The sequence below is a fragment of the Lentzea cavernae genome, assembly GCF_014653695.1.
Taxonomy (GTDB): Bacteria; Actinomycetota; Actinomycetes; order Mycobacteriales; family Pseudonocardiaceae; genus Lentzea; species Lentzea cavernae.
Genome location: NZ_BNAR01000022.1, coordinates 55,696 through 109,935 on the forward strand (window position 1 = coordinate 55,696; position 54,240 = coordinate 109,935).

The following is a 54,240-nucleotide window of genomic DNA, read 5'->3' on the forward strand; positions in this document are numbered from 1 at the left end:
GGGGGCGAACCCGCAGCCGAACTGGCGTGCCGCGGCCTCGTCGAACCCGCGCTCGGCCAGGAACTCGCGCGCCTGCTGCGCCTCCGGCGTCGCGAGCTGCTCGGCGTAGTACTCGGCGGCCGCCTTGTGCGCCTCGATGAGCCTGCTGCGCGTGCCCCGGTCGCGCTGGACCGTGGCGCCGCCGCCCTCGTAGACCAGCTGGATGCCCGCCCTGTCCGCGAGCCGCTCGACGGCCTCCACGAACGACAGGTGCTCGACCTTCATCACGAAGGCGATCACGTCACCGCCCTCGCCGCAGCCGAAGCAGTGGAACGTGCCGTGCGACGGGCGCACGTTGAACGACGGCGACTTCTCGTCGTGGAAGGGGCACAACCCCTTGAGGGCGCCCCCGCCGGCCCGCTTCAGCGAAACCTGGTCACCGACGACCTCGTCGATCCGGCTGCGCTCACGCACCAACGCGATGTCGCTCTCCCTGATGCGTCCTGCCACGTCCCCGAGTCTAATCCCCTGGCAAACTGCCGACCGTGACCACCGCCGACGTCTTCGCACTCCACCGGACGCACCTGATCGGCGTCGCGTACCGGCTGACCGGCAGTTTCGCCGACGCCGAGGACGCCGTGCAGGAGGCGTGGCCGAAGTTCGCGAAGGCCGAGGGCGTGCTGGACGCGCGCGGCTGGCTCACGACCGTGGTGAGCCGCATCTGCCTCGACAGGTTGCGTTCCGCCGCCGTGCGCCGGGAGACCTACGTCGGCTCGTGGCTGCCGGAGCCGCTGCTCACGACCGGTGAGGACGACGACCCGCTGGCGAGCGTGGTGCGCGCCGACGGGGTGCGGATGGCGGCGTTGGTGGTGCTCGACAGGCTCACGCCCGACCAGCGCGTCGCGTTCGTGCTGCACGACGCGTTCTCGTTGCCGTTCAACGAGATCGCCGATGTGTTGCAGGTCTCGGAGGCCTCGGCCCGCCAGCACGCCTCCCGCGCCCGCAAGGCCGTCGCGGACGCCGAGCCGCCGCCCCGCGCGGCGCTGGCCGAGCAGCAGGAGGTGCTGGAGAAGTTCATGCGGGCCATGGCGAGCGGGGACATCGACAGCGTGCTCGCACTGCTGCACCCGGACGCGGTGATGATCGGCGACGGCGGCGGCAAGGTGCGCACCGCGGTCAACACGGTCACCGGCGCGGACAAGGTCGCCCGCTTCTTCCTCGGCCTGATGCGCAAGTACGGGTTCCCGGAGGAGCACCGGCCCGTGTTCGTCAACGGCGAACTCGGCTTCACCACGCCGGCGTACGGCGACGTGACGGCACGTGTGACGACGTTCACCGTGCACGAGGGCAAGGTCGTCGCGGTCTACGACATCGCGAACCCGGACAAGCTCACCCACGTCACGTTCTGACGGTCACCACCGCATCCGCAGCAGCTTCCCGACGTCGCGGAGCTTCGGGATGGCGCTGACGACCTTCATCTGGACCCTGCCGGACCTGGGCAACGCGTCCGCGTGCGGCAGGTCCACGCTGCGCCAGGCGTCCACTGTGGTCAGTCCGGGCCGCAGCGCCTCGATCTCGCGCGGGTCGTCGACGCCCCAGTGCAACGTCGCGCCGGCGTTGCGCACGGCGGGCACGAGCTTCTGCAGCTTGATCCCCCACGAGCCGTAGACGTCGAACAGCAGCTCACCGCTGGGGAACCGGTTCGTGATCCGGCTGATCAACGCGTGCCCCTCCTGCTGCGTGAGGTACATCGACAGGCCCTCGAACACGGCGACGACCGGGCCGTCGGCGGGCACCTCGGCGAGCCACGCCTCCTCGGTGACCGACGACGCCACGAGCCGGTAGTCGCCCCGGGGCTCGGGCAGGAGCTTGTGCCGCAACGCCACGACGTCGGGCATGTCGACGTCGATCCACCGCACGGTGCCCGGCCGTTCGACCCGGTACGCGCGGGTGTCGAGCCCGCAGGCCAGGTGCAGCACCGTGCAGGACGGGTTGCGGCGCAGGAACTCGCGCGTCCAGTCGTCGAGCACCCGGCCGCGGATGGCGACGCCGACCGCGCTGGTCGTGTTCATCCCGGTCTTGCCGAAGTCGTAGTCGATGCGGTCGACGGCACGCTTGGCCTCGTCGTCGTGCAGCACGGACGCGGGCCGCTCGCTGTCGAGGGCCCGGCCGTACAGCGTGGCGAGCATGGTCTCCTGCGCACCGGTCAGTGCGATCTTCTCCACCTCCCTAGTCTGTCGGGACGCGGCAGGCGTCACCACTGGTGAATCCCTGATCTTTGATGTCGAACGCGCTGTTGAACCGGGCTCGCTGGTTCTCCAGCGCGATCTGGTAGGTCAGGGCGATGAGTTCCTTGCGTCCCAGCAGGTTCTCGAGCTCGGCGATCTGCTCGTCGGTGACGGTGATCGGCGTGCGGGTCATCGCGTCGGCGTAGGCGAGCGCCTTGCGTTCTAGGTCGGTGAACAGCGGTGAGGTGGCGTAGTCGTCGATGTGCTTGAGGCGTTCGAGGTCGAGGCCTCCGTGCTTCATCAGCATGGCGCCGAAGTCCACGCACCACGAGCAGCCCAGCTGCACTGCGGTCCGGTAGACGCACAGCTCGAACAACGGCCCGTGGACCGCCTTCTTGACCGCCAGCTCGTGGCGGCCGCTCGCGATCAGCAGCTTCGGGTGGTGCGCCATCACCGTGACGGGCTCCGGCACCGCCCCGAACTCGCGCCGCGCGAACCAGTACACGGCCTTGAGCAGCGGGCCCGCGTCCTTCTTGGCAACTCCCCTGATCCTCGTCATGCCCACTGGACGGGACGGCCCGCCGGAACGTGACACCTTTGGGTGACTGGGGCGCGAGCCGGTCTGCTCATAGGGTCCCTGCATGAGCAACGACTTCGTGCTGGACATCGACCACGAGTCGGCCGGCCTGCTGGCGGGAACGCTGCTGGCAGGCGACTCGTGTGCGGTCCCGGTGCGGCACCAGAACGTCAAACTGCTGCTGTGCGCGCTGCCGGGCGAGGACGGGATGCGCCTGTTCCTGCGCCGCAACACGCCCTAGCGGTCGTACACGGCCACGTACTCCATGAGCACGTCGCGCGACCGTTCGTTGTCGAGCGCGACGGCGTGCATGCGCTGGAAGATCTGCACCGCCCGTTCGACGGTCGCAGTGTCGCTGGCGAGCGTCCAGTTCGCGAGGTAGACCAGCGGCGGCTCGTGTTCGTACTGGATGAGGGCGTAGTCGAGCCCGACCGCCGCCGCCCCGCCCGCGCTGGCCGGCACGATCCGGATGAACGGCGCGTGGAACAGCAGGTGCAGGACCTGGTCCTCCATCAGCCTGTCACCCCCGACCACGGTTTGCAGCGCGTACTCGTGGATGAAGAACACGCATCGGGGTAACACGCTGTCCGGCTGCAGATCGGGCGTCGGGGCGAAGCCCAGGGCCCTGGCCAGCTCTTTCGCGTAGCACTCGGTTCTGAGCAGGACGGGAACGGTGACGCCGCTGAAGCAGGTGATACTCGTGGCGCCCGCCGCGGCGAGCACGACGAGCTGCTCGCCGGCACCGTGCTGGGTCATGCGCAGAACGGTAAGCCCATGATCATGATCTCGCCGCGCGAAACGCCCGCCCTACAGGGCGAATGGTCCCCGGAACTGGTTACGGCCTGGCAACCTGCGCGAGGAAGTAGATCGCGCCGGACCGAGCGTGCCGCACCGCCAGCAGGAACGGCCGGTCGACCGTCACCACGACCGGGTCGACGGGGATCTCGATCGACACCGTCCGGAACGTGACCGCGGTGGCCGCCGCGCCCTCGAGACCCTCCTCGTCCAGCCGCAGCACGGCCTCGTGCACCACGTCGTCCACGAACATCCGCTCGTCCGGTGAGAGGCCGGAGAAGTCGGCGTCGCGCGCGAACATGCGCTCGACTCCCAGCTGCCGCAAGGTGTTCTTCAGGTTGAACTTCGCCCGTACGTCCACTTTGGGCAGTGAGAGTTCGAGCCGCGTGAAGTCCCGCGCGGTGAAAGCGGACGCAGGCAGCGGCTGGTCGAGCGACTCGTCCGGCAGCAGGACCACGGTCTCGACGCCCGAGTCCGCGGGCAGCACGACCGTCTGCCAGCCGTCGTGGCGGGCGTAGCGGAACTTCTCCGTCACCTTCATCGTCGGCACGTCCACGTCGCCGCCGGGCGCGTGGAACGGCTTCGGCGCGGTCTCCCAGTTCGAGAACGGGTTCAGCCAGCCGACCTTGAGGTACAGGGCGTTGACGATGATCGCGGCGGCGTCCGCGGGCGGCGCGTCCTCCAGCAGTTCGGGGATGAGGCCGCGGGTGGTCTCGGCGACGTCGGTGTTGACGAGCTTGCGGACCGTCGCGGGGTCGGAGAACGCCGTGCGGCGCACCGATCCGGCCAGTGAGAAGTCCGCGTTGAGCGTCAGGTCGTCGTCGGCCCACAACGTGTTCGCGACGGCCAACTCGGGCACGTCGAGCGCGTCGGAGGCGTCGAAGCCCTGGAGCAGGCCGTCGAGTTCGGCACGGGTCTCGCCGCGGGCGGCCTCGTGGGTGAGCGCGAGCGCGCTGGCCACCGAGAACGGCGACCAGCACGCGTTCGAGGACGGATCAGGTACGGCGACGCGGTGCAGGTTCAGGGCGAAGTCGGCCTGATCGGTCACAGAGGCTCCTAATGACGTGGGTCTGGCAGTGCCATCACGATCGGATCGTCCGGGACGGGCCGCTCCCCCGCTCCTCCCATCGGCCCGGAAGGCTTGGGGCGGCGGGGTTCGCGCACACCGGCCGAACCGTCGTCGTCCCCCTGGTCGTCGAAGCCCACGGGCACGGCTTCCCTGCTCGGTCTCCGCCACGGCCATGGTCGGCCTGGCGGTCTTGATTCGTCCGCCATGCCCTCGAAGCTACGCCGATGCGCGGTGCCAGGCCACGGCTTGCGCGTCGGTGAGCAGCGCGACCTGGTCGATGACGACGCGAAGCCGTGCGGCGCAAGAGGAAGCGGCCTCGAACACCGGGCGGAACGCGGGGTCGAGCAGTTCCGGGCGTTCCAGCAGACGGGTGACGAGTTCGGTGATCAGGTCGCGCTGGTCGGCCTGCATGGCCAGGCGCGCGGGGTCGCTCATCACGTACCGCACGGCCATCGCCTTGAGCAGCGCCACCTCCGCCGCGACCTGGCTCGGGATCTCCAGCGAGGCGCCGTACCTCGTCAACGCCCCGTCGCCGTGCACGGCACGTGTCGCGGTGACGGCCGCGGAGGCGAAACGGCCGACCAGTTCACTGGTCAGGTTCTTCAACGCCACCTGCGCGCCGAGCGAGCCGTCGTACTCGTGGTCGGCCCAGTACGCGATCACCGGCAGCTTCAGCAGTTCCTCGGCGGTGGCCTCGAGCGTCGCGACCGACTCGTCGGAGAACGTCTTCGCGGCGAGCGACGCGATGGCGGCGCGTTCCTCGGCACTGGCCAGCGCGCCGAGACTGATGCGGTGGGCCAGGACGCCGTCCTCGACGTCGTGCACGGAGTACGCCACGTCGTCGGACCAGTCCATCACCTGCGCCTCGACGCACCTCTCGCGTTCGGGCGCACCCGCGCGCATCCACTCGAACACCTCGAGGTCGTCGTCGTACACGCCGAACTTCACCATGCCCGGCGTGCGCTTCCACGGGTACTTCGTCGACGCGTCGAGCACCGCGCGCGTGAGGTTCAGGCCGTGCGCGGTCTTCGGTTCCAAGCGCGCGAGGATGCGGAACGTCTGCGCGTTGCCCTCGAAACCCCCGCACGGGCCGGCGATCTCGTTCAGCGCCCTCTCGCCGTTGTGCCCGAACGGCGGATGACCGATGTCGTGCGCGAGGCCGGCCGTGTCGACGATGTCCGGGTCGCAGCCCAGTTCCTCGCCGATGCCGCGACCGATCTGCGCGACCTCCAGCGAGTGCGTCAGGCGCGTGCGCGGCACACCGGTGACCTCGGAGCCCTCGCCGGGGCCGACGACCTGGGTCTTGCCCGCGAGCCTGCGCAACGCCGCGGAGTGCAGCACGCGGGCGCGGTCACGGGAGAACGGTGTGCGTTTCTCGATGCGGGCACCCGGCAGCGCGGCGCTCTTGGGGTCTTCGGGGAGCAGGCGCTCCGCGTCGTGGCCGGTGTATCCCATCACCCGATTTTAGGGAGTTTGAGCTCGTCGAACACGCCGGCGTGGGCCTTCATCAAGCGGTAGTAGAGCAATGCTCCGGTCTCGCGCTTGATGTAGAACCACTGCGTTTCGCGCGTCTGCACGTTCGGGCCGCTGCGGGTCGGGGACGTCCACGCGTGCAGACCGGCGTCCTCGGCCATCGTGCGGGCGCGCAGCGAGTGCCACGGGTCGCTGACGATCACGGCGGTCTTCAGGTCGCGCTCCTGGGCGACCGACGCGACGGCCCGCAGCGACCCGAGCGTGTCCGCGCCCTCGCCGACCTGCAGCACCCTGTCCTCCGGCACACCGCGCTTGACCAGCCAGAGCTTGCCGACCTGGCCCTCGGTGAAGTTGTCGCCGGGCTGACGGCCGCCGGTCGTGGCGATGTAGCTGACGACGCCTTCCTGGTACAGGCCGAGCGCGTGCTCCAGCCGTGCCGCAAGCACGTCGGACGGGACGCCGTTGTACTGCGCGGCGCCGAGGACGATCGCCATGTCGGCCTTCGTCCAGTCGTCCACCCGCGCGACCTGCCACACGCGGAACGCCGTGCCGCCGCCCACGAGCATGCCGATGACCAACGCCCCGAAGACGAGGCGCAACACGATCCGGCGAATCCTGGCGAGTGGCTTGAGGGGCGTGGTCCGCACACCTGCATGGTTCCAGACCGGGCGGGTGTCGCGTTGACGCCCCTGCGAGGATCATCGTCATGCCTGCTGAGCAGCCCACGATCCTCGCCACGTCCGGAGGCCTGCGCTCGGGGCGCCGGACCCTCGTCGAGTTCAACAAGCTGATCCACTTCGCCCTGGACCTGTCCGGCGTGCAGGGCCGCGCGCCGCGCCTGTGCCACGTCGGCACCGCGGGCGGCGACCAGCGGGCGATGAACGCGAACATGGCCGAGGCGGGCAGGGTCGCGGGCGTCGACGTGTCCGTCCTGAACCTGTTCACGATGCCGCCGACCGACGACCTCGAGGACTACGTGCTGTCCTGCGACGTCATCTGGGTGGGTGGCGGTTCGGTGGCGAACCTGCTCGCGGTGTGGGAGGTGCACGGCCTCGGCGCCGTCTTCCGCAAGGCGTGGGAGGCGGGCGTGGTGCTCAGCGGCGTGTCGGCGGGTTCGATCTGCTGGCACGCGGGCGGTGCGACGGACTCGTTCGGCCCGGACCTCCGGATCGTCACGAACGGCCTGGGCTTCCTGCCCCACGGCAACGGCGTGCACTACGACTCCGAGGAGCAGCGCCGCCCGAAGATCCACGAGGCCGTGGCCGCCGGGGTGCTGCCGACGACGTACTGCACCGACGACGGCGCCGGCCTGCTGTACCGGGGCACTCAGTTGGTCGAAGCCGTGACGGAACGTGCCGGTTCCGGCGCATACGTGGTGGTCAGGGACGATTCTTCAGGAACCGCACAGGAGGAAAAGCTCGACACCAGGGCCTTGTGACGCGGACCTTGGAAGTGTGCGCTGGGCTCTGATCCTCCTCCTCGTGACGGCGGTCTTCGCCATCCCGGACGCATCGCCGTGCCTTGCTCACGGCAAGCCCGCAGCCGATATATCGCGCGGTCCCGACGTGCTGGACTCGGGCGACGGCTCACTCGACCCCGGCGACACTGATATATCGGATACCAGTGCAATATCCGATATATCAGTCGCTGATATATCGGAGATTGCAGCAGCCGGAGGCGCGTCCGACGTCGGCGTCGCGGCGCTGGACCTGCAGACCGGCCAGGTGGTCTCCGCACAGGGCGACAAGCCGTTCTACTCGGCGTCGCTGTCGAAGCTGATCCTCGCCTTCGACGCGCTGCGGCAGCCGTTGTCCGACGCGGACCAGGACCTGATCCGGCGCGCCCTGAGCGCGAGCGACGACAACGCCATGGACGTGCTGTGGACGAGGTTCGACGGCATGGGCGCCATCGGCCGCGTCGCCGCCGAGGCAGGGCTTACAGGTACTCACGCCCCTGACGACCCCTCGCAGTGGGGAGAGGTCGTCATCACCGCGAACGACATGGTGCGGCTCTACCAGCACGTCCTCGCCTCACCGCAGCGCGACGCCGTCGTCGCGGCCCTGTCGTCCGCCACCGCCACCGCCGCCGACGGCTTCGACCAGGCGTTCGGCCTGCTCGGCGTCACCGGCGCCTACGCCAAGCAGGGCTGGATGTTCTACCTGCCGAGCGACGTCTACCTGCACAGCGCCGGAGTGCTCGACGACCGCTACGCCGTCGCCGTGCTGACCACGAACCCGACCGGCAACTGGACCACGGCCAGGGAGTCGATCAACGCCGTCACCTCCGCTCTCCTCGCGAAGCTGGACGCCACGGCCGGTCCCGCTCGCCCGTGAACTCGCGGACCACCAGGTTCGCGCCCACGAGCAGCACGATCGCCCCGAAGACCAACGCCCCGAACAGCATCCCGGCGGCGCCACCGATGGACGCGAGCCTGGCCGCGGCGTACCCGGCCGCGGCGGGAACGACGATGTACGCGCCGACGTTGCGCCGCCGCGCCGAGTAGACGTCCCTGACCCGCGTCAGCGACAGCCCGAGCACCACCGGCGTCAACGTCACCACCAGGCCGAAGACCTCCAGCAGCACCCACTGCGACGGCGACAGCACCGCGAGCGCCACCACACCGGCCGACAACACGCCCCCGGCCACGACGAGCAGCGTGCCGAGCACCCTGATCCGCGGCGCGAGCCCGGCCGCGAGCGAGTCGGGCACGAGCGGCCCGGACTCGTCGACCACGAGCCGGTGCGCCGCGAGACTGCTCGACAGGGCGAGTGCCAGCGCGGCCACCACCGGCACCGCGAGCACCAGCACCACTCCCAGGGCGAACGCGCCCGGTTCCCCCACCGGCTCGACCCCGGACGCGAACCAGTAGAAGGGGAAGAAGAGCGCCAGCGCCGTACCTTCCAGCACCACGAACACGTGCCGCAGCCGAGTCGCCGACCCACCGTCGGCCACCCGCGTCGCCACCGCTCCCCCGGCCAGCGCGCACAGGCACACCAGCCCACCGCTCACCGCGGCGGCCGCGAGCACCCGCGGACTCCCGGTCTCGGCCACCGCGGCGACGACCACCACCCACGCCACCAGCGCCGCACCGGCCACCGCCTGCGCCACGCCCCGCTTGCGGAACTGCTCCCCCGTCACGCCTTCTACACGCGCGGGCACGCGGGAGCGTTGCGTCAGCCTGCCCGCAACACACTCCGCGCGGTGAAGAACGCCACCCCGCCCAGCACGACGAGCAGCCCCAGCACAGCGAGGTACACGGCGGACCCGGCGGTGAACGGCACCGGCCGGGTCTCGCTGGTCAACGCCATCACCTCGCAGAACCAAGCGAACATCGCACAGAAGATCGCACCACCCCACCACGCCCCGAGGAGGCGGCGAACCAGCCGAGCGCCGTTCACGTCGACGTACTCACCCCGCGCGCAGGACCGGGCGGTCGCGAGGCTCACGCCGGACAAGATCCCCCAGAACGCGCCGATCCCGGCCGTCATCACGCCGATGACGTTGATCGGGCTGCGAGCGGTGGGCAGGGTCAGCCCGACGGCGACGAGCACGATCCCGAACACGAGCGCCATGCCGATGAGAGGCAGCCCCGTCAGGGCGAGCCGCGTCCTGATCCACTGGACGCGCTCAGCGGGCACCCGGACCCACTGCGGTGGCGGCCCTTGGCCCACGATCATCAATTGCCGACTCTCCAATCCGAGCCGTCGCCGTCAGTGACGCTGGCGTCGCCCATGTCCCCGGTGTTCGGCATGGTCCACTCGCGGCCGATGTCGTGGATCTTCTGCATGATCGCGTTCTGCTCGGTCTCGATCGTGTTGGTGTGCGATTCCAACGCCATGATCGTGGCGCCGACGATGCCGATCGCGACGGTCAGCCCACCTGCGATGGCGGCGACGGCGGCAGGCGTGCCGACGACCGTGCAGGCGGCGGCGATCGCGCCGACCGCGGCCACGACGAACGTGGCGAAGGCGACGCCCATCGCGATCCAGAAGGCGTCGATCGAGTTCGCCAGGCTGTTCAGCGAGGCGCGCATCTGGTTCGCGACGTCCTTCACCGCGGTCAGGCCCTGTGACTGGGGCGGCACCGTGGCCGAGTAGGCGCGGGCGGCCTTGCCCTCCCACTCGACGTTCGTGCGCATCTTGTCGAGCGTGACCGTGCCGGCGATGTCACCCAGCTTGTTTCCGACCTGCTCGACCCAGCCGGTGCCCACCTGACGCAGCCGGTCCGAGTCACCCGGCTGGTCGAACAGCTGGTTCACCCTGGCCCAGAACTCGGAGATCTTCTGGTTGAGCCAGCGGATGCCGTCCTGGACCTTGTCGATGACCCACTGCAGCGGCGGGGGCACCCAGCTCAGCGTGGCGTTGACGACGTCGAAGAACCGCTTGATGTTGCGGTCGACGTCCTCGACCTTCTCCTTGGCCTGCAGCACCAGCGGATTGGTCATTTGAGCTCCCCCGTGAGCCGGTTCATGTCGTGGAGGTTCGCGGCTTCTTCGCGCTCATAGGTGTCGGCGGCGGCGCGCAGACTGTCACCGAGGCCGTTGAACGCAATCATCGCCTGGCGCAGCAGGTCCTCGAGGACGACCCGGCCGTTCTCGTACGTGCGGTCGAGGCCGCGGTCGACCGCCCACATCGATACGTCGTGACCGGTCAGCGTCAGTCCGCCGATGGCGCTTTGAGGTGCCTGCACCTTGTCCGCGGCCGTCGACCAGAGGCCCGCGTCCGTGCGCAGTGCGTCGAGTGCCATCATCAGGTCGCTCATGCCAGCCCCACCTTCCGCAGCAGCTTCGCCGGATCACTCGCCAGCGCCTGGAGTTCCGCGATGGCCGGCCCGGCGGGCTGCGACGTGGGCGCACCGCCGTCGTGCAACGCGCGCAGGACCTCGGCGAGCTCGCCCTCGATCTCGGGGTTGGGGGCGGCGTGCACCCACCGGTCGTCGATCTCGAAGCGGACGACCTGGCCTGACTGCCCGACTCCGCGGACGTGCCCGCCACGGCTCTCGGCGCGCACGGCGGAGTTCACCTGCCGGTCGAGGTCGGAGGTGAACGCGGCGAGTTCGGCGTTCACAGCGTCGAACAGCCGCATCGCGTCATCACGGGTGAACGGGGTCTCGTCCACCTCACGGCTCACGAGGGGCGGCTCGACGGCCGTCAGATCCCCCTGAGCCGCCGTCGAACGCGACAACGCCTGCATGGTCGCGTCGTTGGCCGCGCTCAGCACGGCGGTGTCCAGCGCACGTTGGTCGAGGCTGTCGCGCCACTGCGCGGCGAGCCTGACCGCGCGGACCCGGCCGTCGAGTTCGACGGCCACTGACACGGCGCCGCTCGCGTCAGTGCCCACGCAGGCATCGGCGTCATCCGGTTGTCGGCCGGGCGGCGGTGTGGCACGCCGCCCTGCCTCGTACTCCCAGTCCTCGGCTTCCTCGAAGCCCCATCTGCGGTTGTCCTCGACCACCCCGGACACCCCCTGCGCTGTGACTGATCGACTTCACAGCGTAGCAGCGGGTGCGGCCGAACGGAGCAGTCCGGACTAGCAGCCGACCAGGCGCGCGGCCAGGTACGACTCGAGCTGGTCCATCGCCACGCGCTCCTGCGACATCGTGTCGCGCTCCCGCACCGTCACGGCCAGGTCGGTGAGCGTGTCGAAGTCGACCGTCACGCAGAACGGCGTGCCGATCTCGTCCTGGCGGCGGTAGCGGCGGCCGATGGCGCCGGCGTCGTCGAAGTCGACGTTCCAGTTGCGGCGCAGGGCCGTCGCGAGGTCGCGGGCCTTGGGCGAGAGGTCGGCGTTGCGCGAGAGCGGCAGCACCGCGACCTTGACCGGGGCGAGCCGGCGGTCGAGCTTGAGCACGACGCGCTTGTCCACGCCGCCCTTGGCGTTCGGGGCCTCGTCCTCGGTGTAGGCCTCGAGCAGGAACGCCATCATCGGGCGGCCGACGCCGGCCGCGGGCTCGATGACGAACGGCTTGAAGCGCGAGTTCGTGGCCTGGTCGAAGTACGACAGGTCGACGCCCGAGTGGTTCGAGTGCGTGGTGAGGTCGAAGTCGGTGCGGTTCGCGATGCCCTCGAGCTCACCCCACTCCTGGCCGCCGAACTGGAAGCGGTACTCGACGTCGACCGTCCGCTTCGAGTAGTGCGACAGCTTTTCCTTCGGGTGCTCGTAGTGGCGCAGGTTCTCCTTGGAGATGCCCAGGTCCGTGTACCAGCGGGTGCGCTCGTCGATCCAGTACTGGTGCCATTCCTCGTCCGTGCCCGGCTCGACGAAGAACTCCATCTCCATCTGCTCGAACTCGCGGGTGCGGAAGATGAAGTTGCCCGGCGTGATCTCGTTGCGGAACGACTTGCCGATCTGGCCGATGCCGAACGGCGGCTTCTTGCGGGAGGTCGTCTGCACGTTCAGGAAGTTCGTGAAGATGCCCTGCGCGGTCTCGGGGCGCAGGTAGTGCAGGCCCTCCTCGGTCTCGATCGGACCGAGGTGCGTCTTCAAGAGCCCGTTGAACATCTTCGGCTCGGTGTAGGTGCCGCGCACGCCGCAGTTGGGGCACGGCACGTCGGAGACGTCGCCCTCGGCGACCTCCTTGCCGGTGCGCTCCGCGTACTCCTCGGACAGCGTGTCTGCGCGGAACCGCTTGTGGCACGACTCGCACTCGACGAGCGGGTCGACGAACGCCTCGACGTGACCGGAGGCGACCCACACGTCACGCGGCAGGATGACCGACGAGTCCAGGCCCACGACGTCCTCGCGGCCGCGGACCATGAAGTTCCACCACTGGCGCTTGATGTTGTCCTTGAGCTCCACGCCGAGAGGGCCGTAGTCCCATGCCGAGCGGGTACCGCCGTAGATCTCCCCGCACGGGTAGACGAACCCCCTGCGCTTGCAGAGGCTGACAACGGTCTCGATGCGATCGGCGGGCAAGGGGAACTCCATCGGGGGAATGAGAATCGGGGCCTCAAGCCTAGCCCGTCACGTCATGCCCCGAACGGGCGACCGGAGCCTTACCCTGCAGGAATGGAAGACCGGCTGCGAGAGCTGTGGGACTTCGCCGACCTGGACGGCACCGAGGCCAGGTTCCGCGCGTTCCTCGGTGACGTGACGACCGACGACGAGCGCGCGGAGGTGCTGACGCAGCTCGCCCGCGTCGAGGGCCTGCGGGAGAACTTCGCCGCAGGTCACCGTCTGGTCGACGAGGCGGAGACGCTCGTCGCCCCCGACTCGACGGGCCGGGTGCGGGCGTTGCTCGAACGCGGCAGGCTGCACCGCTCCGGCGGTGATCCGGAGGCGGCGCAACCGCTGTTCGTGGCGGCGTTCATCCTGGCCAAGACCCGAGGTGACCTGTCACTGGCCGTCGACGCCGCGCACATGGCCTCGCTGGTCGACGACCCGGAGAAGTGGACGAAGCAGGGCCTCGAGATCGTCGTCGCGAACCCCGCGCTGGTGCGCTGGCTCGGCCCGCTGCACAACAACCTCGGCTGGTTCTACTTCGAGAACGGCCGCTTCGACGAGGCCCTGGAGGCGTTCGAGAGGACGCCCGAGGCGTACGCGGAGAGCGGCAAGGCCAAGACGCTGCACGCGCTGGGCCGCACCGAGGAGGCCTCGCAGGCCGCGCGCAGGGCCCTCGAGCTGCTCCCCCACGACTCGCAGGACGAGTGGGTCGAGGAGATGCGGGCTATCGCCGAGGCGTAGCCGGACCGGCCGCTTCGCCGAGCCGGACCGTGAACGCGTCCTGCGCGAGCACGCTCGTGTGCGTCTCGACCTGGCCGTCCGCGCTGGTCAGCGTCGGCTCGTACATCGCGGGCTCGTCGGTCAGCGCCTCGGACAGCAGCGGGATGACGTGTTCGCGCACGGGGAACGGCGACATCGCCCGCCGGTAGGCCACCACGGACTCGAACTCGACCGTCAGCACCCAGCGGTCGTCCTCGTCGGTCGACCGCGCGAGCGTGCCCTTGAGGCACCCCGGCTGCGCGGTCAGCAGCGCCAGCGCCTGCTCGGCGCGCACGATGAACGTCTCGGGGTCGGACACGCGGAATCGGCACACCAGCAGCACGGTGCAAGGATGGCACGGTGACCTCCAAGCGCCCTCTCCTGCCCGGCGACGGCCCGCTCGCGCGCGTGCGCCCCGTCGTGGCGTTCGTGCTCGTGCTCGGTCTGTTCATCACCGGCGTGCTCGTGGGCGGCACCCTCGGCGCGGTGCTGCTGGGCGTGCTGATCCTGGCCGCCGGAGTGCTCCTGGCCGCCACCTGGAAGGTTCTTTCCCCAGCTCAACGCACATTGCGCGTGGTGGTCCTGCTGGTACTGCTCATCATCACCGTAGAATTGGTTCTGAAAATCCCTACCAGGTGAGGTGTGCCGCCATGACCGTCCAGCTGCACGGCGAGCACTCCCCCGAACGCGAGGCCCCCGCGCCCGCGCCACCCCGCTCCGCGCACACCCTCGCCGAGGCCGGCGACCTGCTGCGCGCGCTGGCCGCCCCCGTCCGCATCGCCATCGTGCTGCAACTGCGCGAGCACGACCGCTGCGTGCACGAACTGGTCGAGGCGCTGGGCGTCGCCCAGCCGCTGATCAGCCAGCACCTGCGCGTGCTGAAGGGGGCTGGTGTGGTGCACGGCGAGAGGCACGGCCGCGAGGTCGTGTACCGGCTGGTGGACGAACATCTGGCGCACATCGTGGTGGACGCTGTGACGCACGTCGAGGAGAAGTTGTGACCGGACTGAGGTCCACCAAGCAGCGCACCGCGGTGTCGAACCTGCTCGACCAGCTCGACGACTTCCGCAGCGCCCAGGAACTGCACGAGGAACTGCGCCGCCGCGGCGAGGGCATCGGCCTGACCACGGTCTACCGCACCCTGCAGTCCCTCGCGGACGCCGGCCAGGTCGACGTCCTGCGCACCGACTCGGGCGAGGCCATCTACCGCCGGTGCTCGGCGCACCACCACCATCACCTCGTGTGCCGCCACTGCGGCCGCACGGTCGAGGTGGAGGGTCCCGCCGTCGAGAAGTGGGCGGACCGGGTGGCGGCCGAGAACGGCTTCTCGCAGGTGAGCCACACCGTCGAGATCTTCGGGACGTGCGCGGAGTGCACGGCCAAGGGTTTGAAGTAATCAGCTCTCGTAGGGCTCGACCGGCTCGGCCACGGGCGTGAACGACTCCACGGTGAAGCTCGGCACCCACGAGTTCTTCTCGTTCGCCGACTTCGGCACGACCTGACCGGTCACCTCGACCCACTGCTCGTCGGGCAGCGCGGGCACGTCCCCGATGACCTTGACCTTCAACGGCCGGGCGTCGGCGGCGCAGCAGGAGATCGCGAGCCGCGCGACGTAGGTCTCGCCGTCGGCGCGCAGCAGGAACCCGGTGAGCTTCACGCGCCGGCCGTCCAGCGTTCCCGACTCGTCCCACGCCGTGCGCGTGACGAACTCCGTCATCGACAACGGGATCACGTCGCCGGACGGCAGTTCGCCGAGCAGGTTGCGGGAGCGCTGCGTCTGGTTCGTGTCGGCGGCCGAGTTCACGACGTCGCCCCCCAGCGCGGGCGGGGAGATCAGGAACACCGCCAGCACCGGCAGCAGCATCAGCCACGTCGAGCGCGACGAGTGCGAGTGCTCGTGACCGTCCTCGGCGGCCTTGCCGCGGCGGATGTCCCCGATGATCGCGAACAGCGCCAGGCCGATCATGATCACCCCGGCCGCGATCAGCAACGGCAGCAGCGACTTCTGGACGTACCGGAGGTACAGCCCGGAGAAGCTGATCTTCAGCAGCGCGCCGCCGAGCAGGACGAGCAGGATGTTCTGGGTCTCGCGCCTCACAGCAGCACCACTCCCGACACGACGGCGCACAGGATCGCCACCACGAAGGTGGCGGGTGCGAAGCGGAAGGCGAAGGACTTGCCGAACGCACCGGCCTGCAGCGCGATCAGCTTCACGTCGACGGCCGGGCCGACGACGAGGAACACCAGGCGCGGCAGCAGGGGCAGCGCGGAGAACGCCACCGCCACGAACGCGTCGGCCTCCGAGCACAGCGCCAGGATGACGGCCAGGAAGGCCATCACGATCACGCCGAGCACGATCTGACCGCCCAGCGTCTGCATCCACGCGGTCGGCACGAACGTCTTGAACACCGCCGCGAACAGCCCGCCCAGCACCAGGAACCCACCGGCGTCGACGAGGTCGTGCCGCGAGCTCTCGGCGAACACGGCCCACTTCGACCGGCCGGTGTGGTCGGCCATGCGGGCCAGGGCCCGTTCGGCGATCCACTCCATCTTGCCGAAGCGCACCCACAGCCAGCCCATGACCATCGCGGTCAGCAGCGAGCCGACGAACCGCGCGACGACCATCATCGGGGCGTCGTTGAACGCCACCGCGGTCGACACCAGCACGATCGGGTTCACGGCGGGTGCGGCGAGCAGGAACGTCAGAGCCACCGCCGGTGCGACGCCCTGCTGCATCAGCCGCCGCGCTACCGGCACCGAGGCGCACTCACAGCCCGGCAGGGCGATGCCCGCGACACCGGCCACGGGCACGGCCAGAGCCGTCTTCGACGGCAGCAGCCTGCGCAGGGCCGAGGCCGGCACGAACGCCGCGATGGCGCCCGAGATCAGCACGCCCAGCACGAGGAACGGCATGGCCTGCACGCAGATCGCCACGAACACGGTCGACGCCGTGCGCAGCTTCGGCACGTCGAGCAGGTCGACGAGCCGGGATTGGAAGAGCAGTGCGAGAACGAGGATCCCGCACAGCACCTCCAACGACGTGATCTTCAGCCGAGGCGGGCCGGAGCGCCGCTTCGACGAGCGGATCTCGCCGGTGATCGTCACTCCGAGTCCAGGTCCAGGAGCCGGCGGTACGTGCGCGCCATGCCCTCGCGGATCTCCTCCGGCGACGGCGGCTCGTCGAACTCGGCCTCTTCCTCCTCGAGGTCCTCGTCGAAGTCGACGGGAGTGCCGTTGACGGTCTCCTCCGCGTCGGCCTCCTCTTCGAGGGCGGCCTCGCGGAGCTCGTCGATCGTCGCGGAGACGTCCTCGGCCGACAGCGCGGGCAGCATCGGCTTCACGATGGCCAGCACCCCGCCCTCGGCGTCGTCGAGCGCCACGGCCTCGGCCAGCGCGACGGCGTGGTCGCGCTCGTACGGGCCGCAGATGAACGAGTCCCAGTCGTCGCCGCCGGACGGCTCGAACGTGACGGTCCAGGGGAACTCGTTGACGTCCGAGTCCTCTTCCGGCTCGTAAATGATCACGCCACCCATCGAAGGGTCCTTTCTCAAGAAAAGCGGGAGAGGAGGTCGCCGCGCACCTGCGACGCGGTCGACACGACCAGCATGAGCAGCGTGCTCAGGGGTTCCGGCTTGAGGCCGTCGGCAGGGAACGCGTAGCGCAGCATCACGTCCGTGCCACCGCGTTCGGACTGGATGACACCGAGCGTGCCGAACAGGCCCTGACCAGCGCGTTCGGCGACCCAGACGGCCACGTCGCCGGGCAGGTCCCACGCGACCACGACGGTCAGCGAGAGCACGGTCAGCCCTTCGGCCAGCTCCATGCCCTGCACGGCGCACGGCACGTCGCCGTGGCGGAAGCTCAGCGCGCCGTCGTCGTCCACGGACACGTCGTGGAACAGCTCCAACGCCTTGCGGGCGGCCTCCAGGGCCTCACCACTCGCGTTCACGACGACACCGCCTCCTCACCGGGCTTGTCGACGGCGCCACCGAACCGGCGGTCGCGGCCCGCGAACTTCTCGCAGGCGCGCCACAGGTCGCGGCGGTCGAAGTCGGGCCACAGGATGTCCTGGTAGACCATCTCCGCGTACGCGGACTGCCACAGCAGGAAGTTCGAGATCCGCTGCTCACCGGACGGCCTGATGAACAGGTCGACGTCGGGCATCTCCGGCTTGTACAGGTACTTCGCCAGCGTGCGCTCGTCGACCTTGTCCGGGTTGATCTTCCCGGCGGCGACCAGGCGCGCGACCTCGCGGGCGGCGTCGCCGATCTCCGCGCGACCGCCGTAGTTCACGCACATCACGAGGTTCAGCACGTCGTTCTCGGCCGTGCGGACCTCGGCCTCCTGCAGCTGCTTGATGACGCTGCCCCACAGCTTCGGCGAGCGGCCGGCCCAGTGGATGCGGACACCCATCTCGTCGAGCTCGTCGGTGCGGCGGGCGATCACGTCGCGGTTGAAGTTCATCAGGAAGCGGACCTCGTCGGGGCTGCGCTTCCAGTTCTCCGTGGAGAAGGCGTAGAGCGAGAGCCACTTCACGCCCAGCTCGATGGAGCCCCTGGCGACGTCGAGCACGACCTGCTCACCGCGCTTGTGGCCCTCCACCCGCGACAGCCCGCGCTGGTTCGCCCAACGGCCGTTGCCGTCCATCACGATCGCGATGTGCTTCGGCACCAGGTCGAGCGGGATGTCCGGGGGCGTCGCACCGGACTCGTGCGGCTCCGGCGGGCGCGGGACGCGCTTCTCACGCTCGGAGCGGCGGCGACGCAGCATGAGGCTGAGCATCCTTTCGAGCGAAAACCGTTGTCGGGTAGACGCCACATTAGCCGTCTGCCGGCTGCGCCTTTCGCTCGACCAACGGCAACGAGCGGAGCTGCCGTTCGAGGTGCCACTGCAGATGTGCCGCGACCAGGCCACTCGCGTCGCGGCGGGCGATGTGCGGGATCTCGTCGACCACGGTCCACTGCCCGTGCAGCAACGCCGACAGCAACGTCAGCGTGTCGTTGGACGGCGACGAGGAACCCGCCGGGCGGCAGTTCGGGCAGCACGAGCCACCCGCCTGAACGCTGAACGCGCGGTGCGGACCGGGATCGCCGCACTTCGCGCACTCGTTCACCGCGGGCGCCCACCCGGCGATGGCCATCGCCCGCATGAGGAACGCGTCCAGCAGCAGCGACGGGTCGCGTTCGCCGCTGGACAACGCCTTCAACGCCCCGGCCACGAGCATGTAGAGCCGCAACACCGGTTCGCCCTCTTCGGCCGTGAGGCGGTCCGCGGTCTCGGCGATCGCACACGCCGCCGTGTAGCGCTGGTAGTCCTTCACGATGCCCACGCCGAACGCGTCCAGCGTCTGCACCTGCGTGATGATGTCGAGCGTCCGGCCCGGGTAGAACTGCACGTCGACGTGGCAGAACGGCTCGAGCCGGGCGCCGAACTTCGACGTCGTCTTGCGCACGCCCTTGGCCACGGCGCGGAGCTTGCCGTGCCGTTGCGTCAGGAAGGTGATGATCCGGTCCGCTTCACCGAGCTTCTGCACGCGGAGCACGACCCCGGTGTCGCGGTACAGGTTCGCCATCAGAGTCCCGCCATCTAGAACCCCAGGCGGCGCAGCTGCTTCGGGTCGCGCTGCCAGTCCTTGGCGATCTTGATGTGCAGGTCCAGGTACACCCGGCTGCCCAGCAACCGCTCGATCTGCTTGCGCGCCTCCATGCCGACCTGCTTGAGCCGCTCACCCCGGTGCCCCAGGATGATCGCCTTCTGCGACGGCCGCTCCACGAACACGAACGCGTGGATGTCGATCAGGTCGTCACGGCCCTCGCGGGCCTGCATCTCCTCGACCACCACGGCGATGGAGTGCGGCAGCTCGTCGCGCACGCCCTCGAGCGCGGCCTCGCGGATGAGCTCGGCGACCAGCGTCTGCTCGGGCTCGTCGGTCAGGTCGCCGTCCGGGAACAGCTGCGGGCCCTCGGGCAGCTTCTGCAGCAGCAGGTCGCTCAGCTTGTCGACCTGGAACCCGTCGACCGCGGACACCGGGATGATCTCGGCGAACTCCATGACCTTCTGCAGCGCGAGCAGCTGCTCCATCACCTGCTGCTGCGACACCAGGTCCGTCTTGGTGACGATGCCGAGCACCGGCGTGCGCTTGGCGACCTTCTCGAGCTCGGCGGCGATGAACTTGTCACCGGGGCCGACCTTCTGGTCCGCGGGCACGCAGAAGCCGACGACGTCGACCTCCGACCACGTCTCGCGCACCAGGTCGTTCAGCCTCTGGCCGAGCAGCGTGCGCGGCCGGTGCAGGCCGGGCGTGTCGACCAGCACGAGCTGGCCGTCCTCGCGGTGCACGATGCCGCGGATCGTGTGACGGGTGGTCTGCGGCTTGCTGGACGTGATGGCGACCTTCGTGCCCACCAGAGCGTTCGTCAGCGTCGACTTCCCTGCGTTCGGGCGGCCGACGAAGCACGCGAACCCGGAGCGGTAACCATCCATCCGTCCATTGTCCCTCTAGCCGGTCCTGGCCGTTCGGGGGCCCTCAGAGCTGCTTGCGAACCTCACCGGCGGGGTTCGCCAGGAGCACCGGCCCGGACGGCGTCAGGTCCCGCACGGCCGCCAGCGACTCCCCGTCCACCCTGTTCGCCTCGGTGACGACCGCCGCCGCCTCCAGGCCCTCGGCGCCGCTCGACACGGCGGCCGCGACGGCCGCCTGCAGCGCGGTCAGCTTCAGCGACGGCAGGTCGACGGTGGACGCGTTGTACGTGCGGCCGTCGAGGTCGCGCACGGCCGCACCCTCCGCAGCACCGTTACGCGCTCGCACGGACCGTGCGAGCGTCACGAGCTTGGCGTTCTCCGGATCGACGTCAGTCATCTTCTTCGCTCTCCTTCTGCACGGGACGCACGAGCACCGTCGTGACGCGAATGCGGCCGCGTTCGTCCTTGCCGCCCTCCGCCCGCATGCGCAGGCCCGCGATCTCGGCCTCGGTGCCGGGCAGGGGCACGCGCCCGAGCCGTTGCGCGAGCAGGCCGCCGACGGTCTCCACCTCGTGGTCGTCGAGCTCGGTGCCGAACAACGCGTCGAGGTCGTCCACCGGCAGGCGCGCGCTGACCCGCACCGCGCCGTCCTCCAGGTGCTCGACCGGCGGGCGGTCGTCGGTGTCGGACTCGTCGGTGATCTCGCCGACGATCTCCTCGAGGATGTCCTCGATGGTCAGCAGGCCCGCGGTGCCGCCGTACTCGTCCACGACGATCGCCATGTGCCGGCGCGACACCTGCATCTCGCGCAGCAGGTCCGCGATGGGCTTCGAGTCCGGGATGAAGCTCATCGGGCGCATCAGCTCGGAGACGCTCTTCGGGTCCTCGCCCTCGGCGAGCGTGGCCCGCATCATGTCCTTGAGGTTCACCACGCCGAGCACGTCGTCGACGCTCTCACCGATCACCGGGACGCGCGTGTAGCCGGTGCGCAACGACAGCGCGAGCGCCTGCCGCAGCGACTTCGACTGCTCGATCCACACGATCTCGGTGCGCGGCACCATGACCTCGCGCGTGATCGTGTCGCCCAGCTCGAACACCGAGTGGATCATCTCGCGCTCGCCCTCGTCCACGACGCCGCGTTCCTGCGCCATGTCGACGAGCTCGCGCAGCTCGACCTCGGAGCTGAACGGGCCCTCGCGAAAGCCCTTGCCTGGCGTGATCGCGTTGCCGACGAGGATCAGCAGCTTCGACAACGGGCCCAGGACCCGGCCGAGCTGCCGCACCGTGCCCGCGGCGAGCAGGCTCACGGCGTACGGGTGCTGACGGCCGAGCGTGCGCGGCCCGACACCCACGAGGACGTACGACACGATCAGCATGCTCAGGCACGAGTACAGGACGGCGACCCAGTCCTGTTCCACGTAGTCGAGGAACACCGTCGTGACCAGCACCGCCGCCGACATCTCGCACGCGAGGCGCAGCAGCAGCAACAGGTTGACGTGCCGTGGCCGGTCGTTGAGGACCTGCAGCAGCTGCCCGGTGCCCCAGCGTCCCTGCCGTTGCAGGGACTCCACCCGTGCGCGTGACACGGTGCCGAGAGCGGCATCCACACACGCGAACAAGCCGGCGGCGAGCACGAGCAGAACGGCCAGCACGATCACACCGGCAGGGTTGGAGCTCATCGCGTCAGGCTTCTTCGTTCTTCTCGTCGAGGCCGACCGCTCCGAGCACCTTGTCGTCGGTGCTGCGCTGCAACGCGGCCCGCTCGGCCTCGTCGCGCGCGGAGCGGAAGTCGCCGAGGATGCGGTTCTGCAACGTGAACATCTCACGTTCCTCGGCGGGCTCGGCGTGGTCGTAGCCCAGCAGGTGCAGCACGCCGTGCACGGTCAGCAGGTGCAGCTCGTCCAGCAGGCCGTGACCCGCCTTCTTGGCCTGGTCCTTGGCGAACGCGGGACACAGCACGATGTCCCCGAGCAGCGCCGGACCGAGGCCCGCCGCGTCGGGACGGCGCGCGGAGTCCAGCTCGTCCATGGGGAAGGCCATGACGTCCGTCGGACCCGGCAGGTCCATCCAGCGCTCGTGCAGGTCCGCCATCACGTCCAGCTCCACGAGCAGGACGGACAGCTCGGCCAGCGGGCTCACGCCCATGCGGTCCAGCGCGAAGCGGGCGGCGGAGACGATGGAACCCTCGTCGACTCCGACACCCGACTCGTTGGCGATCTCGATGCTCACGGCGCCTATCGTCCCCGCCGCTGGTTACCCCTGCGCGCACCGGGTCCGTGGTGCTGCCCGTTCTGGTCGATCGCGTCCTGCTGGACCTGCCACTTGTCGTACGCGTCGACGATGTCGCCGACCAGGCTGTGGCGCACCACGTCCTGGCTGGTCAGCACCGAGAAGTGCACGTCGTCGACGCCTTCGAGGATGTCCCGCACGACCCGCAGGCCGCTGCGCTGGCCGCCAGGGAGGTCGACCTGGGTGATGTCACCCGTCACCACGACCTTCGAGCCGAAGCCGAGGCGGGTGAGGAACATCTTCATCTGCTCGGGCGTCGTGTTCTGCGCCTCGTCGAGGATGATGAACGCGTCGTTCAAAGTTCGGCCGCGCATGTAAGCCAGCGGCGCGACCTCGATCGTCCCCGCCTGCGTCAGCCGCGGGATCGCCTCCGGGTCCATCATGTCGTGCAGCGCGTCGTAGAGCGGGCGCAGGTACGGGTCGATCTTCTCGTACAGCGTGCCGGGCAGGTACCCCAGGCGCTCGCCCGCCTCGACAGCCGGGCGGGTGAGGATGATGCGGTTGACCTGCTTGTTCTGCAGCGCCTGCACGGCCTTGGCCATGGCGAGGTAGGTCTTGCCGGTGCCGGCGGGACCGATGCCGAACACGATGGTGTTCTTGTCGATCGCGTCGACGTAGTGCTTCTGGTTCAGCGTCTTCGGCCTGATCGTGCGCCCGCGGCGGCTGACGATGTCGAGGCTCAGCACCTCGGCCGGCGACTCGACGTCGTTCGCGCTGAGCATCGCGATGATGCGGCGGACGCTGTTCTGGTCGATGGCCTGGCCGCGGCCGGCGAGGGTGATGAGCTCGGAGAAGACGCGTTCGGCGAAGGCCACGTCGGCGGGGTCGCCGGACAAGGTGATCTCGTTCCCGCGCACGTGCACGTCGGCGTCGAGGAGCTCCTCCGCGAGCCGGAGGTTCTCGTCACGCGACCCGAGCAGCGTGAGCACCGCACCTTCCGGCACGGCGAACCGGGACTGACCTTCCTTGTTGCTCTGCTGTGTTTCGTCGGCCACGTGGCCCCGGCCTGCTTCCTGTCGCTCGGATCTGGTGCCGTCGATGCTAGTCCGGCCGAAAATGGGTGGCTACCGGATTGCTCACCGTGTGTGCTCGGAAACGTGGAGATCCGCAGGCTTGGTGTTGAGGACGTCCCCGAGTGCATGAAGCTCATCACGGACCGGGGTTGGGCGTGGACGCCCGCGCAGTGGGAGATGATGCTCGCCCTCGGTCCGGGTTACGGGGCGTTCGACTCGTCCGGACTGCTCGGCACGGCGCTGACGACGCCGTATCCCGAGATGCAGGCGATCAGCGGCGTTCTGGTCGCGTCCTGGGCGGGACGCAGGGGCATCGGCACACGGCTGATGTCGGAGGTGCTGGAGATCGATCCGTCGGTCCTGTACGCGACGGCGATGGGTGAGCCGCTCTACGCGAGGCTCGGCTTTCACCCGGTCGGGGAGACGGCCGACTTCCACGGCGTGTTCGGCGGTGAGCCCGCCGGCGTGTCGCGGGCGGGCACCCCGTCGGACGCCGCGGCGCTCGCGGAGCTCGACCGCGAGGTCAGCGGGTACACCCGGCCGGTGCTCTGGGAGCGGTTGCTCGACCCGGCGTCGCCCTACGCCGTACTGGTGTCGGACGGCGGTGTGATCGCGACCCGCCCGAACCCGGACGGGGTGACGATCGGTCCGCTGATCGCACCCTCCGCCTCCGCCGCGTGCGAGATGATCACGGACGTGGCGGCCGGCGCCGGGAGGGTCCGCGTGGACACGCACGACGCCGACGTGGCCGCTTTCCTGCTGGAGCGGGGTTTTGAGAAGCGCGGCGGTGGTTGCACGTTGATGGTGCGGGGATCGGCGGACGTGCCGGGTGACCGGTCGCGCTACTTCGCCCCTGCCTCGCACGCACTCGGATAGCTGGGGGTCCTCCGTTGGAACTGCGACGACTCGAACTGGACGACATCCCCGCGTGCTCCGACCTGGCCGAGAGCCGGTCGTGGCCGCGGGAGGAGAAGAAGTGGGAGTTCCTGCTCACGCACGGCGAGGGCTGGGGGCTGTTCGACGAGCAGGGGCTCGTCGGCACGACGATCGTGACGCGCTACCCGGAGCTGGCGTCGGTCAGCATGGTGCTGGTCGCCGACCGCGCCGCGCGCCGGGGCCACGCCCGCCGGCTGGTGTCGCACGTGCTGGATTCGGGCGTCTCGACGTTGTTCGCGACGGACATGGGCCGCCCGCTGTACGAGCAGCTCGGTTTCCACGCCGTCGGGTTCACCGACATCCACGCGGGAACGTTCACCGGACCGGCGGCAGGTGTGTCGCACCTGGCGACGGCCGCCGACCTCGACGACGTCGTCGCGCTCGACACCAAGGTCACCGGCATCACCCGGCCGTACCTGTGGGAGTTCCTGCTCTCCGCGGGCACCATCCGGATCTCCGAGCACGGCGTCGCGGGCACCTGGCAGGTCCGCGACCAGCGGATGCTGATCGGGCCGATCATCGCGGACACGCCCGCCGACACGTGCGCGCTCATCGCCGACTGCGCGGCCGGGGTCGACAGCGTGCGCGTCGACGTGCACGACCCGGAGGTGGTCGCGTTCGTCCGCGAGAACGGCATGGAGTCGTGGGGCGCGCCCACCTGGATGGTCCGAGGCGCGGAGAAGCTTCCTGGTGACCGCGCCCGCTACCGCGCTCCGCTGTTGCAGGCGCTGGGTTAGAGGCGCTGGCCGCCGAGCAGGTGCAGGTGGGCGTGGAAGACCTCCTGCCCGCTGTCCGGCCCGGTGTTGAACAGCAGGCGGTAACCCGACTCGGCCACGCCCTCGGCGTCGGCGACCTCCTTGGCGGCGGCGAAGAGATCGCCGAGCTGGTCGCCGTTCAGGTCGACGGCGTTCGGCACGTGCTCGCGCGGGATGAGCAGCACGTGCACGGGCGCCTTGGGCTGGATGTCGCGGAACGCGAGCGTCGTCTCGGTCTCGTGCACGACCGTCGCGGGAACCTCACCGGCGACGATCCGGCAGAACAGGCAGGACATGCGTCCAGTTAAGCGAAGAGCGCGTCCAGCTGCTGATCGACGGCCTCGACCATGTCGGCGGCGGTGAACTCGTCGGGCCCGAGGCCGTGGTGGATGTTGAGCCCGTCGATCAGCGCGATGAACCGCCGTGCGGCCTTCATCGGCACGACCCCGTCCCGCAGTTCGCCGGCTCCTTGCGCCGCAACGAGAACGCGTGCCAGCTCGGCGTACAACTCGCGGGTGCCGAGGCGTTCCAGCTCGAGCAGCGACGGCTCGACCATGGCCCGCGGCAAGAACGCCAGCAGCACCGCGGCCTCGACCCGCCGGTCGTCGTCCACCGCCAGCATCTCGTGCGCGAAGGCCCGCAGCACCTCCCGGTTGCCGGCCGAGGTGTCGATCTTCTCGAGCCGCGCGATGAACCGCCGGTACGCGAGTTCCATGGCGAACCCCAGCAGGGCGTCCTGCGTCGGGAAGTAGTGGCGCAGCGACCCGCTCGACCACCCGGACTCGGCGGCGACGGCACGGACGGACGCGTGGTCGATCCCGTCCCGCTGCACGATGCGCCACACCGCCTCGGCCAGTTCGCGGCGGCGTTCCTCGTGGTCGACAACCTTCGGCACCGGCCCTTTCTAGCAGCCGCGCGCAAGCGTGCGGACAGCCGTCTGGCACCGCTCCCAGGCCTCGGTGCCCGGCGTGATCACGTCCATGTGCCCGGCGCCTTCCACGACCACCAGCTCCGCCTGCGGCTCGGCCGCGCAGAACTCGATCGACTGCTCGACCGGAACGTCCTCGTCCCGGTCGCCGTGCACGCAGATCACCGGCTTGCCGATGGGGATCAGCGCGGTCGGCGAGGCCTCCGAGAACTGCTCCTCGGTGCACAGCTCCAACGCCCGAGGCGTGATGTGCCGCGTGAAGTCCAGCACGGCCGCCTGGGCCACCGCGCCCGTGACTCGCGCGCTGTGCTTGGCCGCCCACACGGCGAGATGGCCGCCGGCGCTGTGCCCGAGCGTCACGACGGGCCCGATGTCGACGGCGTCGATCGCGGCGAGCACGTCCTCACCGGTCTGCGGCCAGCCACCGCCGCCGCTCACCCGCCGGTACTCGATGTTCCACACGGCGAATCCTTCGGCGACGAGCACGTCGGCAAGCGGCCTTCCGAGTTCCAAGCCGTACCGCTGGTGCCAAAAACCACCGTGAATGACGACAACACCACCCTGAGCAACACCCTCGGGAAGGTAAAGCTCGCCGAACTGACTGGGATGGTCACCGTAAGCAATTCGCTGCACACGCAGAAAGTACGTGAAAACAAGCCGAACGAACTTGTCAGACCCTGTGAGTACGTTGAAACGCAGGGGTTCCCAGCCAGGGGGTACCCCTGCGCGAGCGTGCCCTGCAGGCGCCTGACCGCGCGAAACACCGCGCAACACGCCGAAAACAACGAGGAAGAGCCCCCAAAACCAAAAGGGGCGCCTCGCGGTCCGAAGCCTGGGGGTCGCTTCGCCGCGAGGCGCCGACGCCGGACCGAGGGGGGAGGTGTCCGGCGAGTCCTTTGGTCAGAAGGACGAATCGTCTACTCCGTTTCCGGATAGACCAATCAGCCCCTCTGCAAACCAGGGTAACCCCATCGGCCTGCGATTCGCTACAACTTCCGTCAAGCCAATCCATCCGATGTTCATCTTCGCAGTGATCGGGGTCACCACCGAGCAGTGAGCACCCCGAGCGCACCAAGAGCAACGGCCGCGGCTGTAGATGCACGAAGAACAGTTGGGCCCAATCGGACGATCCGCGCACCCGAAGATCGCAACGCGTCGAGCTCCTCGGGCGTGATCCCGCCCTCCGGACCCACCACGAGCAGCACATCTCCATCAGCGGGCAATGCGACGTCGGCCAGCCGTTCGACAGCGCTCTCGTGCAACACGAGGGTGAGCGCCGACGACGACACGCGATGAGAGAGCTGAGCCGTGCTCACGGGTTCGTCGACCACCGGCACCCGCGAACGGCGCGCCTGCTTCGCGGCCTCGCGCACCGTGGAACGCCAGCGCCCCAACGCTTTCGCGCCGCGCGGCCCGTCCTCCCACTTGGTGATGCACCGGGCGGCGCGCCACGGCACCACACCGTCCACACCGGCCTCGGTGGCGAGTTCGACCGCGAGCTCGCCCCGGTCGCCCTTCACCAACGCCTGGGCGAGCACAACTCGTGGCGCCGGTTCGGGCTCGACCCAGCGCTCGACCACGCGCAACGACAGGGCGTCGCGCTCCACCGCCACCACGGAGCAGCGCACCTGGGCACCGGAACCGTCGGACAGCACGAGTTCCTCGCCCACGCGCAACCGCTTCACGGTGGCGGCGTGGCGGCCTTCCGGCCCGTCCAGCACGAACTCCTCGCCGGAGGGCAGCGCCTCGACGAGGAAGACGGGCAGGGTCACCGGTTGCCGCGCGAGGCGCGCAGGCGGGAGAACAGCCCGCCGCCGCCCTTGCCGTTGTGGGACAGGGACGGCTCGTTCTCGCCGCGCATCTCGGCCAGGTCGCGCAGCAACGCCGACTGGGCGGCGTCGAGCTTGGTCGGCACGACGACCTCGAGGTGCACGTGCAGGTCGCCACGGCCGTCGACGCGGCCGGTGGACCGCAGCTTCGGCATGCCGCGGCCGGTCATGACCAGCTGCGTGCCGGGCTGCGTGCCGGGGTCGATCTGCAGCTCCTCCTCGCCGTCCAGGGTCTTCAACGGCAACGTGGCGCCCAGGGCGGCCGTCGTCATCGGGATTTGGACGATGCAGTGCAGGTCGGCGCCGTCGCGTTCGAAGATCTCGTGCGGGTGCTCCTCGACCTCGACGTAGAGGTCGCCGGCCGGGCCGCCGCCGGGGCCGACCTCGCCCTGGCCCGCGAGGCGCACGCGCATGCCCTCGGCGACACCGGCGGGGATGTTCACGGAGATCGTGCGGCGCGACCGCGTGCGGCCGTCACCGGCGCACTGCTGGCACGGGTCGGGGATGACCTCGCCGTAACCGCGGCACACCGGGCACGGACGGGACGTCACGACCTGGCCGAGGAACGAGCGCTGCACCGACTGGACCTCGCCGCGGCCGTGGCAGGTGTCGCACTGGACCGGCTTGGAGTTGTTCTGGGTGCCCGCGCCGTGGCAGCGGTCGCACAGGATCGCCGTGTCGACGGTCAGCTCGCGAGTGGCGCCCGCAGCGCACTCCTCCAGCGTCATGTCGAGCCGGATCAGCGCGTCGGAACCCGGCTGCACGCGACTGCGCGGACCACGGCCGCCACCAGTCGAGGCGCCGAAGAAGGCGTCCATGATGTCGCCGAGGCCGAAGCCCTGGAACGGGTCACCACCGGCGCGGCCACCGCCGCCCGAGTCGAGCGGGTCGCCACCCAGGTCGACGACGCGGCGCTTCTCGGGGTTCGACAACACCTCGTAGGCGGCCGTCACCTCCTTGAAGCGGGCCTCCTCGTTGGGATTGACGTCCGGGTGCAGCTGCCTGGCGAGCTTGCGGTAGGCGCGCTTGATCTCATCCTGTGTCGCGTCCTGCGAGACACCGAGGATGCCGTAGTAATCCCTGGCCACCTTGTTCGCTTTCATGTTCATCTCAAGTGCAAGAAGTTTCTGATCAACGACCGGTCAGGATCTCACCGACGTAGTTGGCAACCGCGCGCACGGCCGCCATAGTCCCGGGGTAGTCCATGCGCGTCGGTCCGACGACGCCCAGACCCCCGAGCGGGTTGTCACGGCTGCCGTAGCCGATGGACACCACGGAGGTGCTGCGCATCTCGGCGGCCTCGTTCTCCTCGCCGATGCGCACCAGCACACGACCGGGGTCGCGCGAGGCGGCGAGCAGCTTGAGCACGACGACCTGTTCCTCCAACGCCTCCAGCACCTGTCGCAGCGAGCCGGGGAAGTCGGTGATGTTGCGCGTGAGGTTCGCGGTACCGCCGAGCACCAGCCGTTCCTCGGGGTGCTCCACCAGCGTCTCGATGAGCACAGTAGCGACTCGCAGCATCGGGTCGCGCAGGTTCGACGGAACCTCGTCGGGCAGTTCGGCGACCTTGGCCGACGCCTCGGCCAGCCGCTGCCCCGCCATCGCCTGGTTCAGCACACCGCGCAACTGGGCCGTGTGCTCCTCGCTGATGACGTCCCCGAGCTCCACGATCCGCTGGTCCACCCGGCCCGTGTCCGTGATCAGCACCAGCATCAGCCGCGACGGCGTGATCGGCAGCACCTCCAGGTGACGCACGGCCGCGCGCGACAACGTCGGCACCTGGATCACCGCCACCTGCCGCGTGAGCTGCGCGAGCAACCGGACACTGCGGCGCATCACGTCGTCGAGGTCGAGCGCCCCGTCGAGGAAGCTGCGGATCGCCCGCTTCTCGGCCTGCGACAGCGGCTTGATCTCGCTCAGCTTGTCCACGAAGAGCCGGTAGCCCTTGTCCGTGGGCACGCGCCCGGCACTGGTGTGCGGCTGGGCGATGTACCCGTCGTCCTCCAGCGCGGCCATGTCGTTGCGCACGGTCGCGCTCGAGACGCCCAGGTTGTGCCGCTCGACCAGGGCTTTGGACCCGACGGGCTCCTGGTTGGACACGTAGTCGGCGACGATGGCGCGCAGCACCTCGAACCGACGCTCATCGGCGTTCACCGCTGTCTCACCTCCGTGTCCGCTGCTCCCGAGTTTACCCAGCCGATTTGGCGCCCGGTGCCCGCTCTGGAGTCGTGCTCCATCGGGGCTCAGTTCCCCCACGGGCCAGAGTCCTAGCGGCGCGCTGCTCGATCCGCATTCGGGAGGAAGGCGCACCTCCGTCTGCCGGACTAGGTGGAAGGTTGCCTGGTGTCCGGCGCTTCGCCGATCGCCGTCATCGCCTCGACGCACAGGCGACCGTACGAGGTGACCGTCCACGCCGACCCGAACGCCATGCCAGAACTGTCGCCGTCCCCGGTGGTGATGAGTCCAGTGGTCGACAGGCGGGCGACGATCGCGTCGATGACCTCTTCGCTGCCAGGGACAGCTTCGATCAGCACATTTCTGAGCGGCTTGTCATCCACACGCCGCTTATGCCACCCCCATGTGCTTTGCGGTCCGTTTTGCATCGTCCCGAGAACCCTGGCGTCGATCGGATCCAAGTCCGCCAGTGTCGACACCACACGACTGAAGATCGCCTTCTTCTCCATGTCGGTCGCAAGAAGTCCTCGAACGAAGGCGTGCGACAGCGACCGGATCCACTCTTCGTCCGGGCTGGCAGCTGCAGCGCGCAAGAAGTCCGCCGTCATGTTGAGCGACTCCTCGTCGGACAGGTAGGCCTCGGTCAGCCGGGACTCACTCCAACCGGTCTGCTCGACAACGAACCCATTCGCCCGCTCGACGCGGTCGAGCCAGCGCTGCGAGATGAGACGCAGACGAGCCAGCCCTTCTTCCGTAGCTGCCGGCGTCGCTGCGGCGAGAACAGCCGCCAGTTCGGGATTTTTCAACACTGCTGCAGCGATGAGCCCGGCTCCGGCGCCCACGACGCCACCGGATGCGCGCAACGGCGCGCCGTGCCCTCCAGCCTTCGAACTGTCCTCGTTCATGAGGTCATGATCCGGCGTCTGGTCCGGTCACAACCGGATCCACCAGGGCTCCGTTTTTGTCGGTGGTGCTCGCTAGGGTCCAAACGTGGGCAACGTGGTGTGGCTGCGGCCACCGGAGGAGGAAGGTCCCGAACCGGGGAGAGCGTGCCTGGTCCACAGCGACGACGAGTGGTGGGAAGGCACCGTCGTCTGGGAAGGAGCTCGTCGCGAGGACGGGTTGTGGTGGGGCACGGCGACCTACCGCAAGAACGGCGAGACCGTCACCGAGGTGCACAGCCAGCACGACCTGCGCGCCCGCTGAAGTCAGGGCAGCAGCCGCCGGACGACGGCGTCGGCCAGCAGGCGGCCTCGGTCGGTCAGCACGCAGCGGTCGTCGTACGGCTCCAGCAGCCCGTCGGCGATCGCCTGCTTGGCCGCTTCACGACCGTCGGGGTCCAGCACGTCCACGGGCAGGCCCTCGGACAGGCGCAGTTCCAGCAGCACGCGCTCGACGCGCTGGTCTTCAGCCGACAGCACCTCACGGCCGGCGGCGGGCGACGCACCGGAGGCCAGCAGGGACGAGTAGCGGGCCGGGTGCTTCACGTTCCAGAAGCGCACGCCGCCGACGTGGCTGTGCGCACCGGGGCCGAAGCCCCACCAGTCCGCGCCCTTCCAGTACAGGACGTTGTGCCGGCACTGGGCAGCCTCGGACGTGGCCCAGTTCGACACCTCGTACCAGGAGAAACCGGCGCCGGACAGAACCGAGTCGACCATCTCGTACGACGAGGCCAGCACGTCGTCGTCGGGCATCGGCAGGTCGCCGCGGCGGATGCGGCGGGCCAGGCCGGTGCCGTCCTCCACGATCAACGCGTAGGCGGACACGTGGTCGACGCCCGCGGCCAGCACGGCGTCGAGCGACGCGGCCAGGTCCGAGGGCCGCTCGCCCGGCGTGCCATAGATCAGGTCGAGGTTCACGTGCTCGAATCCGGCCGCACGGGCCTCCAAAGCGGCTTCGCCCGGACGGCCGGGCGTGTGTTTGCGGTCCAGCACGGCCAGAACGTGGCGTGCGGCCGACTGCATGCCCAACGACACGCGCGTGTAGCCGGACGCACGGATGCCCTCGAAGAAGGAAACAGAGGTCGACTCGGGGTTCGACTCCGTCGTCACCTCGGCGCCGGGAGCGAGGCCGAACGACTGGCGCACGGCGTCCAGCACGTCCGAAAGACCGGAGGCGCCGAGCAAGGAGGGCGTTCCGCCGCCGACGAACACGGTTTCGGCCGCAGGTGCGGTGCCGAGGACGGAGGCGGCGAGGTCCAGTTCGCGGCGCAGGCCCTCGAGCCACGACTCGGGTGACGCGGAGGTCCCCAGCTCGCCGGGGGTGTAGGTGTTGAAGTCGCAGTAGCCGCAGCGGGTCGCGCAGAACGGCACGTGCACGTAGATGCCGAAGGGGCGCGAACCGACGCCGGCGAGGGCGGAAGGGGGAAGCGAACCGTCGGCGGGCGCGGGCTCGCCTTCGGGCAGAGCGGAGGGCATGCCGACAAGTGTCCCCTACGGCCCGAATGGTGGTGCACAGCCAGCGGATGTATCTGTCGGTGACAGAGATATCACGGAGTGAAACCAGCCTAGGATGTCAACTCGGCCTCGTCAATCCCAGCATTCGGTTGGCGGTGGACCACGCACTGGACGGCATGCACACTGAGGTCATGCATTCGACTGGAGTCCGCCTCGTGGCCCGCCGCCACGTCGACTTCCGTCGTGTCTCCAGCGCGATGTGCCGTCGTTCGGCATGACCGCGCGCTGATTTGTTCCCGTCAGCGCCCGGCGCGCTGACGACGCCCCCACCACGAGCACCTCCGGGCTTCTTCACGCGCACCGAGCGCCTCGAAACCCCGGAGGATGGCGATGGCCACGCCGCAGACGTCACCGCGTGCCAAGCAGCGTCGCGGCGAGGGTCAGTGGGCACTCGGATACCGAGAGCCGCTGAACCCCAACGAGCGGAGCAAGAAGGACGACAACCCGCTCAACGTCCGCGCCCGCATCGAGAACATCTACGCCCACGGCGGTTTCGACTCGATCGACCCGGCCGATCTTCGCGGACGGTTCCGCTGGTACGGCCTCTACACCCAGCGCAAGCCCGGCATCGACGGCGGCCGCACGGCCACGCTGGAGCCGGAGGAGCTGGACGACGAGTTCTTCATGATGCGCGTCCGCAGTGACGGCGGTGCGCTCACCACGCAGCAGTTGAGGGTCCTCGGCGAGATCTCGCAGACCTACGCGCGGGACACGGCGGACATCACCGACCGCCAGAACATCCAGTACCACTGGATCCGGGTCGAGGACGTTCCCACGATCTGGCAGAAGCTCGAAGCCGTGGACCTGACGACGATGGAGGCGTGTGGCGACAGCCCGCGCGTCATCCTCGGGTCGCCGGTCGCGGGCATCTCGGTGGACGAGGTGATCAACGGGCAGCCGGCGATCGACACGATCCTCGAGCGCTACATCGGCGACCCGCGCTTCTCCAACCTGCCGCGCAAGTTCAAGACCGCCATCTCCGGCCTGCAGGACGTCGCGCACGAGATCCACGACATCGCGTTCGTCGGCGTGAACCACCCCGAGCACGGGCCCGGCTTCGACCTCTGGGTCGGCGGCGGTCTGTCCACGAACCCCATGCTGGGCAAGCGCTTGGGCGCGTGGGTGCCGCTCGACGAGGTGCCGGACGTGTGGGAGGCGGTCATCTCCGTCTTCCGCGACTACGGCTACCGCCGCCTGCGCCACCGCGCGCGCATCAAGTTCCTCGTCGCCGACTGGGGCCCGGAGAAGTTCCGCCAGGTCGTCGAGGACGAGTACCTCAAGCGCAAGATGATCGACGGTCCCGCGCCGGAGACCCTGGACCAGCAGCTCGACCACATCGGCGTGCACAAGCAGAAGGACGGCCTGTTCTACGTCGGCGCCGCGCCCGTCGCGGGACGCGTGTCGGGCTCGATCCTCGTCGAGGTCGCGAAGTACGCCGAACGGGCGGGCTCCGGCCGCGTCCGCTTCACGCCGCAGCAGAAGATCATCGTGCTGGACGTGCCCGAGGCCGAGATCCCCCAGCTCAAGAGCGATCTCGCGAAGCTCGGCCTGCAGGTCGACCCGTCGCCGTGGCGGCGGGGAATCATGGCCTGCACCGGCATCGAGTTCTGCAAGCTCGCGATCGTCGAGACCAAGGCCCGCGCGCTCGACCTCGTCACGCAGCTCGAAGCGAACCTGAAGGACGTCGTCGACGGCGTCACGGCGCCGATCACCGTGCACATCAACGGCTGCCCCAACTCCTGCGCCCGCATCCAGACCGCGGACATCGGGCTCAAGGGCCAGATCGTCACGGACGAGCAGGGCAACCAGGTCGAGGGCTTCCAGGTCCACCTCGGCGGTGGCCTCGGCCTCGACGCCGGGTTCGGCAGGAAGCTGCGCGGCCACAAGGTGACCGCGAAGGAGCTGTCCGCGTACGTCGAACGGGTCGTGCGGAACTTCGTCGCACAGCGGGAAACCGACGAGCGGTTCGCCCAGTGGGTCGCCCGCGCGGAAGAGGGGTCGCTGCGATGACCGAGCGCGCGACGCCGTTCTACTGCCCCTACTGCGGCGACGAGGACCTCCGGCCGCAGGAGGAACCCAGCTACGCGTGGCTGTGCACCGGGTGCCGCCGCGTCTTCAAGGTCTCGTTCGTCGGGCTCAACCTGCCGCAGGAGGTGAAGAAGTGAGCGATCTCAAGGAGGACCTCAAGATCGTCGCCGAAGCCGCTGAGCTGGAGCTGAAGGACGCGGGCCCCGAAGAGGCGCTGGAGTGGGTCGCGCGGACGTTCGGCGACAGCTACATCGTCGCCTCCAACATGCAGGACGCCGTGCTGATCGACCTCGCCGCCAAGGTGAAGCCGAACTTCGACGTGCTGTTCCTGGAGACGGGCTACCACTTCCCGGAGACCATCGGCGTGCGCGACGCCGTCGCTGTCGTCTACCCGGAGGTGCGCATCGTCAACGCGGCCGCCGAGCAGTCGGTCGAGGACCAGGAACGCGAGTTCGGCCTGCTGTACCAGTCGGATCCGGCCACCTGCTGCAACCTGCGGAAGGTGATCCCGCTGCGCCGTGAGCTCGCGAAGTACGACGCGTGGGTCACCGGTGTGCGCCGCGTGGACGCCCCGACCAGGGCGAACACGCCGATCGTGCAGTGGGACGACCGCAACGGCCTGGTGAAGATCAACCCGATCGCTCCGTGGAGCGATGACGAGTTCAACGCCTACATCAGCGAGAAGGGCATCCTCGAGAACCTGTTGGTGCAGGAGGGATATCCCTCCATCGGCTGCCTGCCGTGCACCGCGAAGCCGTTGCCGGGGCAGGACGCCCGCAGCGGCCGGTGGGCCGGTCAGTCCAAGACGGAATGTGGGTTGCACGGATGACACTCGCGCTCGACACCCTCGGCCGCCTCGAATCGGAGGCGATCCACATCTTCCGCGAGGTCGCGGGCGAGTTCGACCGGCCGGTGATCCTCTTCTCCGGCGGCAAGGACTCGACGCTGCTGCTGCACCTCGCGATCAAGGCGTTCTACCCGGCGCCGGTGCCGTTCCCGCTGCTGCACGTCGACACCGGGCACAACTTCGACGAGGTCATCGAGTTCCGCGACCGCGTCGTCGCGCAGCACGGTCTGCGCCTGGAGGTCGCGAAGGTCCAGGACTGGATCGACGACGGCCGCCTCGAAGAACGTCCGGACGGCACGCGCAACCCGTTGCAGACGGTGCCGCTGCTCGACTCGATCAACGAGCACAAGTACGACGCGGTGTTCGGCGGCGGACGCCGGGACGAGGAACGCGCCCGCGCCAAGGAGCGGATCTTCAGCCTGCGCACGGCCTTCGGCCAGTGGGACCCGAAGCGCCAGCGCCCGGAGCTGTGGAACCTCTACAACGGCCGGCACCGCGCCGGTGAGCACGTCCGCGTGTTCCCGCTGTCGAACTGGACCGAGCTCGACGTCTGGAACTACATCGAACGCGAGGGCATCGAGCTCCCGGACATCTACTACTCGCACCAGCGCGACGTGTTCCTGCGCGACGGCATGTGGCTCGCCGAAGGCCCCTGGGGCACGGCGCGCGACGGCGAAACGTTGCTGCGCAAGACGGTTCGCTACCGCACGGTCGGCGACGGCTCCTGCACGGGCGCCGTCGAGTCCGACGCGTCCGACATCCACGCGGTGATCGCCGAGGTCTCCGCGTCACGACTGACCGAGCGCGGCGCCACGCGGGCCGACGACCGGTTGTCCGAGGCCGCCATGGAAGACCGCAAGCGGGAGGGCTACTTCTAAATGAGCGACCTTTTGAGGCTGGCCACCGCAGGCAGCGTGGACGACGGCAAGTCCACGCTCGTCGGCAGGTTGCTCTACGACACCAAGTCCGTGCTCGCGGACACGCTCGACGCCGTGCACCGCGCGAGCGCCGACCGCGGTCTCGCGACCCCGGACCTGTCGTTGCTGGTCGACGGCCTGCGTTCGGAACGCGAGCAGGGCATCACGATCGACGTCGCGTACCGGTACTTCGCGACACCCAAGCGAAGCTTCGTCCTCGCGGACACCCCAGGGCACGTGCAGTACACCCGCAACACCGTCACGGGAGCCTCCACCGCGCAGCTCGCGGTCCTGCTGGTCGACGCGCGCAAAGGCGTCATCGAGCAGACCCGGCGCCACGCGGCGGTTCTCGCGCTGCTCGGTGTGCCGCGGCTCGTGCTGGCGGTCAACAAGATCGACCTCGTGGACTACGACGAGGTGACGTTCTCCCGCATCGCCAAGGAGTTCACGGCGCACGCCACGGCCCTGGGCTACACCGAGGACTCGGTCGTCGAGATCCCGGTGTCTGCGCTGGCCGGGGACAACGTCGTGGAGAAGTCCGCGAACACGCCCTGGTACTCCGGCCCGACCCTGCTGGAGCACCTCGAGAACGTGCCGGTCGAGCCCGACCCACACGACGCCCCGTTCCGCTTCCCCGTGCAGTACGTGATCCGCCCGCGCACGGCCGAGCACCTCGACTACCGGGGTTACGCCGGTCTGGTCGCGGCCGGCACGGTCAAGCCGGGCGACGAGGTCGTCGTGCTGCCGTCGGGACGTCGCTCGACGGTCACCAAGATCGACACAGCAGATGGCGAACTGGCCGAAGCGGCGGCCGGCCAGTCCGTCACGCTGCTGCTGGCCGACGACATCGACATCTCCCGGGGCGACCTGATCTCGGTGACGGGCAACGAACCCACCGTCACCGACGAGCTGGACGCCACCCTCTGCTGGCTCGCGGAGAAGCCTCTGCGCGCCGGCGCCCGAGTCCTCGTCAAGCACGGCACGCGCACCGTGCAGGCGATGGTCACCGAGCTGCGCGACCGCTTCGACGAGCAGAACCTGTCCAGTGTGGACAGCCCTGCCTCGTTGGAGCTGAACGAGATCGGCCGAGTGGCTCTGCGTCTCGCAGAGCCCGTACCGCTGGACGACTACAGCTTCAGCCGGCGCACCGGGTCCTTCCTGGTGATCGACGTGAGTGATGGTTCCACTCTCGCCGCCGGTCTGGTCGGGGCTCCGCTGCCGTTGCTCGAGAACGGCGTGGAGAGCTGTACCGGGGGTAGCGCGGCTACCCCTGACAACCATGCCCTCGTCTCCCCCGGTCCCTGAAAGGCCACACTTCCGTGAACCTCAAGCCCGCCCTTGCCGTCGCCCTCATCGCACTGACAGCCCTCTCCGGTTGCAGTCGCGCCGGAACGAGTGACACCCCCGCCGCCGAGTCCAAGGGCGCCGCGGCCGAGGTCCGCCTCGGGTACTTCCCGAACATCACCCACGCCGCCGCGCTGATCGGCGTCGAAAAGGGCCTGTACGCGAAGGAACTCGGCAACACCAAGCTGACGACGCAGACGTTCAACGCGGGCCCCGACGAGGTCAACGCCCTGCTGGGCGAGTCCCTCGACATCGCCTACATCGGCTCCGGCCCGGCGATCAACGCCTACTCGAAGTCCAAGGGCGAGGCCGTGAGGCTCATCGCCGGCGCCACCTCGGGCGGCGCGCAGCTCGTCGTCAAGCCGGAGATCAACTCGATCGAGGACCTCAAGGGCAAGGTCGTCGCCACGCCGCAGCTCGCGAACACGCAGGACGTGTCGCTGAAGAAGTACCTGGCGGAGAAGAACCTCACCGGCCAGGTCACCGTGCAGAACGTGGAGAACGCCGCGTCGCTCGACCTGTTCAAGAAGGGCGACATCCAGGCCGCGTGGGCGCCGCAGCCGTGGTCGGCGCGCATCGTCAACGAGGGCGGCGGCAAGGTGCTGCTGGACGAGAAGACGCTGTGGGAGGGCGGGGCGTTCCCGACCACCGTGGTCATCGTGCGCACGAAGTTCCTGCAGGAGCACCCGGAGACGGTCGAGGCCGTGCTGAAGGGCCACGTCGCCGCGATCGACTGGGCGAAGGCGAACTCCGACGAGGCCAAGCAGGCCGCCAACGCCGCGCTGGAGAAGCTCACCTCCAAGAAGCTCGGCGACAAGATCCTCGACGCCGCGTGGGACAACATCGAGCTCACCACCGACGCGCAGGCCAAGCACTTCCCGCAGCTCGCGAAGGACGCCGTGACCGCCGGTGTGGCCAAGGAGGCCGCCGACGTCGCCGGGTACGCCGACTTCGCGTTGCTGAACAAGGTCCTGCAGGCGCAGGGCAAGCCGCAGGTCCAAGCCGCGGGCCTGGACAAGAAGTAGCACTTCTGACGCGAGGGAAGGCACACCATGACCGCCACGCTCGAAACCGCTCTTCTGTCCACTGCGGACACCGCTGTCGAACTGACCGCCGTCCGCAAGGTCTTCGGCCACGGCAGCTCGGCCGTGGTGGCGCTCGACGGGGTCGACCTCAAGGTCAAGCCCGGCGAGTTCGTGTGTCTTCTCGGCGCGTCCGGCTGCGGCAAGAGCACGCTGCTCAACATCGTCGCGGGGCTCGACGCCGCGACGTCGGGCTCGTTGCAGCTCAACACCTCCCGCCCGGCCGTGATGTTCCAGGAGCCGGCTCTCATGCCGTGGCTCACCGCCGCGCGCAACGTCGAACTGGCGCTGCGCTTCGCGGGCGTCGGCCGCCTGGCGCGCAAGCGCCGCGCACTCGAACTGCTCGAACTGGTGCGGCTGGGCGACGTCGCGGACAAGCGTCCGCACGAGCTCTCCGGCGGTATGCGTCAGCGCGTGGCCCTGGCCCGCGCGCTGGCCTCCACCACCGTCTCCGCGGACGGCGCTCCCGCCCTGCTGCTGATGGACGAGCCGTTCGCGGCCCTCGACGCCATCACGCGGGACGTGCTGCAGAGCGAACTGCTGCGCGTGTGGGAGACCACGAACACCGCCATCATCTTCGTGACGCACGACGTGCGCGAGGCCGTCCGCCTCGGCCAGCGCGTCGTGCTGCTGTCCTCACGTCCCGGCCGCGTCGTGCGGGAGTGGGACGTGAAGGACTCCTCGGACCAGGTCCTCGACGAGATCAACACCCATCTGCGAGAGGTCATCAGTGGCCACGCCTCCTGACACGCTCGACAAGGTCGGCGCCGGCCTCGACGCGCTCGACGTGCCCGTGGAGGCACATCGGCCGCCGTTGTGGCGTCGCTTCCTGAAGACGGGCGTGCCACCCCTCATCGCCTTCGCGCTGCTCCTGGGCGTGTGGCAGGCGCTGTGGGCTTCGGCGATCCTGCCCGAGTTCCAGCTGCCGGCACCGGCCAACGTGTGGAACGAGCTGGTGCGCAGCATCAGCACGGGCGAGGCGTTCGGCATCCTGTGGACCTCGCTGCACCGCGCGGTGCTCGGCTTCCTCGCGGCGGTCGTGATCGCGACACCGCTGGGGTTGCTGATCGCCAAGGTGCGGGTGGTGCGCGCGGCGATCGGCTCCTTGCTGACCGGCCTGCAGTCACTCCCGTCCGTGGCCTGGGTCCCGGCCGCGATCCTGTGGTTCGGCGTGACCCCGTCCACGATCTACTTCGTGGTGCTGATGGGTTCCGTCCCGTCCATCGCGAACGGCCTGGTGGCGGGCATCGACCAGATCCCACCGCTGCTCCCCCGCGTGGGACGTGCGCTGGGCGCCGGCCGCTTCGCCTCGGCCCGCCACATCCTGCTGCCCGCCGCCCTGCCCGGTTACCTGGCAGGCCTCAAGCAGGGCTGGGCGTTCTCGTGGCGGTCGCTGATGGCCGCGGAGATCATCGCGACCTCACCGCAGCTCGGCGTCGGCCTCGGCCAGTACCTGCACAACGGCTCGTCGCTCAACGACATCAACATGGTGATCGCGGCGATCTTCCTGATCCTGTTGGTGGGCATCGGGATCGAGCTGCTGCTGTTCCGTCCCCTGGAGCGCGCCGTGCTGCGGGCTCGCGGCTTAACGGGAGCGTTGTGATCCCCCTCGTCGCCGTCGCGCACGGCAGCCGCGATCCCCGTTCGGCCGCGTCGATCCATTCGTTGCTGGACGTCGTGCGGTCGTTGCGGCCCGAGATGGACGTGCGGGGGTGCTTCCTCGACCTGTGCGCGCCCCGGTTGAGCGACGTGCTGCGCGGGCCTTCCGTGGTCGTGCCCTTGTTGCTGGGCAAGGCCTATCACGCTCGTGTCGACGTCCCCGCGGCTGTCGCCGAGTCGCGGGTGCCCGCCGTGGTGACCGATGTGCTGGGACCGGATCCCAGGCTCGAGTCCGCTGCTCTGCGACGGCTCTCCGAGGCCGGGGTCTCCTTCGGCGACAGGTCTTTGGGTGTGGTGCTGGCCGGTGCCGGGTCGTCGCACGCGCCGGCCAACGAGGCCGTGAGCCGGGTGGCTCGGCGGTGGGCCCGCGAGTCGGGCTGGGCCGGGGTGGAGGCGGCGTTCGCGTCGATCGCTTCTCCTTCCGTGCCTGAGGCGATCGACCGGTTGCGGATGAAGGGCGCCACGAAGATCGCTGTGGCGTCGTGGTTCCTGGCGCCGGGGTTGTTGCCGGACAAGGTCGCGTCGCTGGCCGGGGATGCCGTGGTGGCGCGGCCGTTGGGGGACGACGTGGAGGTCGCGCAGCTCGTGCTCGACCGGTACGACGAAGCCCTGGCACGGCAGACGATCGCGGCTTAGCTTCTGCCGCAACAATTCCTTGGGTTGTGCTCAAGCACCCGAACGAGGATTGTCGGTGTCACCTGCGATCCTGTTTGGATGCATATGTTCGTCGACGAGTCGGAGCGGGGCGGCTACCTCATGGCAGCCGTCCTGATCGCACCGAACGCGCTCCACTCCACCCGCTCGATGATGCGCGGCTTCTTGCTCCCAGGCAGCCGACGCGTGCACTTCAAGACCGAGAAACCCGCCCGCCGCAGGCTGATCGCGGACAGGCTCGCCTGTTGTGACCTGGTGGTGAACCTCTACTCCGGGCGAGGCAACAGCGAGCGCGTCCGGTCGAAGCTCCTGCCGCTGCTGGTCGAGGACGCCATCGGGATCGGTGTCACCCGGCTGGTGCTCGACTCACGGGATCCGGTGGCCAACGGCCGGGACCGGCTCGTGATCGGTACCCGGACCAAGGCTCACGACGCCGCGCTGGTGTACGAGCACATCCAGTCGTCCTCCGAACCCGCGTTGTGGGTCAGTGATGCGATCGCCTGGTGCCACGGCGCCGGCGGCGACTGGAAGCGACGGATCGCTCCCATCACGGGGACCGTCGTCGACCTGGGTCAGCTCTAGAAAAGCGCGAAGCCCAGGCAGCGACCGTCCGGACGCGCACCTGGGCTCACTTCCTCCGCCTAGCGGCGAAGGCTATGCGTCCACTGTAGCACATTTGAGCCCAACCGCTTCTCGATGCCAGGGCTTGAGGTGCACCGCTCGTGAACTCAGCCGAATCCCCTCGGCCGCAGCCCTTGGCGTGGTACCAACTCCCCCAACGACACCGGGGGGCGGCGTGCAAGACGATCCACACCAGTTCAGCGACAGCGTTCGCGACGGCATCTTCGACAGCACTGCCGACGACATCCAAGACCTGGACCACGGCGGCGGCCACCACGCCTACCCGCCCTATCCGCTCTCCCAAAGCAACTCCGGCCACCGCGGTCGCCACGACACATCCGGGGCACCGTCGTGGGTGAAGGTGCTCCTCTGGACGGGCGGCCTCCTGGCGATAGCGGGCATGGGGATCATCATCCTCGGCGCGCTGGGCTCGTTCGACGCACCCGACCCGTCGAGCACGCGCCTGACGCCCGCGTTCCCGGACTCCGGCCTGCCACCCGGTTTCCCGGCCGACGCGCTCCCGCCCGAACTCCAGGACCAGGCCTTCCCGGCCTCGGCGGAGCAGCGGTCGTCGGGCGGAGGTCTGGGCCTGGGCCTCGGGCTCTTCTTCGCGGGCTTCTTGCTGTCGGCGATCGGCGCGCTGGGACACAGCACCTCGGCCCGGCGCTGAGACCCGTCACTTCCGGCCGCCGCCACAAGATCGAAGACACAGCGCCGTTCGGGCGATGTGAACTGTGAACTGTTGACGTGAAACCTACTCATGAGTAGTCAGGTGACTACGCCGCGTGCTGGAAATGCCCCTCGTCCACTCATCGGGGAGAGGTCATGAAGCTAGCCGGAATCGGGTCCCTGCTACTGGTACCGATGCTGATGTTCGCCACCAACGCGTCAGCAGCCGCTCCGCAGACCATCACCTACAAGCTCCGGGCGAGCGCCGTCGGGCAGACGACGGACTTCACGCTCGACCAGGGCGTCGACGCGTCGGCGCCGGCGAGTGTCGCGCCCGGCGGCACCCTGGCGGTCACCATCGACCCCGCGCCCAACACCATCCCGTCCGAGGCCGGCGGTCGTCAGGTCCGGGAGATCAAGGGGCTCGCGCTCAGGTTGCCGGTGCCCGCGAACTCGTCGTTCAAGTCCGCGAGCCTCGCCGGTGGCGCCGGGCTCGGTGGCACGCCGACGATCGCCTTGCAGGGCACCGACGTCGTGCTGAACGTGCCCGGCCCGATCAAGGGCGGGGCGAACTTCGAGCTGCCGACCGTCACGATCAACCTGACGGCCGGCGCGTCCGGGACGATCGCCGCGAAGCTGGGCGGCACCAGCTACGACGCCCCGGGCCTCACCTTCACCGCCGTCGTCTCGGTCATCGGGTTCCCGGTCAACGCCGCCGCGAAGGGCTACCCGGACCCCAACCCCGTGCTGACGACGACCACGATCGGCTGATCCTGGTGCCCCACCCCCTGCCGGGCATCAGGAAGTAGCCGCGACCAGTGCGGTCATCGTGGCGAGCGTCGTGCGCAGGTCTTCCACGGAGACCTGCGCACTGACGCGGTTGGCCCACTCGTGCTGCGCGTCCCGCAACCGTTCCACGGCCGCGTACCCCTCGGCGGTCGGCCGCAGGAGCTTCGCGCGGGCGTGCGCCGGGTTCGGCAGGTACTCCGCCAAACCCTTGTCCACCAACAGGTCCGCGATCCGCTGCACGGACTGGCGAGCCAGGCCCATCTCGCGCGCCACGCCCGACACCGACAACGGCTCGCGCAGCACGGCGCCGAGCACCTGCCACCACGCCGCGGTCAGGCCGACCGGCTTCGTCATCACCTCGGCCGCGTCGAGGAACGCCCCGTACAACCGGAAGGTCCTCATCACCACGTCGGTGAGCACGTCACCCGACTCACTCCTGGACACTGGCCACCAGCTTCCCGAACGCCTCGGCGGAGTCCTCGCGGTTGAACTCGTACCAGGCCTGCAAAGTGGTGGGGGAGAACGTCTCCAGCTCCGCCAGCACCTCACGTGCGAACTCCAGCGCCGAAGCACCACCTGCCGTGATCACGCCATCGGCGCGCACCACGCGTTCGTCGCGGTAGAACTCCGCGCCGCCGTAAGAACCGAGCTCCCCCACGAAGTTCGACGTGTGCGGCACGTCGTCCAGCAGCCCCTCGGCCGCCAGCCCGATCGTCGCGCCGCAGATCGCCGCGATCGGCTTGCCCGCCTCGCGGAACCGCCGCGCGAGCTTCCCGAACGGCGCCAGCGCACCGGTCTCCCAGCCGTCGCCACCCGGCAGGACGAGCATCGCCGCGTCGTCCAGGGACACGTCCGCCAGAGCGACGTCCGGCAGCATCCGCACACCCCCGATGGTGCGGATCGGTTCCAGGGTCAACCCGACGGTCCGGATCCGGTACCGCCCCGGCTGCCGCTGGAACTGCTGCAGGCTCACCTGCGCGGCCACGTGCCCGTACTCCCAGTCCGCGAGCTGGTCGGCCAGAGCGAGGTACACCGTCTGTGTCATGACAGTAGACTGTCATGTTTGACAGCACGCTGTCAACGTGAACGAGCGTTAAGGTCAGCGACATGGCAGATGAGCTGGTCCACTACGAGGTGCGGCGTGGCATCGCGACGATCACGCTGGACTCCCCCCACAACCGCAACGCGCTGTCCTCGCAGCTGCGCCGGGAGCTTCGAGAGCACCTGAGCACCGCGGCGAAGGACGACGGCGTGCGCGTGGTCGTGCTGACCCACACGGGCCCCGTGTTCTGTTCCGGCATGGACCTCAAGGAGGCCGCCGGCGCGAGCGCGGGAGACCAGGGCGTCAACGAGTTCCCCGCGATCCTCGAACAGCTCTGGACCAGCCCGAAGCCGGTTGTCGCCGCGCTCAACGGACCGGCGCGCGCGGGTGGCGTCGGCATCGTCGCGGCGTGCGACATCTCGATCGCGGACGTCAAGGCGACGTTCGCGTTCAGCGAGGTCCGCATCGGCGTCGTGCCGGCCGTCATCTCGGTGACGGTGCTGCCGCGCCTGCTCCCCCGCCAGGCCCACGAGCTGTTCCTCACCGGCGAGACGTTCGACGCGCAGCGAGCCAAGGAGATCGGCCTGCTCAACGCCGCCACGGACGACGTCGAAGGCGAGGTCCGCCGCTACACGGACATGCTCGCGCTCGGCGCGCCCGGCGCCCTGGCCGCCACCAAGCAGATGCTGCAGCAGGAGCGGTCCACGAACCTCGGGAAGGTCTTCGCGGACATGCTCGAGCTGTCGGCCCGGCACTTCGGCGGACCGGAGGGCCAGGAGGGCATCACAGCGTTCAGAGAGAAGCGCAAGGCGTCCTGGGTGCCCGCGGAGGACTAGAACCAGCCGGTGCACTCGATGCGGCCCTGCGAGGACCCGCAGGCGCGCATGAGCTTGCCGTCGTTCTTGAACGCGTCAGTGAACTTCACGGTGCCCGAGTCGATCCTGGTGTGACCGAGGAAGCCCTCGTGCCCGGTGGCCGAGGGCTCCCTGCGGTCGGTCCAGATCTCCTCGCCGGGCGTGCCGTGCGAGATGCGGCCCCACGCGCACTTGGACTTGTTCGACGCGCGCAGTTCGACCACGCGGCCGTTCAGCATGGTGACGGGGTTGTCGCCGTCGAGCGTCTCGAACGGCGTGAAAGGCCCCTCCTGCGAACAGTCGGGGTCACCGGCGAACGACACCGCTGGACACAGCACCAGGACGACTGCGACGACGCCGAGCACACAGCTCAGGCGGCGGAATTGCGTTCCCATGGAACGGCACTGTCCACTCCGGACGTCACAACCGCAGCCCGTGTCACCGTTCCGTGCGAATCACGCGCACTTTCCGGTCACCTGATTCGGCGGTCTGCTTCGCCGCGTCACGCAGCACCTCGAGCACTGACGAGTCCAGGTCCAGGGGCACGACCAGCACGTATTCACCGGCGGGCAGCCACGAGAGATCGGTCAGGCTGTCGTACAGGGCGTCGAGGTTCTGCCCGAACCACTCCGGGAAGTCGAGCGCGGCGGCAATGGCCGAAACAGCCGCGGACTTCTCCGAAACGAGAATGTGCCGTTTCATTTCTTCACGTCCACCACGACGAACGACGAATAGTGGTCGCCGGTGTAGAAGACTTCCTTCTCCGACCCGGTGACGATCCGCCGCGCTCCCCGGTCCTGGCTTCCGGGCGTCGGCACCGTGTACTCCTTGTAGTACCCGGAGTCCTTGGCGGGCAGCCGCTTCTCCCGGTTCTGGAACGTCACGCCGTCGTTGCGCGGGTACGGGAACGGCCCGTTCGCCTCGATCAGCTTCCACGTCTTCGCGGCCTCGGCCGGCAGCTTCGACAGCGCTTGGACGTCCATGCCGGACTTCGCACCGGGCACGGCCTGCCCGGACGCGGACGGCGAGGTGCTCACGGGCGGCGTCTCCGGACTCGACGCGGTGTCCTTGACGAACCACCCGACGACGACCAGCGCGATGAGCCCGACCAGTGCGACGGTCAGGCGGCGACCAGGGCTCACGCGGAAACCTTCTCGGGCTCGGGCTCCGTCTCGGGCGAGCCGAGGGACGCGGGGTTGTTCGCTCCCCAGTCAGCGACCCGGTCGATCAGCCGCGCCACGCCCAGGCACAAGGGCAACACCACGATCATCACGACGGGGAACTGCACGGCGACGGGCAGCTGCACGACCCACAGCTCGACCCCGTCCCACCACTGCACCAGCCACTCCACACCCCCGAGCGTAGTCGCGTGACCCGTGTCACGGCATTTGGCCACGATCCAGGTGGGTATGTTGCGAACCATGTTCGCCGTTTACGCAGCAGAACCCAGTCCTGAGAACCCGCTGGCCTCGCTCCGCGTCGGCGAGCGCCCCGACCCCGAGGTTCCCGCCGGGTGGGTGCGCGTCGCGGTCAAGGCGGCCAGCCTCAACATGCACGACCTGTGGACGTTGCGCGGGGTCGGCATCAAGCCCGAGCAGTTCCCGATGATCCTGGGCTGCGACGGCGCCGGCGTGCTCGACGACGGCACCGAGGTGGTGCTGCACTCCGTCATCGGCGACCCGGGCTGGGGCGGTGAGGAGACGCTCGACCCGAAGCGCACGCTGCTCACGGAGAAGCACCAGGGCACGTTCGCCGACTACGTGGTGGTGCCGTCCCGCAACGCGCTGCCGAAGCCCGCCGACCTGTCGTTCGCCGAGGCGGCGTGCATGGGCACCGCGTGGCTGACGGCGTACCGGATGCTGTTCGTGAAGTCCGGCCTGCGCCCCGGCCAGACGATGCTCGTGCAGGGCGCGTCGGGCGGTGTGTCGACGGCGCTGATCCAGCTCGGCCGCGCGGCCGGGTTCCGCGTGTGGGTCACGGGCCGCAGCGAGGAGAAGCGCGCACTCGCCCAGAGCCTCGGCGCGCACGACACGTTCGAGTCCGGCGCCCGCCTGCCCGAACGGGTCGACGCGGTGTTCGAGACCGTCGGCAAGGCCACCTGGTCGCACTCGATGAAGGCCCTGAAGCCCGGCGGCATCGTCGTCATCTCCGGCGCGACGTCCGGCGACGCGAGCGCGGCCGAACTCCAGCGGCTCTTCTTCCTCCAGCTGCGCGTGGTCGGCTCGACCATGGGCACCCGCGAGGAGCTGGGCGACCTGCTGCGGTTCTGCGCGCTCAACGGCCTCAAGCCGCAGATCGGCGCCGAGCTGAAGTTCGAGGACGCCGAGCAGGGCCTCCGGGCGATGCTGGACGGCGACACGGCGGGCAAGATCGTCTTCTCCCGCCCGTAAATCGGTACAAAACGCCCTGCTGGTCAGCGGGTGCGCGCGAACCGCGTGACAGTGGTCCCATGACCACGCAGGGCGTTTTCCGGCGCAAGCCCATAGAACAGATCGCCGAGGACAAGGGCGACGGGCTCACCAAGACACTGGGCCTGTGGCAACTGACGGCGATCGGCATCGGCGGCATCATCGGCGCGGGCATCTTCTCGCTCGCCGGTGCGGTCGCGAACAAGACCGCGGGGCCGGCCGTGCTGGTCTCGTTCCTCATCGCGGGTGTCGCGAGCGCGGCGGCGGCGTTCTCGTACGCGGAGTTCGCGGGCCTGATCCCCAAGGCGGGCAGCGCCTACACCTACGGCTACGCGGTGCTCGGCGAGATCGTCGGCTGGTTCATCGGCTGGGACCTGCTGCTCGAGTACACCGCGATCGTGGCGGTGGTCGCGATCGGCATCTCGGGCTACTTCACCGAACTGCTGTCCCTGCTCGACATCCAGCTACCGCAATGGATGCTGGGCGCGCCGGGCACGGAGACGGGCGACGTCGCCGCGGGCACGTACAAGGTGAACCTGTTCGCCGTGCTGTTGTGCCTGCTGATCGCGTACGTGCTGAACACGGGCATGAAGAACGCCGCACGGTTCGAAACGACGTTGGTGTACCTGAAGATCGCGGTCGTGGCACTGGTCATCATCGTCGGCGCCTTCCACATCAACACCGACAACTACAACCCGTTCTTCCCGTTCGGCCTCTCGGGCGCGCTGACAGGCGCGGCGACGGTGTTCTTCGCGGTGTTCGGCTACGACGCCATGTCGACGGCGGCGGAGGAGTCCAAGGACTCCCAGAGGCACATGCCGAAGGCGATCCTCTACTCGCTCGCGGTCTCGATGGTGCTGTACGTGCTGGCCTGCCTGGTGCTCACGGGAATGGTGAACTACAAGGACGTCGACTCGGAGTCCGCGTTCGCCACGGCGTTCGCCGACATCGGCCTGCCCGCGCTCGGCATCGTCATCAGCGTCGGCGCGATCCTCGGCATCACAACGGTGCTGTTCACGTTCCTGCTGGGCGCGGCCCGCGTCGGCTACTCGATGAGCCGCGACGGCCTGCTGCCCCCGTGGTTCGCGAAGACGCACCCGGTGAAGCGCGTCCCGTCGCGCATCACCTGGGTGCTGGGCATCGCCTCCGCGGTCATCGCCGGTTTCCTGCCGATCGCGGAGGCCGCCGAGCTCACCAACATCGGCATCCTGCTGGCGTTCGTCGTCGTGTGCGTCGCCGTGATCGTGTTGCGCTACAAGCACCCCGACCTGCCGCGCACGTTCAAGACGCCGGGCATGCCGGTGGTGCCGGTCATCGGCGTGATCTTCTCGATCTGGCTGATCACGTTCCTCAACCCGGAGACCTGGCTGCGGTTCGCCGTCTGGTTCGTGATCGGCCTGATCATCTACTTCGCCTACTCGAAGCGGCACTCCGTCATGGAGCGTCGGCCCAAGCCGTGACGATCTCGTCGAGGGTGGAGAGCGGCACCGCGCCGCTCCCCACCACCAGGTCGTGGAACGCGCGGACGTCGAACCGGTCGCCGAGCTTGGTCTCCGCCTCGGCGCGGATGCGCTGGATCTCCAGGCGCCCCACCATGTACGCGAGCGCCTGACCGGGCGTCTCGATGTACCGGTCGATCTCGGCGACGATCTCGGGCTCGGACATCACGGTGTTGTCGCGCAGGTAGTCGATCGCCTGCTGCCGCGACCACCCGAACGCGTGGAGCCCCGTGTCGACCACGAGACGGCCGGCGCGCATCGCGTCGAGGCCGAGCATCCCGAGGCGCTGCTCGTCGGACGAGTACAGGCCCATCTCGTCCGCGAGGCGCTCGGTGTAGAGGCCCCAGCCCTCCAGGTACGCCTCGATGAACGCGTACTTGCGCATGTTGGGCAGTTCGGTCTCGGAGGCGATCGAGAACTGGTAGTGGTGGCCGGGAACGGCCTCGTGGAACGCCGTCACCTCGGACAGCGTGCGGCTGCGTTCAGTGGCGCCCAACGGGTTCAGCCAGTACGTGCCAGGGCGTGAGCGGTCGGCCGGCGCGGGCTGGTAGAACGCGATCGCCGACGTCCGCTGCTCCTCCTCGGGCACGGCGCGCACCTGGCAGCCGACGCCGGGCATGCGCCCGAACCACTTCGGCGCCTCGGCCTCGGCCCTCGCGATGGCCTCGACGGCGCTGGAGATCATCTGCTCTTCGCTGTCCCACAACAGTTCCGTGCGCAACCGGTGGAAGATCTCCGGCACGTCCGAGGTGCCCCACAGCCGCGAGCCGATCTCCGCGTACTCCTCGCGCAGCGAGGCGATGACGTCGAGCCCCAGCCGGTGCAGCTCGTCGGGCGTGCGGGACGTCGTGGTGTAGTTGCGGACCAGGTTGGCGTAGTTCTGCTCGCCCTCGGGCAGCCAGCAGAGCCCTGCCTTGTCGTCGGGGCGGCCGTCCTCGATCGACGCCAGCACGTCGCGGAACCCGGCGACAGCGGCGCGGATGTCCGCGGAGTGCGCGCCTTCCCACTCCTGCGGCGGCAGCGCCAGGAACGCGTCCATGCGCTCGACGCCCGTCTTCAGGTGACGGCTCAACGGGCGCCGGTCCGAGTCGCGGACCCTGGCGGCGGCCTGCTCGATGTAGGCGGGGAACTTGTCGAGGCGCTGGGACACGTCCAGCTTCGACGCGACCATCAGCAGGCTGTTCACCGGTGAGCTCATGGTCGCGACGCTGTGCTCGACCAGCCTCGCGTCGATGCGGTCGACGAGCGCCCGGCCCTGCTGCTTGATCACCGCGAGCGTGACGGCGTCCTCGGTGTCGTCCGTCTCGGCCCGCTCCAGCAGGGCGGCGATCCGGTCGCGGTCGGCCCGCTGGCCCTCGACGCTCAGGTCACCGAGCCCGTCCTCCCAGCCCGGCACCCCCAGCATCGTGGCCTGCAGCGGCGAGAAGTCCATCATCGCCTGGAACATGTCATCAGCGAGCGACATCAGGCCCTCCCGGACCAGTCGGAGACGAGTTTGCCGAGCGTGGGCAACGGCACGACGCCGTTCTCCAGCACCAGGTCGTGGAAAACCTTGATGTCGAACCGCTCCCCCATCGCGGCCCTGGCCTCTTCGCGCACGCGCTGGATCTCCAGGCGTCCCACCATGTACGCGAGCGCCTGCCCCGGCGCCTCGACGTACCGGTCGACCTCGGAGCTGATCTCCGCGTCGTCCATCGCGGTGTTCTCGCGCAGGTAGTCGACGGCCCGCTGCCGCGGCCACCCGAGCGCGTGCAGGCCCGTGTCGACGACCAGGCGCCCGGCGCGCATCGCGTCGAGGCCCAGCATGCCCAGGCGTGCCTCGTCGGAGGAGTACAGGCCCATCTCGTCGGCCAGGCGCTCGGTGTAGAGGCCCCAGCCTTCGAGGTAGGAGTCGATGAACGCGAACTTCCGCACGTTCGACAGCTCGGTCTCGGCCGCGATCGAGAGCTGGAAGTGGTGGCCGGGAATGGCCTCGTGGAACGCCGTCACCTCGGACACCGTGCGGCTGCGTCCGGTGGCGTTCAACGGGTTCACGAAGTACGTGCCGGGACGGGAGCCGTCGAGGGCCGCGTCCTCGTAGTAGGCGAACGCGGCGTTGTGGCGGTCGACCTCCGGCACGAACCGGACCTCGCAGCGCGCCTTCGGCAGCCGCCCGAACCAGTTCGGAGCCTCGGCCTCGGCCCGTCCGACGGCCTCGACGGCGTTGACGAGCATCTCGTCCTCGTTGTCCCACAACAGGTCTGTGCGCAGCCGCTGGAAGATCTCGCGGACGTCGCCGGTGCCCCACACCCGCGACCCGATCTCCGCGTACTCCTCGTGCAGCCGGGCGATCAGGTCGAGGCCGAGCTGGTGCAGTTCGGCGGGGCTGTAGGACGCGGTCGTGTAGTCGCGGACGAGCTTGCGGTAGTTCTCCTCGCCGTCGGGCAGCCAGCACAGGCCCGCCTGCTCGTCGTCACGGCCGGGCAGGCCCAGCAGGACCTCGCGGTACCGGGCGAACGCCGGGCGCAGGTCCTCGTCGCCCTCCCACTCCTGGCGCGGCGAGGCGAGGAACCGCCCGACGTACGCGGCGCCGTTCTCGGCGTGCCTGCGCAACGGCCTGCGGTCGGTGTCGAGCAACCGCCGCTCCGCCTGCTCCAGCAGGCGCGGAACGAGGTGCCGCCGCTGTGAGAAGTCGATGTGGGAGGTGGCCCTGAGCATGCTCGCGACCGGCGCGTTCGCACCCCTGGACACCGAGTGCTCGACCAGCCGGGCGTCGATGCACGTGATGATCGACTCGGCCTGGTGCCGGATCACGTCCCGCGAGACCTGGTCCTCGTCGCTGCCGTCGAGGCGGCCGAGGATGCCCGTGAGCCGCGTCCGCAACGCCTGGTGGCCGTCGACGCTGAGGTCGTCGAGCCGGTCGTCCCAGCCCGGCACGCCGACGAGCGAGGCGAACAGCGGGTTCCAGTCCATCATCGCCTGGAACATCTCATCGGAGAGCGAGGTCACGCCCTCCTTCTTAGCCGCGCCGGAACCGCTCTGCCAAGGAATTGATCGTTTCCGACAGCTCCGCGCCGATCCGCTCGACGATCGCGCCCGCCGGTTCGGCCGTCGCGATCGGGTACGTCGTGCCCGCCCACAGCGACATGACCTCCACCTCACCGGACGCGCGCACCGGCCTCGTGAGGTGGTGCACGTTCGGGTAGGCGGCGGGCGCGTGCGGGCCCTGCTCGACCATGAACCTGTTCACCAGGCCCCGCGCCGGCCGTCCGCTGAACGCCCGCGTCAGCGCCGTGCGCCGGGTTCGTTCGGCGAGCGCTTCCCGTTGCGCCGCATTGGTTCCCGCCTCCGGGCAACCGAGGAACGCGGTGCCGAGCTGCGCCGCGACGGCGCCGGCCGCCAGCACGGCGGCGACGTCGGCGCCGGTGACGAGGCCGCCGGTCGCGATCACCGGAAGGTCGACGGCGTTCTGCACGAGCCTGATCGCCGCGAGGGTGCCGTAGAGCTCACCACCGCCGGGCGAGATGCCGTCGTCGGCGAACGTGCCGCGGTGCCCGCCCGCGTCCGAGCCCTGCACGCACACGACGTCCGCGCCGATCTGCTGCGCCTGCCGGGCCTCGTTCGGGGTGGTGACCGTCACGACGATCGTGGAGCCGGCCGCCTTGAGCCGGTGGACGTCGTCCACGTCGGGCAGGCCGAAGGTGAACGAGACGACGGGCACCCGCAGCGCCAGCACGAGTTCGAGCTTCGCCGCGTAGTTGTCGTCGTCCCAGCGCGGTTCGCCGGGGGCCGTGCCGACCTTCTCCGCGTACGACCTGACCTGCTGCACGTACGACGAGATGTCCGCTGTCGGCCGTGTGCCGGGCACGAACAGGTTGACCCCGAACGGCTTGCTGGTGAGCTCGCTCGTGCGTGTGATCTTCTCCGCGAGCTGTTCGACGGTGATGTAGCCCGCCGCGAGGAACCCGAACCCGCCTGCCTCGTTCACCGCGGCGACCAGTTCGGGGGTGGAGGGGCCACCCGCCATGGGCGCGGCGATCACGGGCACGGCCAGCGTGTGGAACATAGAGGACAACCTAGTGGGATCGAGCGGCAAATGCCTGGTGAAGCCCTGTGTCTTTGACGACTCGGGAACCACGTCGGCGCCACGTCCACTGTGGACGTGGCGCCGGCCGTTCCATCATCTAGGGCAGGGAGTCCAGATGAGGAGCGACGGTGTTCGCGAACTGCCAGTTGTTCGAGGCGTCCCAGTTGATCGACCACGTCATGGCGCCGCGGATGGACGGCCAGGTCGTGCTCGGCTTGAACGACCCGCAGTTCGTACCGCGGGCGAGGCAGCTGAGCGCGTTGTTGACGTTGGACGGCGACTGGTAGCCACCACCGGCACCGGACGGCGACGCGGGCAGGCCGAGGCCCACCTGGTCGGCGCGCAGGCCGGACTGCAACTGGATGCACGCGAGCGCGGTCAGGAAGTTGACCGTGCCCTGGGAGTAGACCTGCTGGTCGCAGCCGAGCATCGAGCCGGAGTTGTAGTACTGCATGTTGACGATCGTCAGGATGTCCTTGGTCGCCAGCGCCAGCTTGAAGTACTCGGCGTTGACGTTCTGCATGTCGATCGTCTGCGGCGCCATGGTGATGACCTTGCCGCCACCGGCGTGGATCGCGCGCAGCGCCTGACCCATGTACTGGGCGTTGACGCCGTTCTCCAGGTCGATGTCGACGCCGTCGAAGCCATAACTCGAGATCAGGCTCTTGACGCTGTTGGAGAAGTTCGTGGCCGCCGTCGAGTTGCCGACGCTGATCGTGCCCTTCTCACCGCCGACGGAGATGATCACCTTCTGCCCGCGGTTCTGCACGGTCTTGATGTCGGCCCGGAACTGCGCGTCGGTGTAGCCGCCGAGCTGGCTGCTCAGACCGGGGTCGAGGTTGAACGCGACCTGGCCCTGCACCGCCGTGGCGTCGGCGAACGAGACCGCGATGATGTCGTAGGTGGTGGGGACGTCGGCGAGCTTCAGAGCGCGCGCACCGTTGTAGAAGTTCTGCCAGTAGCCCGTCAGGACGTGCTTGGGCAGACCGGTGTTCGGCGGGTTGCTCGTCGTGGTGGTGGTCGTGGTCGTCGTAGTGGTGGTGGTCGACGTCGTGGTGCTCGTGGTCGTCGGCGGCGTGCCGGGACCGTCGAGGTTC

Annotated in this window: 69 protein-coding genes (2 of these 69 cut by a window edge); 26 read left to right on the plus strand and 43 right to left on the minus strand. The window is 69.3% G+C overall.

Annotated features, from left to right (window positions below):
* Nucleotides 1-489, minus strand: the start of a protein-coding gene (dnaG, locus tag IE307_RS41270; protein ID WP_191304937.1) for a DNA primase. 1,401 nt of this gene lie to the left of the window's left edge; 489 of the gene's 1,890 nt are visible here — the first part of the coding sequence; its start codon is at nt 487-489; its stop codon lies off the left edge, out of view.
* A gap of 26 nt (nt 490-515) precedes the next feature.
* Between dnaG and IE307_RS41275 the strand changes: the two genes are divergently transcribed.
* The gene (locus IE307_RS41275; RefSeq protein WP_191305014.1) at nt 516-1,388 is read left to right on the plus strand and encodes a sigma-70 family RNA polymerase sigma factor; all 873 of its coding nucleotides are present in this window, start codon (nt 516-518) and stop codon (nt 1,386-1,388) included.
* Nucleotides 1,389-1,391: 3 nt separating this feature from the next.
* On the opposite strand, the gene IE307_RS41280 is transcribed toward IE307_RS41275, so the two are convergent.
* Together IE307_RS41280 and IE307_RS41285 are read right to left on the minus strand one after the other, a co-directional pair.
* Nucleotides 1,392-2,204 (minus strand): class I SAM-dependent methyltransferase, encoded by an 813-nt coding sequence (locus IE307_RS41280; RefSeq protein ID WP_229905562.1) that lies wholly within the window; start codon nt 2,202-2,204, stop codon nt 1,392-1,394.
* Nucleotides 2,205-2,208: 4 nt separating this feature from the next.
* Nucleotides 2,209-2,766, minus strand: a complete 558-nt coding sequence (locus IE307_RS41285; RefSeq protein WP_191304938.1) for a carboxymuconolactone decarboxylase family protein — start codon at nt 2,764-2,766, stop codon at nt 2,209-2,211.
* 82 nt (nt 2,767-2,848) lie between these two features.
* Here IE307_RS41285 and IE307_RS41290 point away from each other — a divergent pair, with 82 nt between their 5' ends.
* Nucleotides 2,849-3,025, plus strand: coding sequence for a hypothetical protein (locus IE307_RS41290; RefSeq protein ID WP_157512840.1), 177 nt, complete (start codon nt 2,849-2,851; stop codon nt 3,023-3,025).
* Here IE307_RS41290 and IE307_RS41295 read toward each other — a convergent pair.
* The 4 genes from IE307_RS41295 to IE307_RS41310 all read right to left on the minus strand — a co-directional run bounded on the left by IE307_RS41295 (nt 3,022) and on the right by IE307_RS41310 (nt 6,687).
* A complete protein-coding gene (locus tag IE307_RS41295; RefSeq protein ID WP_191304939.1) occupies nt 3,022-3,540 on the minus strand; it encodes a Scr1 family TA system antitoxin-like transcriptional regulator in 519 nt (172 codons plus the stop codon). The genes IE307_RS41290 and IE307_RS41295 overlap by 4 nt on opposite strands.
* A 79-nt stretch (nt 3,541-3,619) precedes the next feature.
* Nucleotides 3,620-4,627, minus strand: coding sequence for a serpin family protein (locus IE307_RS41300; protein WP_229905563.1), 1,008 nt, complete (start codon nt 4,625-4,627; stop codon nt 3,620-3,622).
* A gap of 237 nt (nt 4,628-4,864) precedes the next feature.
* Nucleotides 4,865-6,103 (minus strand): deoxyguanosinetriphosphate triphosphohydrolase, encoded by a 1,239-nt coding sequence (locus tag IE307_RS41305; protein WP_191304941.1) that lies wholly within the window; start codon nt 6,101-6,103, stop codon nt 4,865-4,867.
* Nucleotides 6,103-6,687, minus strand: coding sequence for a YdcF family protein (locus IE307_RS41310; protein ID WP_191305016.1), 585 nt, complete (start codon nt 6,685-6,687; stop codon nt 6,103-6,105). The genes IE307_RS41305 and IE307_RS41310 overlap by 1 nt, the downstream gene beginning before the upstream one ends.
* A gap of 140 nt (nt 6,688-6,827) precedes the next feature.
* Here IE307_RS41310 and IE307_RS41315 point away from each other — a divergent pair, with 140 nt between their 5' ends.
* Nucleotides 6,828-7,559, plus strand: coding sequence for a Type 1 glutamine amidotransferase-like domain-containing protein (locus tag IE307_RS41315; RefSeq protein WP_191304942.1), 732 nt, complete (start codon nt 6,828-6,830; stop codon nt 7,557-7,559).
* Between the two features lie 16 nt (nt 7,560-7,575).
* Complete coding sequence (locus tag IE307_RS41320) at nt 7,576-8,454, plus strand: serine hydrolase (RefSeq protein WP_191304943.1); 879 nt, start codon at nt 7,576-7,578, stop codon at nt 8,452-8,454.
* Here IE307_RS41320 and IE307_RS41325 read toward each other — a convergent pair.
* The 6 genes from IE307_RS41325 to IE307_RS41350 form a co-directional block, all read right to left on the minus strand.
* Complete coding sequence (locus IE307_RS41325; RefSeq protein ID WP_191304944.1) at nt 8,399-9,280, minus strand: hypothetical protein; 882 nt, start codon at nt 9,278-9,280, stop codon at nt 8,399-8,401. The two genes, IE307_RS41320 and IE307_RS41325, sit on opposite strands and share 56 nt — an antisense overlap.
* A 14-nt stretch (nt 9,281-9,294) precedes the next feature.
* The gene (locus tag IE307_RS41330) at nt 9,295-9,798 is read right to left on the minus strand and encodes a hypothetical protein (RefSeq protein ID WP_191304945.1); all 504 of its coding nucleotides are present in this window, start codon (nt 9,796-9,798) and stop codon (nt 9,295-9,297) included.
* On the minus strand, nt 9,798-10,565 hold the full coding sequence (locus IE307_RS41335) for a hypothetical protein (RefSeq protein ID WP_191304946.1): 768 nt from the start codon (nt 10,563-10,565) through the stop codon (nt 9,798-9,800). Before IE307_RS41335 ends, IE307_RS41330 begins: the two co-directional genes overlap by 1 nt.
* A complete protein-coding gene (locus tag IE307_RS41340) occupies nt 10,562-10,882 on the minus strand; it encodes a hypothetical protein (RefSeq protein WP_191304947.1) in 321 nt (106 codons plus the stop codon). Before IE307_RS41340 ends, IE307_RS41335 begins: the two co-directional genes overlap by 4 nt.
* Complete coding sequence (locus IE307_RS41345) at nt 10,879-11,574, minus strand: hypothetical protein (protein WP_191304948.1); 696 nt, start codon at nt 11,572-11,574, stop codon at nt 10,879-10,881. The genes IE307_RS41340 and IE307_RS41345 overlap by 4 nt, the downstream gene beginning before the upstream one ends.
* A 75-nt stretch (nt 11,575-11,649) precedes the next feature.
* Complete coding sequence (locus IE307_RS41350; protein ID WP_189159985.1) at nt 11,650-13,035, minus strand: glycine--tRNA ligase; 1,386 nt, start codon at nt 13,033-13,035, stop codon at nt 11,650-11,652.
* A 93-nt stretch (nt 13,036-13,128) separates the two neighbouring features.
* Between IE307_RS41350 and IE307_RS41355 the strand changes: the two genes are divergently transcribed.
* On the plus strand, nt 13,129-13,803 hold the full coding sequence (locus IE307_RS41355) for a tetratricopeptide repeat protein (RefSeq protein ID WP_191304949.1): 675 nt from the start codon (nt 13,129-13,131) through the stop codon (nt 13,801-13,803).
* Here the strand turns inward: IE307_RS41355 and IE307_RS41360 are convergent.
* Entirely contained in the window at nt 13,787-14,164 is a 378-nt protein-coding gene (locus tag IE307_RS41360; RefSeq protein WP_191304950.1) for an antibiotic biosynthesis monooxygenase family protein, read from the minus strand. The two genes, IE307_RS41355 and IE307_RS41360, sit on opposite strands and share 17 nt — an antisense overlap.
* Before the next feature lie 17 nt (nt 14,165-14,181).
* Here IE307_RS41360 and IE307_RS41365 point away from each other — a divergent pair, with 17 nt between their 5' ends.
* The 3 genes from IE307_RS41365 to IE307_RS41375 are packed head-to-tail and all read left to right on the plus strand — an operon-like array spanning nt 14,182 to nt 15,217.
* A complete protein-coding gene (locus IE307_RS41365; protein WP_191304951.1) occupies nt 14,182-14,460 on the plus strand; it encodes a hypothetical protein in 279 nt (92 codons plus the stop codon).
* Nucleotides 14,461-14,471: 11 nt separating this feature from the next.
* Nucleotides 14,472-14,822, plus strand: coding sequence for an ArsR/SmtB family transcription factor (locus IE307_RS41370; RefSeq protein ID WP_191304952.1), 351 nt, complete (start codon nt 14,472-14,474; stop codon nt 14,820-14,822).
* Nucleotides 14,819-15,217 carry a Fur family transcriptional regulator gene (locus IE307_RS41375; protein ID WP_191304953.1) on the plus strand — a complete coding sequence of 133 codons (399 nt, stop codon included), beginning with the start codon at nt 14,819-14,821 and terminating at the stop codon, nt 15,215-15,217. Before IE307_RS41370 ends, IE307_RS41375 begins: the two co-directional genes overlap by 4 nt.
* On the opposite strand, the gene IE307_RS41380 is transcribed toward IE307_RS41375, so the two are convergent.
* From IE307_RS41380 to IE307_RS41430, 11 genes are read right to left on the minus strand one after another with little or no spacing between them, the layout of a single operon-like run.
* Complete coding sequence (locus tag IE307_RS41380; protein WP_191304954.1) at nt 15,218-15,919, minus strand: TIGR03943 family putative permease subunit; 702 nt, start codon at nt 15,917-15,919, stop codon at nt 15,218-15,220.
* Nucleotides 15,916-16,926, minus strand: a complete 1,011-nt coding sequence (locus IE307_RS41385; protein ID WP_191304955.1) for a permease — start codon at nt 16,924-16,926, stop codon at nt 15,916-15,918. The genes IE307_RS41380 and IE307_RS41385 overlap by 4 nt, the downstream gene beginning before the upstream one ends.
* The gene (locus IE307_RS41390; protein ID WP_191304956.1) at nt 16,923-17,345 is read right to left on the minus strand and encodes a hypothetical protein; all 423 of its coding nucleotides are present in this window, start codon (nt 17,343-17,345) and stop codon (nt 16,923-16,925) included. The genes IE307_RS41385 and IE307_RS41390 overlap by 4 nt, the downstream gene beginning before the upstream one ends.
* Nucleotides 17,346-17,368: 23 nt before the next feature.
* A complete protein-coding gene (locus IE307_RS41395) occupies nt 17,369-17,770 on the minus strand; it encodes a YbjN domain-containing protein (protein ID WP_191304957.1) in 402 nt (133 codons plus the stop codon).
* Nucleotides 17,767-18,591 (minus strand): isoprenyl transferase, encoded by an 825-nt coding sequence (locus tag IE307_RS41400; protein WP_191304958.1) that lies wholly within the window; start codon nt 18,589-18,591, stop codon nt 17,767-17,769. The genes IE307_RS41395 and IE307_RS41400 overlap by 4 nt, the downstream gene beginning before the upstream one ends.
* 49 nt (nt 18,592-18,640) lie before the next feature.
* Nucleotides 18,641-19,393, minus strand: coding sequence for a DNA repair protein RecO (recO, locus tag IE307_RS41405; protein ID WP_191304959.1), 753 nt, complete (start codon nt 19,391-19,393; stop codon nt 18,641-18,643).
* Between the two features lie 14 nt (nt 19,394-19,407).
* Complete coding sequence (gene era, locus IE307_RS41410) at nt 19,408-20,304, minus strand: GTPase Era (RefSeq protein ID WP_191304960.1); 897 nt, start codon at nt 20,302-20,304, stop codon at nt 19,408-19,410.
* A gap of 43 nt (nt 20,305-20,347) precedes the next feature.
* Entirely contained in the window at nt 20,348-20,680 is a 333-nt protein-coding gene (locus IE307_RS41415) for a cytidine deaminase-like protein (protein ID WP_191304961.1), read from the minus strand.
* On the minus strand, nt 20,673-21,962 hold the full coding sequence (locus IE307_RS41420) for a hemolysin family protein (protein WP_191304962.1): 1,290 nt from the start codon (nt 21,960-21,962) through the stop codon (nt 20,673-20,675). Before IE307_RS41420 ends, IE307_RS41415 begins: the two co-directional genes overlap by 8 nt.
* Before the next feature lie 4 nt (nt 21,963-21,966).
* On the minus strand, nt 21,967-22,512 hold the full coding sequence (ybeY, locus tag IE307_RS41425; RefSeq protein WP_191304963.1) for an rRNA maturation RNase YbeY: 546 nt from the start codon (nt 22,510-22,512) through the stop codon (nt 21,967-21,969).
* A 5-nt stretch (nt 22,513-22,517) separates the two neighbouring features.
* Nucleotides 22,518-23,567 (minus strand): PhoH family protein, encoded by a 1,050-nt coding sequence (locus IE307_RS41430; protein ID WP_229905564.1) that lies wholly within the window; start codon nt 23,565-23,567, stop codon nt 22,518-22,520.
* A gap of 144 nt (nt 23,568-23,711) precedes the next feature.
* Between IE307_RS41430 and IE307_RS41435 the strand changes: the two genes are divergently transcribed.
* Nucleotides 23,712-24,461 carry a GNAT family N-acetyltransferase gene (locus IE307_RS41435; protein WP_191304964.1) on the plus strand — a complete coding sequence of 250 codons (750 nt, stop codon included), beginning with the start codon at nt 23,712-23,714 and terminating at the stop codon, nt 24,459-24,461.
* A 14-nt stretch (nt 24,462-24,475) separates the two neighbouring features.
* Entirely contained in the window at nt 24,476-25,258 is a 783-nt protein-coding gene (locus IE307_RS41440) for a GNAT family N-acetyltransferase (RefSeq protein WP_191304965.1), read from the plus strand.
* Here IE307_RS41440 and IE307_RS41445 read toward each other — a convergent pair.
* The 7 genes from IE307_RS41445 to IE307_RS41475 all read right to left on the minus strand — a co-directional run bounded on the left by IE307_RS41445 (nt 25,255) and on the right by IE307_RS41475 (nt 31,113).
* Complete coding sequence (locus IE307_RS41445) at nt 25,255-25,572, minus strand: histidine triad nucleotide-binding protein (protein WP_191304966.1); 318 nt, start codon at nt 25,570-25,572, stop codon at nt 25,255-25,257. The two genes, IE307_RS41440 and IE307_RS41445, sit on opposite strands and share 4 nt — an antisense overlap.
* A gap of 8 nt (nt 25,573-25,580) precedes the next feature.
* On the minus strand, nt 25,581-26,171 hold the full coding sequence (locus IE307_RS41450; protein ID WP_191304967.1) for a TetR/AcrR family transcriptional regulator: 591 nt from the start codon (nt 26,169-26,171) through the stop codon (nt 25,581-25,583).
* A 9-nt stretch (nt 26,172-26,180) separates the two neighbouring features.
* Nucleotides 26,181-26,978, minus strand: a complete 798-nt coding sequence (locus IE307_RS47545; RefSeq protein ID WP_308436440.1) for an alpha/beta hydrolase family protein — start codon at nt 26,976-26,978, stop codon at nt 26,181-26,183.
* 266 nt (nt 26,979-27,244) lie between these two features.
* Nucleotides 27,245-27,976 carry a 16S rRNA (uracil(1498)-N(3))-methyltransferase gene (locus IE307_RS41460; RefSeq protein WP_191304969.1) on the minus strand — a complete coding sequence of 244 codons (732 nt, stop codon included), beginning with the start codon at nt 27,974-27,976 and terminating at the stop codon, nt 27,245-27,247.
* The gene (dnaJ, locus tag IE307_RS41465; protein ID WP_191305018.1) at nt 27,973-29,121 is read right to left on the minus strand and encodes a molecular chaperone DnaJ; all 1,149 of its coding nucleotides are present in this window, start codon (nt 29,119-29,121) and stop codon (nt 27,973-27,975) included. The genes IE307_RS41460 and dnaJ overlap by 4 nt, the downstream gene beginning before the upstream one ends.
* Before the next feature lie 43 nt (nt 29,122-29,164).
* Nucleotides 29,165-30,187, minus strand: coding sequence for a heat-inducible transcriptional repressor HrcA (gene hrcA / locus IE307_RS41470; protein ID WP_191304970.1), 1,023 nt, complete (start codon nt 30,185-30,187; stop codon nt 29,165-29,167).
* A gap of 170 nt (nt 30,188-30,357) precedes the next feature.
* The gene (locus tag IE307_RS41475) at nt 30,358-31,113 is read right to left on the minus strand and encodes a hypothetical protein (protein ID WP_191304971.1); all 756 of its coding nucleotides are present in this window, start codon (nt 31,111-31,113) and stop codon (nt 30,358-30,360) included.
* A gap of 85 nt (nt 31,114-31,198) precedes the next feature.
* Between IE307_RS41475 and IE307_RS41480 the strand changes: the two genes are divergently transcribed.
* Nucleotides 31,199-31,414, plus strand: a complete 216-nt coding sequence (locus IE307_RS41480; protein WP_191304972.1) for a hypothetical protein — start codon at nt 31,199-31,201, stop codon at nt 31,412-31,414.
* A gap of 2 nt (nt 31,415-31,416) precedes the next feature.
* Here IE307_RS41480 and hemW read toward each other — a convergent pair whose 3' ends face one another.
* Nucleotides 31,417-32,625, minus strand: a complete 1,209-nt coding sequence (hemW, locus tag IE307_RS41485) for a radical SAM family heme chaperone HemW (RefSeq protein WP_191304973.1) — start codon at nt 32,623-32,625, stop codon at nt 31,417-31,419.
* A 369-nt stretch (nt 32,626-32,994) separates the two neighbouring features.
* Here hemW and IE307_RS41490 point away from each other — a divergent pair, with 369 nt between their 5' ends.
* The 12 genes from IE307_RS41490 (at nt 32,995) to IE307_RS41545 (ending at nt 43,256) form a co-directional block, all read left to right on the plus strand.
* The gene (locus IE307_RS41490; protein WP_229905566.1) at nt 32,995-34,674 is read left to right on the plus strand and encodes a nitrite/sulfite reductase; all 1,680 of its coding nucleotides are present in this window, start codon (nt 32,995-32,997) and stop codon (nt 34,672-34,674) included.
* Complete coding sequence (locus IE307_RS41495; RefSeq protein ID WP_090006108.1) at nt 34,671-34,829, plus strand: Insertion element protein; 159 nt, start codon at nt 34,671-34,673, stop codon at nt 34,827-34,829. Before IE307_RS41490 ends, IE307_RS41495 begins: the two co-directional genes overlap by 4 nt.
* A complete protein-coding gene (locus IE307_RS41500; RefSeq protein WP_191304975.1) occupies nt 34,826-35,521 on the plus strand; it encodes a phosphoadenylyl-sulfate reductase in 696 nt (231 codons plus the stop codon). Before IE307_RS41495 ends, IE307_RS41500 begins: the two co-directional genes overlap by 4 nt.
* Nucleotides 35,518-36,417, plus strand: a complete 900-nt coding sequence (gene cysD / locus IE307_RS41505; RefSeq protein WP_191304976.1) for a sulfate adenylyltransferase subunit CysD — start codon at nt 35,518-35,520, stop codon at nt 36,415-36,417. Before IE307_RS41500 ends, cysD begins: the two co-directional genes overlap by 4 nt.
* Nucleotides 36,418-37,761 carry a sulfate adenylyltransferase subunit 1 gene (locus IE307_RS41510; protein ID WP_191304977.1) on the plus strand — a complete coding sequence of 448 codons (1,344 nt, stop codon included), beginning with the start codon at nt 36,418-36,420 and terminating at the stop codon, nt 37,759-37,761.
* Between the two features lie 14 nt (nt 37,762-37,775).
* A complete protein-coding gene (locus tag IE307_RS41515; protein ID WP_191304978.1) occupies nt 37,776-38,825 on the plus strand; it encodes an ABC transporter substrate-binding protein in 1,050 nt (349 codons plus the stop codon).
* 27 nt (nt 38,826-38,852) lie between these two features.
* Complete coding sequence (locus IE307_RS41520) at nt 38,853-39,629, plus strand: ABC transporter ATP-binding protein (protein ID WP_191304979.1); 777 nt, start codon at nt 38,853-38,855, stop codon at nt 39,627-39,629.
* Complete coding sequence (locus IE307_RS41525; RefSeq protein ID WP_191304980.1) at nt 39,613-40,485, plus strand: ABC transporter permease; 873 nt, start codon at nt 39,613-39,615, stop codon at nt 40,483-40,485. Before IE307_RS41520 ends, IE307_RS41525 begins: the two co-directional genes overlap by 17 nt.
* The gene (locus IE307_RS41530) at nt 40,482-41,177 is read left to right on the plus strand and encodes a sirohydrochlorin chelatase (RefSeq protein WP_191304981.1); all 696 of its coding nucleotides are present in this window, start codon (nt 40,482-40,484) and stop codon (nt 41,175-41,177) included. Before IE307_RS41525 ends, IE307_RS41530 begins: the two co-directional genes overlap by 4 nt.
* Before the next feature lie 78 nt (nt 41,178-41,255).
* Complete coding sequence (locus tag IE307_RS41535; RefSeq protein WP_191304982.1) at nt 41,256-41,777, plus strand: hypothetical protein; 522 nt, start codon at nt 41,256-41,258, stop codon at nt 41,775-41,777.
* 214 nt (nt 41,778-41,991) lie between these two features.
* Nucleotides 41,992-42,486, plus strand: a complete 495-nt coding sequence (locus tag IE307_RS41540) for a hypothetical protein (RefSeq protein ID WP_191304983.1) — start codon at nt 41,992-41,994, stop codon at nt 42,484-42,486.
* A 155-nt stretch (nt 42,487-42,641) separates the two neighbouring features.
* Nucleotides 42,642-43,256, plus strand: a complete 615-nt coding sequence (locus tag IE307_RS41545; protein ID WP_191304984.1) for a cyclase — start codon at nt 42,642-42,644, stop codon at nt 43,254-43,256.
* 27 nt (nt 43,257-43,283) lie between these two features.
* On the opposite strand, the gene IE307_RS41550 is transcribed toward IE307_RS41545, so the two are convergent.
* Together IE307_RS41550 and IE307_RS41555 are read right to left on the minus strand one after the other, a co-directional pair.
* Nucleotides 43,284-43,718 (minus strand): MarR family winged helix-turn-helix transcriptional regulator, encoded by a 435-nt coding sequence (locus IE307_RS41550; protein WP_229905567.1) that lies wholly within the window; start codon nt 43,716-43,718, stop codon nt 43,284-43,286.
* A complete protein-coding gene (locus IE307_RS41555) occupies nt 43,705-44,319 on the minus strand; it encodes a DJ-1/PfpI family protein (protein WP_191304985.1) in 615 nt (204 codons plus the stop codon). Before IE307_RS41555 ends, IE307_RS41550 begins: the two co-directional genes overlap by 14 nt.
* A gap of 62 nt (nt 44,320-44,381) precedes the next feature.
* Here IE307_RS41555 and IE307_RS41560 point away from each other — a divergent pair, with 62 nt between their 5' ends.
* Nucleotides 44,382-45,152, plus strand: coding sequence for an enoyl-CoA hydratase family protein (locus tag IE307_RS41560; protein WP_191304986.1), 771 nt, complete (start codon nt 44,382-44,384; stop codon nt 45,150-45,152).
* Here the strand turns inward: IE307_RS41560 and IE307_RS41565 are convergent.
* Genes IE307_RS41565 through IE307_RS41580 form a run of 4 tightly spaced genes read right to left on the minus strand, consistent with a single transcriptional unit; the run spans nt 45,149 to nt 46,521 of the window.
* Nucleotides 45,149-45,565, minus strand: a complete 417-nt coding sequence (locus tag IE307_RS41565; RefSeq protein ID WP_191304987.1) for a hypothetical protein — start codon at nt 45,563-45,565, stop codon at nt 45,149-45,151. The two genes, IE307_RS41560 and IE307_RS41565, sit on opposite strands and share 4 nt — an antisense overlap.
* 43 nt (nt 45,566-45,608) lie before the next feature.
* Nucleotides 45,609-45,872, minus strand: coding sequence for a barstar family protein (locus IE307_RS41570; protein WP_191304988.1), 264 nt, complete (start codon nt 45,870-45,872; stop codon nt 45,609-45,611).
* Nucleotides 45,869-46,312, minus strand: coding sequence for a guanyl-specific ribonuclease (locus tag IE307_RS41575; RefSeq protein ID WP_191304989.1), 444 nt, complete (start codon nt 46,310-46,312; stop codon nt 45,869-45,871). The genes IE307_RS41570 and IE307_RS41575 overlap by 4 nt, the downstream gene beginning before the upstream one ends.
* Nucleotides 46,309-46,521 carry a hypothetical protein gene (locus IE307_RS41580; protein WP_191304990.1) on the minus strand — a complete coding sequence of 71 codons (213 nt, stop codon included), beginning with the start codon at nt 46,519-46,521 and terminating at the stop codon, nt 46,309-46,311. Before IE307_RS41580 ends, IE307_RS41575 begins: the two co-directional genes overlap by 4 nt.
* 70 nt (nt 46,522-46,591) lie before the next feature.
* Between IE307_RS41580 and IE307_RS41585 the strand changes: the two genes are divergently transcribed.
* Together IE307_RS41585 and IE307_RS41590 are read left to right on the plus strand one after the other, a co-directional pair.
* On the plus strand, nt 46,592-47,560 hold the full coding sequence (locus IE307_RS41585; protein WP_191304991.1) for a zinc-binding dehydrogenase: 969 nt from the start codon (nt 46,592-46,594) through the stop codon (nt 47,558-47,560).
* Between the two features lie 59 nt (nt 47,561-47,619).
* Nucleotides 47,620-49,038, plus strand: a complete 1,419-nt coding sequence (locus IE307_RS41590; protein ID WP_191304992.1) for an amino acid permease — start codon at nt 47,620-47,622, stop codon at nt 49,036-49,038.
* On the opposite strand, the gene IE307_RS41595 is transcribed toward IE307_RS41590, so the two are convergent.
* From IE307_RS41595 to IE307_RS41610, 4 genes are all read right to left on the minus strand, one after another.
* Nucleotides 49,013-50,542 (minus strand): DUF885 domain-containing protein, encoded by a 1,530-nt coding sequence (locus IE307_RS41595; RefSeq protein ID WP_191304993.1) that lies wholly within the window; start codon nt 50,540-50,542, stop codon nt 49,013-49,015. The genes IE307_RS41590 and IE307_RS41595 overlap by 26 nt on opposite strands.
* The gene (locus tag IE307_RS41600; RefSeq protein ID WP_373306080.1) at nt 50,542-52,065 is read right to left on the minus strand and encodes a DUF885 domain-containing protein; all 1,524 of its coding nucleotides are present in this window, start codon (nt 52,063-52,065) and stop codon (nt 50,542-50,544) included. The genes IE307_RS41595 and IE307_RS41600 overlap by 1 nt, the downstream gene beginning before the upstream one ends.
* 10 nt (nt 52,066-52,075) lie before the next feature.
* Entirely contained in the window at nt 52,076-53,122 is a 1,047-nt protein-coding gene (locus IE307_RS41605; protein WP_191304994.1) for a nitronate monooxygenase, read from the minus strand.
* A gap of 118 nt (nt 53,123-53,240) precedes the next feature.
* Nucleotides 53,241-54,240, minus strand: the 3' portion of a protein-coding gene (locus tag IE307_RS41610) for a chitinase (RefSeq protein ID WP_191304995.1). Its footprint extends 467 nt past the window's final position; the window shows 1,000 of its 1,467 coding nt (coding positions 468-1,467); its start codon lies beyond the right edge, outside the window; its stop codon occupies nt 53,241-53,243.

Coding starts and splice junctions, on each gene's coding strand:
- IE307_RS41285 (WP_191304938.1), bottom strand. CDS start 2,766: ATGACGAGGATCAGGGGAGTTGCCAAGAAGGACGCGGGCCCGCTGCTC.
- IE307_RS41290 (WP_157512840.1), top strand. CDS start 2,849: ATGAGCAACGACTTCGTGCTGGACATCGACCACGAGTCGGCCGGCCTG.
- IE307_RS41295 (WP_191304939.1), bottom strand. CDS start 3,540: ATGACCCAGCACGGTGCCGGCGAGCAGCTCGTCGTGCTCGCCGCGGCG.
- IE307_RS41305 (WP_191304941.1), bottom strand. CDS start 6,103: ATGGGATACACCGGCCACGACGCGGAGCGCCTGCTCCCCGAAGACCCC.
- IE307_RS41310 (WP_191305016.1), bottom strand. CDS start 6,687: ATGCTCGTGGGCGGCGGCACGGCGTTCCGCGTGTGGCAGGTCGCGCGG.
- IE307_RS41315 (WP_191304942.1), top strand. CDS start 6,828: ATGCCTGCTGAGCAGCCCACGATCCTCGCCACGTCCGGAGGCCTGCGC.
- IE307_RS41330 (WP_191304945.1), bottom strand. CDS start 9,798: ATGATCGTGGGCCAAGGGCCGCCACCGCAGTGGGTCCGGGTGCCCGCT.
- IE307_RS41335 (WP_191304946.1), bottom strand. CDS start 10,565: ATGACCAATCCGCTGGTGCTGCAGGCCAAGGAGAAGGTCGAGGACGTC.
- IE307_RS41340 (WP_191304947.1), bottom strand. CDS start 10,882: ATGAGCGACCTGATGATGGCACTCGACGCACTGCGCACGGACGCGGGC.
- IE307_RS41355 (WP_191304949.1), top strand. CDS start 13,129: ATGGAAGACCGGCTGCGAGAGCTGTGGGACTTCGCCGACCTGGACGGC.
- IE307_RS41370 (WP_191304952.1), top strand. CDS start 14,472: ATGACCGTCCAGCTGCACGGCGAGCACTCCCCCGAACGCGAGGCCCCC.
- IE307_RS41400 (WP_191304958.1), bottom strand. CDS start 18,591: ATGCTGCGTCGCCGCCGCTCCGAGCGTGAGAAGCGCGTCCCGCGCCCG.
- recO (WP_191304959.1), bottom strand. CDS start 19,393: ATGGCGAACCTGTACCGCGACACCGGGGTCGTGCTCCGCGTGCAGAAG.
- era (WP_191304960.1), bottom strand. CDS start 20,304: ATGGATGGTTACCGCTCCGGGTTCGCGTGCTTCGTCGGCCGCCCGAAC.
- IE307_RS41415 (WP_191304961.1), bottom strand. CDS start 20,680: ATGACTGACGTCGATCCGGAGAACGCCAAGCTCGTGACGCTCGCACGG.
- IE307_RS41420 (WP_191304962.1), bottom strand. CDS start 21,962: ATGAGCTCCAACCCTGCCGGTGTGATCGTGCTGGCCGTTCTGCTCGTG.
- IE307_RS41435 (WP_191304964.1), top strand. CDS start 23,712: ATGAAGCTCATCACGGACCGGGGTTGGGCGTGGACGCCCGCGCAGTGG.
- IE307_RS41445 (WP_191304966.1), bottom strand. CDS start 25,572: ATGTCCTGCCTGTTCTGCCGGATCGTCGCCGGTGAGGTTCCCGCGACG.
- IE307_RS41475 (WP_191304971.1), bottom strand. CDS start 31,113: ATGAACGAGGACAGTTCGAAGGCTGGAGGGCACGGCGCGCCGTTGCGC.
- hemW (WP_191304973.1), bottom strand. CDS start 32,625: ATGCCCTCCGCTCTGCCCGAAGGCGAGCCCGCGCCCGCCGACGGTTCG.
- IE307_RS41490 (WP_229905566.1), top strand. CDS start 32,995: ATGGCCACGCCGCAGACGTCACCGCGTGCCAAGCAGCGTCGCGGCGAG.
- IE307_RS41495 (WP_090006108.1), top strand. CDS start 34,671: ATGACCGAGCGCGCGACGCCGTTCTACTGCCCCTACTGCGGCGACGAG.
- cysD (WP_191304976.1), top strand. CDS start 35,518: ATGACACTCGCGCTCGACACCCTCGGCCGCCTCGAATCGGAGGCGATC.
- IE307_RS41510 (WP_191304977.1), top strand. CDS start 36,418: ATGAGCGACCTTTTGAGGCTGGCCACCGCAGGCAGCGTGGACGACGGC.
- IE307_RS41520 (WP_191304979.1), top strand. CDS start 38,853: ATGACCGCCACGCTCGAAACCGCTCTTCTGTCCACTGCGGACACCGCT.
- IE307_RS41535 (WP_191304982.1), top strand. CDS start 41,256: ATGCATATGTTCGTCGACGAGTCGGAGCGGGGCGGCTACCTCATGGCA.
- IE307_RS41545 (WP_191304984.1), top strand. CDS start 42,642: ATGAAGCTAGCCGGAATCGGGTCCCTGCTACTGGTACCGATGCTGATG.
- IE307_RS41555 (WP_191304985.1), bottom strand. CDS start 44,319: ATGACACAGACGGTGTACCTCGCTCTGGCCGACCAGCTCGCGGACTGG.
- IE307_RS41560 (WP_191304986.1), top strand. CDS start 44,382: ATGGCAGATGAGCTGGTCCACTACGAGGTGCGGCGTGGCATCGCGACG.
- IE307_RS41565 (WP_191304987.1), bottom strand. CDS start 45,565: ATGGGAACGCAATTCCGCCGCCTGAGCTGTGTGCTCGGCGTCGTCGCA.
- IE307_RS41570 (WP_191304988.1), bottom strand. CDS start 45,872: ATGAAACGGCACATTCTCGTTTCGGAGAAGTCCGCGGCTGTTTCGGCC.
- IE307_RS41585 (WP_191304991.1), top strand. CDS start 46,592: ATGTTCGCCGTTTACGCAGCAGAACCCAGTCCTGAGAACCCGCTGGCC.
- IE307_RS41590 (WP_191304992.1), top strand. CDS start 47,620: ATGACCACGCAGGGCGTTTTCCGGCGCAAGCCCATAGAACAGATCGCC.
- IE307_RS41595 (WP_191304993.1), bottom strand. CDS start 50,542: ATGTCGCTCGCTGATGACATGTTCCAGGCGATGATGGACTTCTCGCCG.
- IE307_RS41605 (WP_191304994.1), bottom strand. CDS start 53,122: ATGTTCCACACGCTGGCCGTGCCCGTGATCGCCGCGCCCATGGCGGGT.